General features: G+C 60.7%; 52 protein-coding genes (2 of these 52 cut by a window edge). 24 read left to right on the forward strand and 28 right to left on the reverse strand.

The genetic code is table 11. The features are described from left to right. From CAF79_RS15660 to CAF79_RS15670, 3 genes are all read left to right on the forward strand, one after another. On the forward strand, positions 1–388 hold the 3' portion of the coding sequence (locus CAF79_RS15660; RefSeq protein ID WP_085698518.1) for an RNA polymerase sigma factor. Its footprint begins 179 nt before the window's first position; only the last 388 of its 567 coding nucleotides appear in the window; its start codon lies beyond the left edge, outside the window; the stop codon is at positions 386–388. Beyond that, positions 385–1,374, forward strand: coding sequence for a FecR family protein (locus CAF79_RS15665; protein ID WP_085698519.1), 990 nt, complete (start codon positions 385–387; stop codon positions 1,372–1,374). The genes CAF79_RS15660 and CAF79_RS15665 overlap by 4 nt, the downstream gene beginning before the upstream one ends. A 207-nt stretch (positions 1,375–1,581) precedes the next feature. After that, a complete protein-coding gene (locus CAF79_RS15670) occupies positions 1,582–4,011 on the forward strand; it encodes a TonB-dependent receptor (protein WP_085698520.1) in 2,430 nt (809 codons plus the stop codon). Here CAF79_RS15670 and CAF79_RS15675 read toward each other — a convergent pair whose 3' ends face one another. Next, positions 4,012–4,887 carry an AraC family transcriptional regulator gene (locus CAF79_RS15675; protein WP_085698521.1) on the reverse strand — a complete coding sequence of 292 codons (876 nt, stop codon included), beginning with the start codon at positions 4,885–4,887 and terminating at the stop codon, positions 4,012–4,014. Positions 4,888–5,026: 139 nt separating this feature from the next. Between CAF79_RS15675 and CAF79_RS15680 the strand changes: the two genes are divergently transcribed. Then, positions 5,027–5,929, forward strand: a complete 903-nt coding sequence (locus CAF79_RS15680) for a DMT family transporter (RefSeq protein ID WP_085698522.1) — start codon at positions 5,027–5,029, stop codon at positions 5,927–5,929. 11 nt (positions 5,930–5,940) lie between these two features. Here the strand turns inward: CAF79_RS15680 and CAF79_RS15685 are convergent, their stop codons facing one another. The 4 genes from CAF79_RS15685 to CAF79_RS15700 form a co-directional block, all read right to left on the reverse strand. Beyond that, positions 5,941–6,444: a DUF2165 domain-containing protein gene (locus CAF79_RS15685; RefSeq protein ID WP_085698523.1), complete on the reverse strand. Its 504-nt coding sequence runs from the start codon at positions 6,442–6,444 to the stop codon at positions 5,941–5,943. A 190-nt stretch (positions 6,445–6,634) separates the two neighbouring features. Further along, a complete protein-coding gene (locus CAF79_RS15690) occupies positions 6,635–7,609 on the reverse strand; it encodes a D-glycerate dehydrogenase (protein WP_085698524.1) in 975 nt (324 codons plus the stop codon). Positions 7,610–8,227: 618 nt separating this feature from the next. Beyond that, positions 8,228–8,602, reverse strand: a complete 375-nt coding sequence (locus CAF79_RS15695; protein WP_085698525.1) for a DUF6124 family protein — start codon at positions 8,600–8,602, stop codon at positions 8,228–8,230. A gap of 317 nt (positions 8,603–8,919) precedes the next feature. Further along, on the reverse strand, positions 8,920–9,888 hold the full coding sequence (locus CAF79_RS15700) for a LysR family transcriptional regulator (protein WP_085698526.1): 969 nt from the start codon (positions 9,886–9,888) through the stop codon (positions 8,920–8,922). 182 nt (positions 9,889–10,070) lie between these two features. On the opposite strand from CAF79_RS15700, the gene CAF79_RS15705 reads away from it, so the two are divergent. The 4 genes from CAF79_RS15705 (at position 10,071) to CAF79_RS15720 (ending at position 14,976) form a co-directional block, all read left to right on the forward strand. Then, on the forward strand, positions 10,071–11,570 hold the full coding sequence (locus CAF79_RS15705) for an efflux transporter outer membrane subunit (RefSeq protein ID WP_085698527.1): 1,500 nt from the start codon (positions 10,071–10,073) through the stop codon (positions 11,568–11,570). A gap of 139 nt (positions 11,571–11,709) precedes the next feature. Next, entirely contained in the window at positions 11,710–13,902 is a 2,193-nt protein-coding gene (locus tag CAF79_RS15710; protein WP_085698528.1) for an FUSC family protein, read from the forward strand. Continuing rightward, entirely contained in the window at positions 13,892–14,092 is a 201-nt protein-coding gene (locus tag CAF79_RS15715) for a DUF1656 domain-containing protein (protein ID WP_085698529.1), read from the forward strand. The genes CAF79_RS15710 and CAF79_RS15715 overlap by 11 nt, the downstream gene beginning before the upstream one ends. Before the next feature lie 17 nt (positions 14,093–14,109). Further along, a complete protein-coding gene (locus CAF79_RS15720) occupies positions 14,110–14,976 on the forward strand; it encodes an HlyD family secretion protein (RefSeq protein WP_085698530.1) in 867 nt (288 codons plus the stop codon). Between the two features lie 81 nt (positions 14,977–15,057). Here the strand turns inward: CAF79_RS15720 and CAF79_RS15725 are convergent, their stop codons facing one another. The 15 genes from CAF79_RS15725 to yaaA all read right to left on the reverse strand — a co-directional run bounded on the left by CAF79_RS15725 (position 15,058) and on the right by yaaA (position 34,629). Beyond that, a complete protein-coding gene (locus tag CAF79_RS15725) occupies positions 15,058–15,882 on the reverse strand; it encodes an SDR family oxidoreductase (protein ID WP_085698531.1) in 825 nt (274 codons plus the stop codon). A gap of 35 nt (positions 15,883–15,917) precedes the next feature. Beyond that, positions 15,918–16,382 (reverse strand): multidrug transporter, encoded by a 465-nt coding sequence (locus CAF79_RS15730; RefSeq protein WP_085698532.1) that lies wholly within the window; start codon positions 16,380–16,382, stop codon positions 15,918–15,920. Between the two features lie 136 nt (positions 16,383–16,518). Next, positions 16,519–17,970, reverse strand: a complete 1,452-nt coding sequence (locus tag CAF79_RS15735; protein ID WP_085698533.1) for a mannose-1-phosphate guanylyltransferase/mannose-6-phosphate isomerase — start codon at positions 17,968–17,970, stop codon at positions 16,519–16,521. Positions 17,971–18,121: 151 nt separating this feature from the next. Beyond that, the gene (locus CAF79_RS15740; RefSeq protein WP_085698534.1) at positions 18,122–18,778 is read right to left on the reverse strand and encodes an alginate O-acetyltransferase AlgF; all 657 of its coding nucleotides are present in this window, start codon (positions 18,776–18,778) and stop codon (positions 18,122–18,124) included. A 14-nt stretch (positions 18,779–18,792) separates the two neighbouring features. After that, positions 18,793–19,965, reverse strand: a complete 1,173-nt coding sequence (locus CAF79_RS15745; RefSeq protein WP_085698535.1) for an alginate O-acetyltransferase — start codon at positions 19,963–19,965, stop codon at positions 18,793–18,795. A 10-nt stretch (positions 19,966–19,975) separates the two neighbouring features. Further along, positions 19,976–21,541 carry an MBOAT family protein gene (locus CAF79_RS15750; RefSeq protein ID WP_085698536.1) on the reverse strand — a complete coding sequence of 522 codons (1,566 nt, stop codon included), beginning with the start codon at positions 21,539–21,541 and terminating at the stop codon, positions 19,976–19,978. 212 nt (positions 21,542–21,753) lie between these two features. Then, the gene (locus CAF79_RS15755; RefSeq protein ID WP_085698537.1) at positions 21,754–22,878 is read right to left on the reverse strand and encodes a mannuronate-specific alginate lyase; all 1,125 of its coding nucleotides are present in this window, start codon (positions 22,876–22,878) and stop codon (positions 21,754–21,756) included. 8 nt (positions 22,879–22,886) lie between these two features. Next, positions 22,887–24,338 carry an alginate O-acetyltransferase gene (locus CAF79_RS15760; protein WP_085698538.1) on the reverse strand — a complete coding sequence of 484 codons (1,452 nt, stop codon included), beginning with the start codon at positions 24,336–24,338 and terminating at the stop codon, positions 22,887–22,889. A gap of 10 nt (positions 24,339–24,348) precedes the next feature. Continuing rightward, entirely contained in the window at positions 24,349–25,920 is a 1,572-nt protein-coding gene (algG, locus tag CAF79_RS15765; protein ID WP_085698568.1) for a mannuronan 5-epimerase AlgG, read from the reverse strand. A gap of 26 nt (positions 25,921–25,946) precedes the next feature. Then, positions 25,947–27,434 carry an alginate export family protein gene (locus tag CAF79_RS15770; RefSeq protein ID WP_085698539.1) on the reverse strand — a complete coding sequence of 496 codons (1,488 nt, stop codon included), beginning with the start codon at positions 27,432–27,434 and terminating at the stop codon, positions 25,947–25,949. Then, complete coding sequence (algK, locus tag CAF79_RS15775) at positions 27,431–28,942, reverse strand: alginate biosynthesis TPR repeat lipoprotein AlgK (RefSeq protein ID WP_371917928.1); 1,512 nt, start codon at positions 28,940–28,942, stop codon at positions 27,431–27,433. Before algK ends, CAF79_RS15770 begins: the two co-directional genes overlap by 4 nt. Positions 28,943–28,951: 9 nt before the next feature. Beyond that, a complete protein-coding gene (locus tag CAF79_RS15780) occupies positions 28,952–30,121 on the reverse strand; it encodes an alginate biosynthesis protein Alg44 (RefSeq protein WP_085690599.1) in 1,170 nt (389 codons plus the stop codon). A 35-nt stretch (positions 30,122–30,156) separates the two neighbouring features. After that, positions 30,157–31,638, reverse strand: coding sequence for a mannuronan synthase (gene alg8, locus CAF79_RS15785; RefSeq protein WP_170929736.1), 1,482 nt, complete (start codon positions 31,636–31,638; stop codon positions 30,157–30,159). Between the two features lie 83 nt (positions 31,639–31,721). After that, complete coding sequence (locus tag CAF79_RS15790) at positions 31,722–33,038, reverse strand: nucleotide sugar dehydrogenase (protein ID WP_085698542.1); 1,317 nt, start codon at positions 33,036–33,038, stop codon at positions 31,722–31,724. Positions 33,039–33,849: 811 nt separating this feature from the next. Next, positions 33,850–34,629, reverse strand: a complete 780-nt coding sequence (yaaA, locus tag CAF79_RS15795) for a peroxide stress protein YaaA (RefSeq protein WP_085698543.1) — start codon at positions 34,627–34,629, stop codon at positions 33,850–33,852. A 281-nt stretch (positions 34,630–34,910) separates the two neighbouring features. On the opposite strand from yaaA, the gene CAF79_RS15800 reads away from it, so the two are divergent. From CAF79_RS15800 to CAF79_RS15825, 6 genes are all read left to right on the forward strand, one after another. Next, positions 34,911–36,035, forward strand: a complete 1,125-nt coding sequence (locus CAF79_RS15800; RefSeq protein WP_085698544.1) for a polysaccharide deacetylase family protein — start codon at positions 34,911–34,913, stop codon at positions 36,033–36,035. 349 nt (positions 36,036–36,384) lie between these two features. Continuing rightward, positions 36,385–37,779 (forward strand): PhoH family protein, encoded by a 1,395-nt coding sequence (locus CAF79_RS15805; protein ID WP_085698545.1) that lies wholly within the window; start codon positions 36,385–36,387, stop codon positions 37,777–37,779. 101 nt (positions 37,780–37,880) lie between these two features. Next, positions 37,881–38,354 carry a cyclic pyranopterin monophosphate synthase MoaC gene (moaC, locus tag CAF79_RS15810; RefSeq protein WP_007957321.1) on the forward strand — a complete coding sequence of 158 codons (474 nt, stop codon included), beginning with the start codon at positions 37,881–37,883 and terminating at the stop codon, positions 38,352–38,354. After that, a complete protein-coding gene (locus tag CAF79_RS15815; RefSeq protein WP_085698546.1) occupies positions 38,351–38,593 on the forward strand; it encodes a MoaD/ThiS family protein in 243 nt (80 codons plus the stop codon). The genes moaC and CAF79_RS15815 overlap by 4 nt, the downstream gene beginning before the upstream one ends. A 3-nt stretch (positions 38,594–38,596) precedes the next feature. Next, complete coding sequence (gene moaE / locus CAF79_RS15820; protein WP_085608144.1) at positions 38,597–39,049, forward strand: molybdopterin synthase catalytic subunit MoaE; 453 nt, start codon at positions 38,597–38,599, stop codon at positions 39,047–39,049. A gap of 280 nt (positions 39,050–39,329) precedes the next feature. Beyond that, positions 39,330–40,106, forward strand: coding sequence for an ABC transporter substrate-binding protein (locus tag CAF79_RS15825; protein WP_011332566.1), 777 nt, complete (start codon positions 39,330–39,332; stop codon positions 40,104–40,106). A 106-nt stretch (positions 40,107–40,212) separates the two neighbouring features. Here the strand turns inward: CAF79_RS15825 and CAF79_RS15830 are convergent, their stop codons facing one another. From CAF79_RS15830 to CAF79_RS15850, 5 genes are all read right to left on the reverse strand, one after another. Further along, complete coding sequence (locus tag CAF79_RS15830) at positions 40,213–40,854, reverse strand: transcriptional regulator (protein ID WP_007957327.1); 642 nt, start codon at positions 40,852–40,854, stop codon at positions 40,213–40,215. Between the two features lie 93 nt (positions 40,855–40,947). Then, complete coding sequence (locus CAF79_RS15835) at positions 40,948–42,075, reverse strand: FAD-binding oxidoreductase (protein WP_085698547.1); 1,128 nt, start codon at positions 42,073–42,075, stop codon at positions 40,948–40,950. Positions 42,076–42,089: 14 nt separating this feature from the next. Then, a complete protein-coding gene (locus tag CAF79_RS15840) occupies positions 42,090–43,034 on the reverse strand; it encodes an ornithine cyclodeaminase family protein (RefSeq protein WP_085698548.1) in 945 nt (314 codons plus the stop codon). Positions 43,035–43,158: 124 nt separating this feature from the next. Continuing rightward, positions 43,159–44,637: an ATP-dependent RNA helicase RhlB gene (gene rhlB, locus CAF79_RS15845; RefSeq protein WP_085698549.1), complete on the reverse strand. Its 1,479-nt coding sequence runs from the start codon at positions 44,635–44,637 to the stop codon at positions 43,159–43,161. 96 nt (positions 44,638–44,733) lie between these two features. Further along, entirely contained in the window at positions 44,734–45,390 is a 657-nt protein-coding gene (locus CAF79_RS15850) for an alpha/beta hydrolase (RefSeq protein WP_085698550.1), read from the reverse strand. A 467-nt stretch (positions 45,391–45,857) separates the two neighbouring features. Here CAF79_RS15850 and CAF79_RS15855 point away from each other — a divergent pair, with 467 nt between their 5' ends. The 9 genes from CAF79_RS15855 (at position 45,858) to CAF79_RS15895 (ending at position 54,304) form a co-directional block, all read left to right on the forward strand. Next, the gene (locus CAF79_RS15855) at positions 45,858–46,889 is read left to right on the forward strand and encodes an amino acid ABC transporter substrate-binding protein (RefSeq protein WP_085698551.1); all 1,032 of its coding nucleotides are present in this window, start codon (positions 45,858–45,860) and stop codon (positions 46,887–46,889) included. A gap of 65 nt (positions 46,890–46,954) precedes the next feature. Beyond that, positions 46,955–48,136, forward strand: coding sequence for an amino acid ABC transporter permease (locus CAF79_RS15860; protein ID WP_085698552.1), 1,182 nt, complete (start codon positions 46,955–46,957; stop codon positions 48,134–48,136). A 10-nt stretch (positions 48,137–48,146) separates the two neighbouring features. Further along, positions 48,147–49,244 (forward strand): amino acid ABC transporter permease, encoded by a 1,098-nt coding sequence (locus CAF79_RS15865; protein WP_085698553.1) that lies wholly within the window; start codon positions 48,147–48,149, stop codon positions 49,242–49,244. Positions 49,245–49,255: 11 nt separating this feature from the next. Continuing rightward, positions 49,256–50,020 (forward strand): amino acid ABC transporter ATP-binding protein, encoded by a 765-nt coding sequence (locus CAF79_RS15870; RefSeq protein ID WP_085698554.1) that lies wholly within the window; start codon positions 49,256–49,258, stop codon positions 50,018–50,020. 137 nt (positions 50,021–50,157) lie between these two features. After that, positions 50,158–50,817, forward strand: coding sequence for a FadR/GntR family transcriptional regulator (locus tag CAF79_RS15875; protein ID WP_085698555.1), 660 nt, complete (start codon positions 50,158–50,160; stop codon positions 50,815–50,817). After that, positions 50,807–52,111 (forward strand): CynX/NimT family MFS transporter, encoded by a 1,305-nt coding sequence (locus CAF79_RS15880; RefSeq protein ID WP_085698556.1) that lies wholly within the window; start codon positions 50,807–50,809, stop codon positions 52,109–52,111. Before CAF79_RS15875 ends, CAF79_RS15880 begins: the two co-directional genes overlap by 11 nt. Before the next feature lie 100 nt (positions 52,112–52,211). After that, a complete protein-coding gene (locus tag CAF79_RS15885; RefSeq protein WP_085608154.1) occupies positions 52,212–52,685 on the forward strand; it encodes a nuclear transport factor 2 family protein in 474 nt (157 codons plus the stop codon). A gap of 39 nt (positions 52,686–52,724) precedes the next feature. Continuing rightward, complete coding sequence (locus tag CAF79_RS15890; RefSeq protein WP_085698557.1) at positions 52,725–53,027, forward strand: GIY-YIG nuclease family protein; 303 nt, start codon at positions 52,725–52,727, stop codon at positions 53,025–53,027. A 341-nt stretch (positions 53,028–53,368) separates the two neighbouring features. Next, a complete protein-coding gene (locus CAF79_RS15895) occupies positions 53,369–54,304 on the forward strand; it encodes a glutathione S-transferase family protein (RefSeq protein WP_085698558.1) in 936 nt (311 codons plus the stop codon). 31 nt (positions 54,305–54,335) lie between these two features. Here the strand turns inward: CAF79_RS15895 and CAF79_RS15900 are convergent, their stop codons facing one another. Beyond that, positions 54,336–54,686: a glutaredoxin family protein gene (locus CAF79_RS15900; RefSeq protein ID WP_007957354.1), complete on the reverse strand. Its 351-nt coding sequence runs from the start codon at positions 54,684–54,686 to the stop codon at positions 54,336–54,338. Further along, entirely contained in the window at positions 54,686–55,690 is a 1,005-nt protein-coding gene (yejK, locus tag CAF79_RS15905) for a nucleoid-associated protein YejK (protein ID WP_085698559.1), read from the reverse strand. Before yejK ends, CAF79_RS15900 begins: the two co-directional genes overlap by 1 nt. 396 nt (positions 55,691–56,086) lie before the next feature. Between yejK and CAF79_RS15910 the strand changes: the two genes are divergently transcribed. After that, entirely contained in the window at positions 56,087–56,368 is a 282-nt protein-coding gene (locus CAF79_RS15910) for an HU family DNA-binding protein (protein WP_085698560.1), read from the forward strand. Positions 56,369–56,491: 123 nt separating this feature from the next. Here the strand turns inward: CAF79_RS15910 and rlmF are convergent, their stop codons facing one another. After that, positions 56,492–56,531: the 3' portion of a 23S rRNA (adenine(1618)-N(6))-methyltransferase RlmF gene (gene rlmF / locus CAF79_RS15915; RefSeq protein ID WP_085698561.1), read on the reverse strand. The gene runs 983 nt beyond the window's last position; 40 of the gene's 1,023 nt are visible here — the last part of the coding sequence; the start codon falls outside the window, past its right edge; the stop codon is at positions 56,492–56,494.

Here is a 56,531-nt window from a genome sequence, read left to right on the forward strand (position 1 = left end):
GCCGTTGGTGCAGGTCGAAGAGCTCAGCACTTATCTGTTGCGTTGTGCCGGCAATATCGCCATCGATCATTTGCGCAGTGAAGGCGCGCGGGTGCGGGTCAACGAAGGTTGGCAACCGGATGAGCCCGACAGCAGCGCCAGCGAACCGCAGGCGGCGCTCGAAGCGGGCAACGATTTGCGCCACGTCGAAGCGGCGTTGCGTGCGTTGCCCGAACGCACGCGGCAGATCTTTTTGCTCAATCGCATCCACGGGCGCAAGTACGCCGAAATCGCCAAGGCCATGGGCCTGTCCCAAAGCGCTGTGGAAAAACATATGATGCGCGCCCTCGAGGCCTGCAAGGCCAGCCTGCGCGAACCCGCGCCACGCCTGCCAGGGAAAGCACCGTGAACAACACCGACCGCGTCATCCCGACGCCCGCTCAGGAACAGGCCGCTTTCGCCTGGCTGAGCCTGCTGCACGACCACCCGAGCACCGGTGATCAATTGACCTTCAGCCAGTGGCTGCACGCTGACCCGGCCCACGCCGAGGCCTATGCCCAGGCGCAAGTGGTGTGGGAATTGAGCGAAGAGCCGGCGCGCACCTTGGCCGGCGAAGACGCGCTGGCATTGCAGGGTTTGCTTGATGCGATGGACCGGCCGCGCCGTGTACCGCTGCGACGCTGGACTGGCGCGCTGGCGATGGCGGCCTGTCTGCTGTTGATGATCAGCCTCGGGACAGGTTGGCAGCCGCAGCGCTGGATCGATGATCTGGGCGCCGATTACGTGTCGGCACCGGGCGAGATCCGCACCGTGACCCTGGCCGATCAATCGCAGGTGACGCTGGACGCGGATAGCGCCATCGCGGTGAATTTCAATCACGGCGAGCGGCATGTGCAATTGCGCCGCGGCGCCGGATTTTTCAGCGTGACCCACACCGGTGATCCTTTTGTGGTCGAGGCCGAGAAGGGCCAGGCGCGGGTGCTCGGCACGCAGTTCGAAGTGCGCCTGCAACCTCATGGCGCGCAGGTCACCGTGCTGTCAGGACGCGTCGGTGTGACGGCGGCGCGTGATGCCGAGCAGCAGATTCTCACCGCCGGCCAGCAAGTGGCGTACGGCGCAGGCACTGCGGAAAAACTGCATGCCGTAGACAGCGAAGCGCAGTTGGCGTGGCGTCAGGGCTGGCTGACTTACTACAAGTCGACACTGGCCGATGTCGTGCAGGATCTTCGCCGCTATTACCCCGGACGGATCGTGTTGCTCAACGACGAACTGGGCGCGCGAAAGGTCAGCGGCAGCTTTCCGAGCAAGGATCCGCAAGCCGTTTTGAATTCCCTGCAAGGAGTTCTGGGATTCGAGCAGCATCAAGTGCTAGGACATCTGATAATTCTTCGCTAACCCCACTGGCCCTTTCGCGAGCAAGCTCGCTCCCACAGGTAGTGCATTCCAAGGTGGGAGGTGGGAGTGAGCTTGCTCGCGAAGGCGTCGGCAGCGACAACGAAAATATTTTCAACTTTGTGGTGAGGTAAACCCGGACGCCATCCGTGTAGTGACTGAAACTGCGAGTCATTCGCATCCGTTGCGGTTCTACACAGGTCATGAGCAATGAAGTCCAGGGCAAAATCGGGTTTGGTCAAACAGTGGTTAGGCGTTTCGGCCTTGGGTTTTTCGGCGTTGGCCCTGTTGCCGGTGAGCGTGGCGCTGGCCGCTGAAACAGTCAGCAGTCAGCCGCAAAAGCAATTCAGTTTTTCTCTGGCAGCCAAGCCGCTGCCTCAGGCCCTGAGTGATTTCAGCCGCGTCACCGGACAGAGCGTGGTCTACACCGATGAGGCGCCTTACGGTCTGACCGCTCCAGCGATCAACGGCCAGATGAGTGTCGAACAGGCGCTGCAACGTCTGCTCACAGGCTCCGGCCTGACCTTCCGTCGCACCGACAGCCATACCCTGGCGCTCGAACCGCAACCGACCGCAGGCGCATTGAACCTCGGCGCGACCACCATCACCTCGGTGGCCAACCAGCCGATGAGTTATCAGCCACCGGAAACCAGTTCGGTGATGCGTTCTTCCGCTTCGCTGCAGGAAATTCCGCAGACCGTCAACGTGATCCCGGCCCAGGTCATTCGCGATCAGGCACCCCGCAATCTCGATGACGCCCTGGCCAACGTCAGCGGCATTACCCAGGGCAACACTTTGGGCAGTACCCAGGATTCGGTGATGACCCGTGGCTTCGGCGATAACCGCAACGGCTCGATCATGCGCGACGGCATGCCGGTGGTGCAGGGCCGTGGCATGAACGCGACCGTGGATCGCGTCGAAGTGCTCAAGGGACCGGCCTCGCTGCTCTACGGGATTCAGGATCCGGGCGGCGTGGTCAACATGGTCAGCAAGAAGCCCGAACTGACCCAGTACAACGCCCTGACGCTGCGCGGCTCGACCTACGGCGACGGCAAGAATGGCAGCGGCGGCTCCTTCGACAGCACTGGCGCACTGGGGGATTCCGGCCTCGCGTATCGCATGGTGCTCGATCACGAAGACGAAGATTACTGGCGCAACTTCGGCACGCATCGCGAAACCCTGATCGCGCCGTCGCTGGCCTGGTATGGCGAGCGCACCAAACTGTTGTTCGCCTACGAGCATCGAGAATTTCTGACGCCATTTGATCGCGGAACCCTGATCGACCCACGCACCAACCATCCGCTGGACATCTCGCGCAACGAGCGCCTCGACGAAAAATTCAACGACATGGAAGGGCGCTCGGATCTCTATCACTTCGAGGCCGACCACGAACTCAACGACGACTGGAAAGCCCATTTCGGCTATAGCTGGAACCGCGAAACCTACGATGCCAGCCAGGTTCGCGTCACCGCGATCGACACCAAAAAAGGCACGCTGACCCGCAGCATGGATGGCACCCGAGGCGCGATCAGCACCGACCGTTTCACCACCGCCAGCCTCGAAGGCAAGGTCAACGTGCTGGGCATGCAACATGACCTGGTGTTCGGCGTCGACGACGAATACCGCAAGATCTATCGCGCCGACCTGATCCGCCAGAAAAGCCTGAGCACCTTCAGTTACGTCAACCCGGTCTACGGCCGTGAAGTCGAAGGCACCACCGTCAGCCCGGCGGACAGCGCGCAGACCGATCTGCTGCGCAGCGATTCGGTGTTCCTGCAGGACTCGATCCACCTCAACGACCAGTGGATCCTGGTGGCTGGCGGGCGCTTCCAGGAGTACGACCAGTACGCCGGCAAAGGCGTGCCGTTCAAGGCCAACACCGACAGCAACGGCCAGAAGTGGGTGCCGCGCGCAGGTCTGGTGTATCGCTACACCGACGAACTGTCGTTCTACGGCAGCTACACCGAATCGTTCAAACCCAACTCGACCATCGCCCCGCTGAGCGGCAGCAGTACCGTGCTCGACGGCAGCATCGCGCCGGAAGAAGCCAAATCCTGGGAGCTGGGCGCACGTCTGGATATACCGGGACGCATCACCGGCAACGTCGCGCTGTTCGACATCAAGAAACGCAACGTGCTGGTGGCCAACGCCGAAGGCCCGACCACGATCTACAGCGCCGCCGGTGAAGTACGCTCCCGTGGTCTGGAAGTCGATCTGACCGGCCAGCTCAGCGACCGCTGGAGCATGATCGGCAGCTACGCCTACACCGACGCCGAGGTCACGGAAGATCCGGACTACAAAGGCAACCGGCTGCAAAACGTGGCGAAGAATAGCGGCTCGTTGTCGGCGGTCTATGACTTCGGCAGCGTGATCGGTGGCGATCAGCTTCGGGTCGGTGCCGGTGCGCGCTATGTCGGTGAACGAGCGGGTAACGCGGTGAATGATTTCGATCTGCCGAGCTACACCGTGGCCGATGCGTTCGCCACTTACGACACCCGGGTTGAGGGGCAGAAGGTCAAGTTCCAGCTCAACGTGAAGAACCTGTTCGACCGCACTTACTACACCTCGGCGGCGAGCCGGTTCTTCGTGTCGATGGGCGATTCGCGGCAGATTTCGTTGTCGAGCACCCTGGAGTTCTGATCAGCGCAAAAACGCCTGGCGATACTCGCCGGGCGTTCCACCCAGCACCTGGCGAAAGCGGTTGGTGAAGTGGCTGGCGCTGGCAAATCCGCACGCCAGAGCAATCTCCCCCAGCGGCAACGCCGTTGCGCGCAACAACTCCCGCGCCCGGCTCAAGCGCCGCGCCAGCACGTACTGATGTGGCGGCAAGCCAAAACTCACCCGGAACATCCGCGCAAAGTGGTATTCCGACAACGCACACAACCCCGCCAGTTGCCCGAGGCTGATCGGCTCGGCCAATTGGCTGTCGATGAATTGCGCCAGTTGCCGGCGTTGATGCGGCGCCAGCCCACCCTTGAGGCGCAAGCCCTGACGCACGCCGACCTGACTCAGCAAGGTATGGCTGATCAATTCGTGGGCCAGGCTACTGGTCAGTAAACGCTCGCCGGGCTCGTCCCAGTTCAGCGTCAGCAACTGGCGAAACCGTCGGGCCTGTTGCGGATCCTCCAGAAAAGTCTGTTCGCGCAACTGCATTTCCCGTGGCTCGCGGTCCAGCAGCGTCACGCAACCGAGGGCAAATTGTTCGGCGCTGAAATACAGGTGGGCCAGACGAATATCACCGTTGATGACCCAACCCGATTCATGGTCGGCCGGCAGGATGCACAACTTGTCCGGGCCACCCTTGATAGCGGGTTCGCCACGGCGGAAGGTACCGGTGCCGCCGGCGATGTAGCAGGAGAGGGTGTGATGGCTTGGCGCTTCATATTCCTGGGCGTCGTGGTGATTGGTCCACAAAGCTGCAGACAAGCCGTCACCCAGTTCGGCGCTGTGCACAAGGCGTGCATTGGGCGAATTGTTGAGCGCTTGAAAGACTTGCAGGGTATCGATGGCGGCCATGATCGGTTCTCTTCAACGCCTTGCATCCTACTCCCTGGATTTCGCGCTGGCAGCCTGCGCACCGACAAAAGCGCAAGTTTATGCAAGCGAGGGGCGAGGGCACAGGCGGACACTGAAAGCCAATCAAGGAGTGTCTGCCATGAACCTGTCGTTGTATCTGTTGACCGTGCTGATCTGGGGCACCACCTGGATCGCCCTGAAGTGGCAACTGGGCGTGGTGGCGATTCCGGTGTCGATCGTCTATCGCTTCGGTCTCGCCGCGCTGGTGCTGTTTGCGCTGTTGCTGCTCAGCCGTCGCCTGCAACCGATGAACCGGCGCGGGCATTTGATCTGTGTGGCGCAGGGCTTGTGCCTGTTCTGCGTCAACTTCATGTGTTTCCTGACCGCCAGTCAGTGGATTCCCAGCGGTCTGGTGGCGGTGGTGTTTTCCACCGCGACCTTATGGAACGCGCTGAATGCGCGGGTGTTCTTCGGCCAGCGTATCGCGCGCAATGTACTGATGGGCGGGGCGCTGGGGCTGTGTGGTCTGGGCCTGTTGTTCTGGCCCGAACTGGCCGGGCATCACGCCAGTCCGCAAACCCTGCTCGGCCTTGGCCTGGCACTCTGCGGCACCTTGTGTTTTTCGGCGGGCAACATGTTGTCGAGCCTGCAACAGAAGGCCGGTCTCAAGCCGCTGACTACCAATGCGTGGGGCATGGCTTACGGTGCAGCGATGCTGTCGGTGTGGTGCCTGGTCAAAGGCATTCCGTTCGAGATGGAATGGACGTTGCGCTACATCGGCGCTCTGCTGTACCTGGTCATCCCCGGTTCGGTGATCGGTTTCACCGCGTACCTGACGCTGGTCGGTCGCATGGGGCCGGAACGCGCAGCTTATTGCACCGTGCTGTTCCCGGTGGTGGCGCTGAACGTTTCGGCCTTTGCCGAAGGCTATCAATGGACGGCGCCGGCATTGGTGGGTCTGGTGCTGGTGATGTTGGGCAATGTGTTGGTGTTTCGCAAACCCAAACCCGACATTGCCATGGTCGCCAAACCTGCACATTGAATATTGAATGTTCAACTGTCGACTTTCATTACCAGAAAGATAAGTGCCGGTAATAGAAAGTCGACAATGCTTTGTGCCCACTTCATGGCATTCCAGTCTTCTGATTGATCCATGTCGAACCATTCAATGCCAATGACTTGCAGGCAAAAATAATAAATAAACAGCGCCACGAGAAATCCCAGTACGGCATATTTCTTGGCTTCATGAAACTGCTCGTCTGATGCATTTATATTCTTTGCAAGTTGATAGCCTCCCAACAGGCAGGCTGAAGTAAATATGGTCTCCAGTGTCATGATCATCCAGTAGATCCGGTGATGCATCATTTCCGAGTTGATCGACCGGTACATCAAATGGCTGCCTGTCGTATCCATGCTCAGGATATGACCAAGGTAAATGTAGTTTGAGTTGTAATCGGTGGCGTTGCTGAAAACAATCAGGGCGCCCAGAATACCTACCATGAAAACGATTGCAACTTTACTTCTTCGAATAAGTTGGGAGGTTTTAAGATAAGTCATTATTGATTCTCCGTGAGTAGTGTCTGTCCGTTGGCAGATGACTCTCGGGATTCTATAGCGAGTATAAAGAAGTTGGGTGAGGAGTCGTTTTCAAGTTGTGTAGTTAAAGGGGATTAATATCTTCAGGCCATTTGGGAAACAGGTTTAAAACAGACGGGGCCGGGAAACTATATTCCAGCCCCGTGGGGCATCAGTCCTTCCAGACTTGCGGATTAACCAGATCCTGCGGCCGTTCGCCGAGCAGGGCGCTGCGCAGATTGGCCAGCGCACGGTTGGCCATGGCTTCACGGGTTTCATTGGTGGCCGAGCCGATGTGCGGCAGGGTGACAGCGTTTTTCAGCTGGAACAGCGGCGATTCGGCCAGCGGTTCTTTTTCGTAGACGTCGAGGCCGGCGCCGCGAATGCGGTTGTTCTGCAATGCTTCGATCAGTGCCGGCTCGTCGACCACGGGGCCGCGGGAGATGTTCACCAGAATCGCGTCCGGCTTCATCAGCGCCAGTTCGCGATGACTGATCAAGTGGCGGGTTTTGTCGCTCAGTGGCACGACAAGGCAGACGAAATCGGCTTCGGCCAGCAGTTGGTCAAGGCTGCGGAACTGCGCGCCGAGTTCCTGTTCCAGTCCGGTCTTGCGGCTGTTGCCGCTGTAGAGAATCGGCATGTTGAAGCCGAAGCGGCCGCGACGGGCGACGGCGGCGCCGATGTTGCCCATGCCGACGATGCCCAGGGTCTTGCCGTATACGTCGCAGCCGAACAGCGATGCGCCGACGCTGGCCTGCCATTGGCCGGCCTTGGTCCAGGCGTCCAGTTCGGCGACGCGGCGGGCGCTGCTCATGATCAGGGCGAAGGCCAGGTCAGCGGTGCTTTCGGTGAGGACGTCCGGGGTGTTGGTGAGCATGATCCCGCGTTCGTTGAAGTAGGCGAGGTCGTAGTTGTCGTAGCCGACGGAGACGCTGGAGACCACTTCGAGTTTTGCGGCGTTTTCCAGTTGGGCCTTGCCGAGTTTGCGTCCGACGCCGATCAGGCCGTGGGCGTGGGGCAGGGCTTCGTTGAACTGGGCGTTGATGTCGCCGTTTTTCGGGTTGGGGACGATGACGTCGAAGTCCTGTTGCAGGCGTTCGATCATGGGTGGGGTGATTCGGCTGAAGGCCAGGACTGTTTTTTTCATTGGCATTGGGCTCGGGCTTGGCGGCTTACGTGATTGCCAAGCAAGCTAACATTTTCTGTTTGGAGTTGTCTTGGCGGCCTTTGGGCCGACCAGACTTTTGGGGTTTTGGGTTTATATCCGTTTTTTCGGGTGTTGCGGATTATGGTTCCGCCCTTACGGCGGGTCACTTTTGACAAACGCCTCAAAAGTAACCAAAAAGGCTTGGCCCCTGCGTTCGGCACCTCGCTGTGGCTCGGTGTTCCTTCGTTCCGGGATTGATCCGGGGGCATCGCCTACGGTTTGCTTCGCTGCACCTCCTCTCGATGTATTTGGCTTCGCCAAACAGTCGCTTCGCTCCCACCCCCGGATCAATCCCTCCACTCAGCCTTCCGATGGGGCCGGTACGTCAAGAGCGGTACTCGAGCTAACGCTCATTGTGTTGAGTGGTGGGAAGCGGAAAGCAGAAGCAGAAAGCGAAAGCAGAAAGCAGAAAGCAGGAAGCAGAAAGCAGAAAGCGGACTGCTTTTGCTTTGATCGTTCCCACGCTCCGCGTGGGAATGCAGCCCGGGACGCTCTGCGTCCCAATCGATCTGCCAGCGAATGCAATCGGCGCTGGCAGGTCGGTTTTGTCGGAACGGCTTAGCTGTGTGTTGGGCAACGCTGAACTTCGACGTTGTCCAGCACCCGATTCACCGCCAGTTCCGCCAGCATGATTACTTGCTGAATACCCAGGATGCGGTGCCGCTGCGGTGTGTCGAAAAAAGCCGCTACATCACTGGCCATGGCACTGGCGGTGGCCAGGGATTCGCAGGCGTGGGCCAGCAGGCTTTCGTCGTCCATGTCCGGGGCGACCTGGAACATCTTGCTTGGTCGGCGACTGGAGCATTTTTTCGGGAAGGGGTTGAGGTGATGGTCGAGGGCGCGTTCGGCAGCCTCGTGGAGTTTTTTTGAATCGGCGGACTCGTAGGGCGAGGTGTCGTTGGTTTCAGGGGGATTCGGAGTAAGTTTTTTCATGGCATAGATCCTTAAGTCTTGGAGGAGCTGCCATTCTTCGTTTTCCAGGCGAAAGAGGTGGCAGCTGTACGCGGACTGGAAAAACCGGAAAGGATCAAACCCGGCAGACCCGAAGGTCTCCCACGTACAGCTACCATAACGTCGCGAAAAAACGCCGCATTATGTCATGGGCTGTGATCCTGAACTTCGGGTTTTCCAGACCCGGCCGCCGATGCGTCAGCGACCCCAAAAGCCTATCCACCTCGTTTCCGAGGGACAACCGACACGACTTGTCGGAAACATCCGCCAAAAACCAGCCCGTCTGTAGGACGGCCAAGTCAATTCGCCACCCGAGCCCCCGCCAGACTTCCACTCATTTCATAAGCCGCCAGTTCCGCCTGATGCCCCGCCAATATCTCCGGCAACGAGCCACGCAGGTACTCGACCCAGGTCTTGATCTTCGCATCCAGATACTGCCGCGACGGGTAGATCGCATACAGGTTCAGTTCCTGCGAGCGGTAGTTGGGCATGACCCGTACCAACGAGCCATTGCGCAGGCCTTCAATGGCGGCGTACACCGGCAACACGCCGACGCCCATCCCGCTGGTGATCGCGGTTTTCATCGCGTCGGCGGAGTTGACCAGGAACGGCGAGCTGTTGATGGTGACCATTTCCTGGCCGTCCGGGCCGTCGAAGGCCCATTTTTCCAGGGGGATCACCGGGCTCACCAGGCGCAGGCAGGCGTGGTTCAGCAGGTCGCTGGGTTTTTGTGCGCAGCCGTTGGCTTTTACATAGGCCGGGGAGGCGCAGACGATGCTGTAGGTGATGCCCAGGCGTTGCGAGACGAAGCCCGAGTCCGGCAGCTCGCGAGCGAGGACGATGGACACGTCGTAGCCTTCATCGAGCAGGTCCGGCACGCGGTTGGCCATGGTCAGGTCGAAGGTCACGTCCGGGTGGGTCTTGCGGTAGCGGGCGATGGCGTCGATCACGAAGTGCTGGCCGATGCCGGTCATGGTGTGCACTTTCAACTGACCGGCCGGGCGCGCGTGGGCTTCGCTGGCTTCGGCTTCGGCCTCTTCGACGTAGGCCAGGATCTGCTCGCAGCGCAGCAGGTAGCGCTTGCCGGCTTCGGTGAGTGCGATGCGCCGCGTCGTGCGGTTCAGCAGGCGGGTTTGCAGGTGGGCCTCAAGGTTGGAGACCGCGCGCGAGACGTTGGCGGTGGTGGTGTCGAGTTGCACGGCGGCGGCGGTGAAGCTGCCCGCTTCGGCCACGCAACTGAAGGCGCGCATGTTTTGCAATGTGTCCATGGGGTGCTCTCAAGGGAGATGGCAAATTGTGACACGAAGTTTCAGGGGCTGAGACCCCCGACCAAGGGATTATCTCGTTAACCGTAACAAAGATTCGCAGAAAACCCAGCTTATCGCCGTTCAGGGCGCCCCCTAGAATTGCGCCCACCTCGAAACATCTCCCACCTCAGGAATTCGCAGCAGTGCCGCGTCGCATCAACAGAGCGCTTTTGCCGCTCAGTGTTCTGGCTTTTTCGTTAGGTCTTGGCGGCTGCATCGGAACCGGAGGGATTGCCCCGCAGGGCAAGGCTCTGGAGGCCAATGAACTGGCCACCGACGAGGCCATCGCCCACGCCGCCCGTGACGCAAACTGGCCCACCGCCCAATGGTGGCAAGCCTACGGCGACCCGCAACTCAACCGCTGGATCGACCTGGCCGTGCAAGGCAGCCCGACCCTGGCCATGGCCGCTGCGCGAGTGCGTCAGGCCCGGTCCATGGCCGGTGTCGCCGAAGCCGCCGAGTCGTTGCAGATCAATGGCGAATCGACCCTCAAACGTCACAACTGGCCGACCGACCAGTTCTATGGCCCCGGTGAGCTGGCCAATACCACGACTTGGGACAACAACGCCGCGCTGGGTTTCAGTTACGCCCTCGACCTCTGGGGCCGTGAAAGCAACAGCACCGAGCGGGCCGTCGATCTGGCGCACATGAGCGCTGCCGAGGCGCGGCAGGCGCAACTCGAATTGCAGAACAACATCGTGCGCGCCTACATCGAGCTGTCGCTGCATTACGCCCAGCGCGACATCGTCGCGGCGACGCTCAAGCAGCAACAGCAGATTCTCGATTTGGCGCAGAAACGCCTGAACGGCGGGATCGGTACGCACTTCGAAGTCAGTCAGGCTGAAACCCCGCTGCCGGAAACCCATCGGCAACTGGATGCGCTGGATGAAGAAATCGCCCTGAGCCGCAACCAGATTGCGGCACTGGCCGGTAAAGGGCCGGGCGCCGGCGCGCAGTTGCAACGTCCGACCCTGTCCCTCGGCGCGGCGCTGAAACTGCCGTCGGCATTGCCCGCCGAACTGCTCGGCCAGCGCCCGGACGTGGTTGCCAGTCGCTGGCAAGTGGCGGCGCAGGCGCGCGGGATCGATGTGGCGCATGCCGGGTTTTATCCCAACGTCGATCTGGTCGGCAGCCTCGGCTACATGGCCACCGGCGGCGGGGCGCTGGAGTTCCTGACCGGTAAGAAGCTCAACTACAACGTCGGGCCGGCGATCTCGCTGCCGATCTTCGACGGCGGGCGACTGCGCGCCGAATTGGGTGAAGCCTCGGCGGGTTATGACATCGCCGTGGCGCATTACAACCAGACGCTGGTCAATGCGCTGAAGAACATCTCGGATCAGTTGATCCGCCGCGAGTCGATGGACAAGCAGCAGACGTTCGCCGCCGAATCCGTGGCCACCGCGCAGAAGACTTACGACATCGCGATGATCGCCTACCAGCGCGGCCTCACCGATTACCTCAACGTGCTCAACGCCCAGACCCTGCTGTTCAAACAGCAGCAGGTTCAGCAGCAGGTGCAGGCGGCGCGTTTGAGTGCCCATGCCGAACTGGTGACGGCATTGGGCGGTGGTCTTGGCGCGGGTAAGGACGTGCCGACCGCCGAACAGACCGCCGCCCCGAAAACCCCGGTTCTCCTGCGTTGAAAACACAATCTGTGGGAGCGAGCTTGCTCGCGAAGCGGGAGTGTCAGCCAGCACACATGTCGGCTGATACACCGCATTCGCGAGCGAGCTCGCTCCCACAGGGTATGGGTCCGACCTGAAACTCATTGAGCATAATTGAATGACTCCCTTGCCCGCACCCTTGCGCTGGCTCTACTCCCTGGAATGGCGCCGGGGTTTCTTCGAATGGGCACGCAGCGACGGCGTGACCTGGGTCTACATCTTCAAGGTGTTGATCGCCGCATTCCTGACCCTGTGGCTGGCGATGCGCCTGGAACTGCCGCAGCCGCGCACGGCGATGATCACGGTGTTCATCGTCATGCAGCCGCAGAGCGGCCAGGTGTTCGCCAAGAGTTTCTATCGCTTCCTCGGCACCCTGGCCGGGTCGGCGATGATGGTCACGCTGATTTCCCTGTTCGCCCAGAACACTGAATTGTTCCTCGGTTCGCTGGCGATCTGGGTCGGCATCTGCTCGGCCGGCGCCGCCCGTTGCCGCAACTTCCGCGCCTACGGTTTTGTGTTGGCCGGGTATACGGCGGCGATGGTCGGCCTGCCGGCGCTCGCCCATCCCGATGGCGCGTTCATGGCGGCGGTGTGGCGGGTGCTGGAGATTTCGCTGGGGATTCTCTGCTCGACGCTGGTCAGTGCCGCGATCCTGCCGCAAACCGCCAGCGCGGCGATGCGCAACGCCTTGTATCAGCGCTTTGGCGTGTTCGCCCTGTTTGTCACCGACGGCTTGCGCGGGCGCAGCAAGCCGGAGTCGTTCGAGGCCAGCAACGTGCGCTTCATCGCCGAAGCGGTGGGGCTGGAAGGGCTGCGCAGCGTGACCGTGTTCGAAGACCCGCACATGCGTCGGCGCAACGGTCGTCTCAGTCGCCTGAACAGCGAGTTCATGGGCATCACCACCCGGTTCAACGCCTTGCATCAGTTGCTCGAGCGTCTGCGCGTCAATGACGAAGCGCATGTCGTGGCGGCGATCAAACCGGGCCTGCAGGATCTGGCCGAAGTGCTCGACGGGTTCAGCGGCCGCGCCCTGACCAGCCCGGACGCGGCGCGTCTGGCGCTCGCGCTCGCGGCGTACAAGGAAGGCTTGCCGGCGCGGGTGCGCAGCCTGCGGGCGATCTTTCAGGAGAGCGAACCGAGCGACGCCGAGCAACTGGATTTCCACACCGCGTACGAGCTGCTCTATCGCTTCGTCGATGACCTGCACAGTTATGCACAGACCCACGCCTCGCTGGCCGACCACAGCCACGAACGCGAGCGCTGGGACGAGCCGTTCACCCCGCAAACCAGTTGGTGGGCCGCAGCGGCTTCGGGGATTCGTGCTGCGTTCATCCTGGTCGTGCTCGGCAGTTACTGGGTCGCCACCGCGTGGCCGAGCGGCGCGACCATGACCCTGATCGCTGCCGCCACCGTGGGCCTGTCGGCGGCGACACCGAACCCGAAACGCATGGCGTTTCAAATGGCGTGCGGCACGTTTCTGGGGGCGCTGATCGGCTTCGTCGAAATGTTTTTCATCTTCCCGTGGATCGATGGTTTCCCGCTGCTGTGCGTGATGCTTGCGCCGGTGATCGTGCTCGGCTCGTTCCTCACTTCGCGGCCGCAATACGCCGGTGTCGGTCTTGGCTTGCTGATCTTTTTCAGCACCGGTTCGGTGCCGGACAACCTGACGATCTACAACCCCTACACCTTCATCAACGACTACATCGCCATGGTCATGGGCATGCTGGTCTGCGCGGCGGCGGGGGCGATCATTCTGCCGCCGAACAGCCGCTGGTTGTGGCAGCGTCTGGAACAGGATTTGCGCGGGCAAGTGGTGTACGCGATCAGCGGCAAACTCAAGGGTCTGGCGTCGAGTTTCGAAAGCCGTACCCGCGACTTGATGCATCAGGCTTACGGTCTGGCGGCCGGTCAGCCGCTGGTGCAGAAAAACCTCTTGCGCTGGATGTTCGTGGTGCTGGAAGTCGGCCACGCGATCATCGAGCTGCGCAAGGAACAGGCGATCCTGCCGGTGCATCCGGCCTATGCCGAATCGCAGCCATGGCGCCAGGCAATCCGGGTCATGGGGCGCTCGCTGGTGCGCCTGTTCCTGCAACCGAACTCGAGCAATCTGGAACGTGCGCTGGTGGCGGTCGATCACGCGATCAGCCGGGTCGCCGCCACTGACGAACCGTTCGCACCGCACTTCGATACCTCGGCCCTGCGTCGGGTGAAGAGCTACCTGCACTTCATCCGCACCTCGTTGCTCGACCCGCAATCGCCACTCGCTGCCTATGCCATCGCCAAGCCCGAAGGACTTGCCCATGCCTCGTGAAATCGCCTTCCACGGCGTGTACATGCCGACCATGACCCTGATGTTCTTCGTCGCCGCGGCGCTGGCCTGGGCGCTGGATCGGTTCTTGTCCGGGTTCGATCTGTACCGCTTCTTCTGGCACCCGGCGCTGCTGCGCCTGAGCCTGTTTTCCTGTCTGTTCGGCGCGATGGCGCTGACTGTCTACCGTTGAGTCTGAGAATTGTCCCGATGAAAAAGTTTTTCAGCCTGCTCGCGACCCTGCTGGTGCTGGCCCTGGCGTTGTGGATCGGCCGCACGTTGTGGGAGCACTACATGAACACCCCGTGGACCCGCGACGGTCGGGTCCGCGCCGACATCATCAACGTCGCCGCCGACGTCACCGGTGAAGTGGTGGACGTGCCGGTGCGCGACAACCAGTTGGTGAAGAAAGGTGATCTGCTGATGCAGATCGATCCCGAGCACTATCGCCTGGCGGTGAAGCAGGCGCAGTCGCTGGTCGCTTCGCGCAAGGCTACGTGGGAGATGCGCAAGGTCAACGCCCATCGCCGCGCCGACCTGGACAACCTGGTGATCTCCAAGGAAAACCGCGACGACGCCAGCAACATCGCAGACTCCGCACTGGCCGATTACCAACAGGCCCAGGCGCAGCTGGAAGCCGCCGAACTCAATCTGAAACGCACCGAAGTGCGCGCGGCGGTGGACGGCTACGTGACCAACCTCAACGTCCATCGCGGTGACTACGCGCGCATCGGCGAGGCGAAAATGGCCGTGGTCGACATGAACTCGTTCTGGGTCTATGGCTTCTTCGAAGAAACCAAACTGCCTCACGTACGGGTCGGCGACAAAGCCGACATGCAACTGATGAGCGGCGAAGTCCTCAAGGGCCACGTGGAGAGCATTTCTCGCGGCATCTACGACCGCGACAACCCGGAAAGCCGCGAGCTGATCGCCGATGTGAACCCGACCTTCAACTGGGTGCGTCTGGCGCAACGGGTGCCGGTGCGGATTCACATCGATGAAGTGCCGGAAGGTGTGCTGCTGGCGGCAGGGATTACCTGCACCGTGGTGGTGAAGCAGGGCGCTGTGGATAACTGACAGACCGCAACGCCTTCATTGATCGTTCCCACGCTCTGCGTGGGAATGCATCCTGTGACGCTCTGCGTCACGTCCTGTATTTCAAAGCTGCCCCCGCAACCCGAAGCGCTTCATCAACGTCGACTCCAGCAACCCTTTTGGCAACAACGTCGCCAGCAACGGCAACGCCCGGCTGCCATTGCCGATGCGGATCAGCCGTGGCGGTTTGCTCTGCTGCACAGCCTTGAGCAACTCGGCGGCAAATTCGCTGGCCGGCGTTGGTTTGTCTTGCGAGGCCTTGGCCCGCGCCCGAATGCCTTCGCGCAACGGAAACCACGGCGATTGTTCGTTGATCAGTTGTTCGGCCTCGTGCCCGGCATTTTTGGCGAAGCTGGATGCAATCGCTCCCGGCTGCACTTCCATCACGCGAATCCCGAACGGCGCCAGTTCCATGCGCAACGCATCGCTCAGTGCATGCACCGCCGCTTTCGACGCGCAATAGGCGCCGGCAAATGGCGTGACCAGCACCCCGGAAACACTGCCGATATTCACCACCAGGCCTTTGGCCCGGCGCAGTACCGGGAACAGCGCACGGGTCACGCCGACAATCGAAAACACATTGGTTTCGAACTGGCGCTGCATGGCCGTCACACCGCCATCGAGCAATGGGCCCATGGCGCCGTAGCCGGCGTTGTTGATCAGCACATCGAGGCCGCCGTGTTGCTGGTTGATTCGTTCGGCAAGTTGTTCCAGCGCTGCGTTGTCATTGACGTCGAGCTGCACCGCTGTGAACCCGGCGGCACTGAGAGCCGCGACATCTTCGGTCTTGCGCGCACTGGCCCAGACCTCGTAGCCGGTGCTTTTGAAGGCATCGGCGAGGGCGCGGCCGATGCCGCTGGAACAACCGGTAATCAACGCAACGGGCATGGCGCATTCCTTGTGCAAAACAGTGGGAGAGGGGATCAGTCGGAGAAACTACCCTGCAATCGCTCGGCGCGAAACTCCAGGGTTTGCGGGCGATAACCGGGACGCAGCGGCGGCATCGGCAAACAGTCTTCCCAGTTGCCACCGGCCTGCAATTCGCCGGGGCCGCGATAGCGTGGGGCGGCGTATTGATTGTCGGCCAGGTTCACGGTATCGCCCGGCGCGTACGCGGCAATGCGCCAGCGCAGTTCGGTCAGCGGCACGTCGTTGCCATTGTTCAACTTGAGCAACAGCGGACGGTCGGCGGGGCAGTGTTCGGGGGCATAAACGATGCGCAGTTCAAGCCGCGCCAGTTGCTTGATCTCACGGTTGTCCAGCCACACCACCCACATCGCCACCAGCCCGAGGCCGACCGCGGCAGCCATCGATACCGGCAAGGCCTTGGCCGGATAGCGCAACAGCAGGATCAGCCAGGTGATGACCAGCAAGACGCCGATGAACATGTCGCGAAACCTCGTGGGCAGGGAAGGTTCATCCTACCTAAGCCTGGACGGGGTTGGCGAAAAAAAAAGCCCCCGCCCAATCCGCTGCGGATAGGGGACGCAGCGGGCTGGACGGGGGCTTCCTGTTACGGAGCGATCACTGCGCGATGGTTTTCACCGACACGCCGCGTTCGATCGGGGTGGAGCGACCGTAGATATCTTCGAAGCGCTCGATATCGTCTTCACCCAGGTACGAACCGGACTGCACTTCGATGATTTCCAGCGGGATCTTGCCCGGGTTGCGCAGGCGATGCACCGACGCGATCGGGATGTAGGTCGACTGGTTTTCGGTCAGCAGGAACACGTTCTCGTCGCAGGTCACTTCGGCGGTGCCGCTGACCACGATCCAGTGTTCGGCACGGTGGTGGTGCATCTGCAGCGACAGGCACGCGCCCGGCTTGACCGAGATGTGCTTGACCTGGAAGCGACCGCCCATGTCCACCGAGTCGTAGGAACCCCACGGACGATAGACCTCGCAGTGGTTCTGGGTTTCGCTGCGGCCCTGCTCGTTGAGGGTGTTGACCATCTGCTTGACGCCCTGGACCTTGTCCTTGTGGGCGATCATCATGGCGTCCTTGGTTTCGACCACCACGATGTTTTCCAGACCGATCACCGACACCAGTTTGCCGTTGCCGTGGATCATGCAGTTCTTGCTGTCCTGGATCACCACATCGCCCTTGCTGACGTTGCCGTTGGCGTCCTTCTCGTTGACTTCCCATAGCGACGACCAGCAGCCGACATCGCTCCAGCCGGCAGTCAGCGGCACCACGCAGGCGCGCTGGGTTTTTTCCATCACGGAGTAGTCGATGGAGTTGTCCGGGCAGCAGGCGAAAGTGGCTTCATCGAAAGTGATGGTGTCCGGGTCCTGAGCACTGCGTTCTAGGGTCAGCAGGCAGGTGTCGTAGATGTCCGGATCGTGCTTTTTCAGCTCTTCGAGGAAGCGGCTGGCGCGGAACAGGAACATGCCGCTGTTCCAGTAGTAACCACCGGACTCGACGTATTCGGTGGCGCGTTTGACGTCGGGTTTTTCCACGAAGTGCGAGACGCGGCTGACGCCTTCCGGCAGCAGCGAATCGCCGGTGGACTTGATGTAGCCGTAGCCGGTTTCCGGTTTGGTGGCCGGCACGCCGAACAGCACCATTTCACCGTTTTCTGCAGCGACGGTGGCCAGGGCGAGGGCGCGTTGCAGGGCTTTCTGGTCTTCGAGGACGTGGTCGGCCGGCAGCACCAGCATCAGTTCGTCGCGACCTTCATTGACCAGCATCATCGCGGTCAGCGCCACGGCCGGCGCGGTGTTGCGACCAAACGGTTCCATCAGGATGCGTTGGCATTCCAGATTGCGGTTGGCCAACTGCTCGTTGACGATGAAGCGGTGATCCTTGTTGCAGACCACGATCGGGGTGTCCATGCCTTCGAACACCAGGCGCTCGAGGGTTTGCTGGAACAGCGTGTGTTCGCCGGTCAGGGCGAGGAACTGCTTGGGAAACTGCTTGCGCGAAAGCGGCCAAAGACGTGAACCGCTACCACCTGACAAGATCACCGGAATCATATTGTTTACTCCATAAAATCGATTGGGTTAGAGCCACGAACCTGTGTCGTTTCACTCTTGTTTTTGTCGCGTACCCGAACTGACAACCCGATTCATTGTGGGAGCGAGCAAGCTCGCTCCCACAGGGGATATGCGTCAGGTCGGGAAATGGTTAGCGGGTCGACACCGGGCGTTTCACCCAGACTGGCGACAGGTTGCTGCCGTTGCCGGTGACGTACAGCACTGCTGCCTCACCGCGCTCCAGGGCGACCGGTTTCACGTCGCCGACTTTCTTGTCGCCCTCGTACAGCGCCAGGCTGACTTTCACCGGGTTGATTTCACGTTCGCCACGGCCCTTGGCGGCCACGTTCGGCACAACTTCGGTCTTGCCGTCGGCGGTCTTCAGGGTCAGCGACTTGTCGCTGAGGTTCTGCACGCGCACCAGGGATTTCTGCTTGTTCTTGAACGGTGGTTCTTCGATCAGTTGCGGCGCGCCGGAGGCGTTGTTGACCAGGGTGTAGTAGTGATCACCGGCGAGTTTCACCGGCAGGGTCTGGCTGCCGACCTTGGCGCTGTAGTCGCCGCCCGGCATGAAGCTGAAGTCGCTGCTGGCCAGCGGCGCGACGTCGCTCAGATTGGTGCTGCCGACAGTGGCGCTGACTTCAGCATTGCTGGCGTTGTAGACACGGACGAAGGTCGAGCCTTTCGGTGCAGTCGGACCGTACAGCGCAGCGTCGCCACCGGCAAAGGCCTGGACCGACAACACACTCAGGCCGGCGACCAGAGCAATGCGTTTAGCGAGACGACGAGGAGTTGTAGTGAAAGTCATGGTGTACCTCTCTTTCAGTTTTGCGCCCGATCGGGCGTCTCGGATTTAGTGTTTACAGCTACGTTTTGTTGGCGCGCGCCGGCTTGTTTAAGCTCTGCGACCCACTGCGGGTCGGCGTCGCCGATTTCGTTGTTCACAGGCAGATATCGTTCAGGAAACTCCCAGATCAGCACCTGTGGCGGGCTGTTCTTGAAGTCATCGCTTTTCAGGTAGCTGAGCATCGGCAGGATCGGGCCGTGGCCGTCCTCGGCGTAGTTGACGACGTCGCTGTGCAGCGCTTGCTTGAGCGCACCGACGAAATTCCAGTTGGGGTTGGCGCTGTAGCTGGTACCGATCAGTGCCACCGGCACTTCACTGTTGGCGAACAGGGCGTCGTCACCGGCAGGTTGTTGGGCGGCCACAGTGTTGCGCTTTTGCAGCGGCTCTTTGGCCGGCATCAGGTTTTCGAACAGTGGATCCAGCGGCAGGAACAGACGCAGATCGCCCTTGTGCGTGACCTTTTCCGCCGGGGTGGTGACGAAGCGCTGCGGCTCGCCGCTGAGCGGGAACTTGTCAGCGATGGTTTTGGCCAGGGTATTGGCGGCGATTTCCGCGCCTTCCGGGGTCCAGTGGGTGTCGGTGCGCAGGAACACTTGCTGACCATTTTGCTTGGCGGCTTGGAGCGGGCCGAGCAGGTCGGGGGCGAGGATCTTGTCGGCCGCGACGCGGGCGTGGAAGTCCTGATAAAGGTTGGCGTGAATGCTCGCCGGTTTCACTTCACCCAGGTGTTCCGGGTACAGGCGAACCTTGGCCGGCACGATCGCCATCACCAGTTTCACGCCTTTCTCTTTCAGGGTCTGGCGCACGCCTTCGACCAGCGCATAGTTGCCTTGCAGGTTCAGCTCTTCGTTGACGATCGGGTTGAATTCCTCATCGCTGTACAACCACTGATCGCGACCGAGCACCACGCCCGGACGACCTTCGTTGAACAGTTTGAAATCCAGCGCGGCCCAGAGGTTGGTGCCCAGGCGCTTGATCGGGAATTCATCGTCGTAGTGGGTTTCCACGGCTTTGGTCCAGCGGCCGTTGAGCACCGTCGCATCGGCGTTGGTGCTGAAGCCGAAGAAGCTGCGCACCGACCACAGACCGAGCACCAGCAGGGTCAGCAGAAACAGCGCGATGTAGAAGATGCGTAATGAGCGGGTCATGTCAGATCCCTCAGAACTGGAAGTAAAGGAACGGCGAGAAGCTTTGCGCCGAGAGTTTGAGAATCGAGGCGATGAACAGCAGCAGGATCAGCCCGCGCATCACGTAGCGCGACCAGTCCGCCGTCCAGTACGCCGGTTGCACCTGGGCGTCGACGCCGACGGTGTAGCCAGGCTCGTGGATGCTCGCCGGATTTTCGCCCGGAGCCGCTTTGATCAGGCCTGGAGTCGCCGTGGCAGGGCCGTTGGCCTCGACGTTGACCTCAGGTTTGCTCTTGACCGGCGGCTGGTTGGTGTACAGATCACGCAGGCCGAAGAACGCCAGGGTCACATAGGCCACCACCAGAGTCGCCACTTGCAGGCCGGTGAGGCTGGCCTGATTGAGTTCCGACAGCGACCAGTCGCCGAAGCTGAACATCGCGCCGTACATGCGGCCGGCAACGTGCAGGTTCTCGGCGCGGAAGATCACCCAGCCCATGACCACCAGCAGGAAGGTCAGCGCCCAGCGGATCGGGTTGAGGCTGCGCGGCGAAGTGTTGAGACCGAGCATTTTCTCGATCGCCAGCCACATGCCGTGCCACGCACCCCAGACGATGTAGGTGATGTTCGCGCCGTGCCACAGACCACCGAGCAGCATGGTCAGGAACAGGTTGCGATAGGTCATCAGCGTGCCTTTGCGGTTGCCGCCGAGAGTGATGTAGAGGTAGTCACGCAGCCAGGTCGACAGGCTGATGTGCCAGCGGCGCCAGAACTCGGTGATCGACTGGCTGATGTACGGCTGCTTGAAGTTTTCCATGAAGCGGAAACCCATCATCAAGCCCAGGCCGATGGCCATGTCGCTGTAACCGGAGAAGTCGAAGTACAGCTGCGCGGTGTAGGCCAGTGCGCCAAGCCAGGCATCACCCGTGGTCGGGTTTTGCAGGGCGAAGCAGTGGTCGGCGACCACGGCGAGGGTGTCGGCGATGAACACCTTTTTGATGAAGCCCTGCATGAACCGTGTGCATCCCTCGGAGAATTTGTCGAGGGTGTGGGTGCGGTTGTTGAACTGGTCGGCCAGGTCACGGAAACGCAGCACGGGACCGGCGATCAGGTGCGGGAAGATCGCCACGAACGCTGCGAAGTCGATCAGGTTGCGGGTGGCCGGGGTGTCGCCGCGGTAGACGTCGATGATGTAGCTGATCGACTCGAAGATGTAGAACGAGATACCGATCGGCAGCAGCACGTGGGTCAGGATGAACGGCTCGAGACCGACCGACGTCATCATCGCGTTGATGCTTTCGACGCCGAAGTTGGCGTACTTGAAGTAGCCGAGGATGCACAGGTCCACCGCCACGCCGAGCAGCAGCCAGCGCTGGGCCGGTTTGGTGCGCACGCCGGCGGCGCCGACTCTCAGGCCGATCCAGTAGTTCCACAGGGTGACGCCGGCGAACAGCGCCAGGAAGTCCACCCGCCACCACGCGTAGAACACGTAGCTGGCAATCAGCAGCAGCAGGTTGCGATAGCGTTGCCCGCTCAGGTAGTACAAGCCGAGAAAGATCGGCAAGAACAGAAACAGGAACACGTTGGATGAAAATACCATCCCGATCTCTCCATGTTTGAACCAACAGTCAAGGGCCAAAGCCCCCCCAAACCCCCCGCTGAAAACTGGAGAGCTAACTCACACATCTCAAACCTGACACTTAACCTGTGGGAGCGAGCTTGCTCGCGAAAGCGGTGTGCCAGACGACATCATTTTTGAATGTCGGATCCTTCTCGCGAGCAAGCTCGCTCCCACAGGGTTTATCAGTGTCCTCAGGAACCCTTGTTGCCCTTTTCATGGGACGGGTCGTAGACCTTGGTCAGGTCGCCACCGAGGCGGAAGGTCTTGAACGGCTGCATCCCGTGCTTCTTCTCCAGCACATCCGGCGAACAGGTGTAGAGCGTGCAAAACGGCTCGAGCCAGGCGAATTTCATGTCCTGTTTCAGGTCGGTCATGTCCTGCTCTTTGCCGTTCTTCTTCTCGAACTGGTCGGGGTCTTTCACCCCGGCCAGCACCCGATCACCCAGACGTTTCAGCGCGCCGTTGTTTTCCTGACGCAGATCCACACCGTTGACCTGCGCAAAACTGGCGATCATCGCCAGCGGCGGCAGGGCGTAGTTGTGGTAGGCGAGGGCGCGTTGCTGGCGCTTGAGTTCGTTGGGCAGGTAGCCGTCGGCATCGACCTGGTTGACGCCGACCTTGTATTCCTTGACCGCCCAATCGAACAGGTCGCGGCGGTTGGTCGCGACCGATGTCGCCATCACCGACCAGGCGGCCCAGTACGAGTGGTTGTTGGTTTTTTCCAGCGGCAGGTTGTCCCAGTCGCTGACCACCTGATCGGCCAATTTGCTGAACCAGGCCTCGATCAACTGCGCTTCCTGCTGGTGCTGGGCCAGCGGATGGGAGTCGGAGAACTTCAGGCGAATGTACGACGAGGCCATGCTGCCCAGCGCCCATTTGCGCATCGACTTGCCGGTGTGGTTGAAGTCTTTGGACATCAATGCATCCGCCCGGGCCCAATTAACCAGCCAGTTCAGTGTGCAGTCGAGCTGTTCCGGGCGACCGTCGCGCATGAACTGCATGACGCGCTTGGCGGTGCCGCGCTCCAGGGTGGTGATGTCTTTGGTGGTGTCGCGGAAGGCTTTTTCCGACTGCACGTTCAGTGTCGCGCGGGCCTTGTCCGAGCCTTCGTATTTGCTGCGAAATTGCAGCGGTCCGGTGTACGGCGTCGGCATCGCGTCGCAGCCTTCGCTCTTGTCGCCGGTCTTGAATTTATCCACAGGCGCAAAGTAGCCCTGAGGAGGACGCAGCGGCGCGGCGGCCTGCGCGCTGCCGGCGAAGATCGCCAGCCCGAGCAGCGTTGGCGCCAACAGAGTTTTCAGTTTCGGATTTCGCATAGCAGACCTCATTGCCCGACCTGAGCGGTTTGTTGCCCAGCGCCCGGGAATACGTTGCGTTTGCAGATTTTCGCTTCGACTTTCTGTGGCGCGGTGCCCGCTTCCGGGCCCTGGACTTCGACCGCCAGCAGGTTTTGCGAGGCCCAGTCTTCGTCCGTGCGCAGCTCAAAGGCGAAACGACCGTCAGTGTCGGAGGTTTCCGGTTTCTCGATCTTGATGTCCTCGTGGCGACCGTTCATGTACCAGAGGGTGGCTTGCAGGGTTTTCACCGAGGTGTCGGCGAAGCGGATATCGACCTGATGGCTGCTGTTCTGCAGGTTCAGGTTCTTGCTGTTGACCAGCAGTTCTTGTTTGCCGCCCGGCTTGAGCGTGGTGCTCGCGGACATCTGTGCCTCTTTGCCTTCGCAGCCGTTGTCGAGCAGCGCCATCATCTGGCGATAGATGGTTTCCTGGTCGAGGCGGTACAGCGGCGAGAATTCCCAGATGAGGATTTTCGGCGGAGATTTCTGGAATTCGTCGCTGCCCAGGTATTGCAGCATCGAACCTTCCAGGCCACCGCCGGGGAAGGCGACGTTGAGGATGTCGGCGCCGATGGCTTCTTCGAGGAAGCCTGCGAAGTTGTAGTTCTTGCCGCTGTGCGAAGTACCCACGAGGGTGATTTGTGGGTTGCCGGAATCACCGAACAGGTCGCCGTCACCGGCTTCGCCTTTCGGCTCGGTGGTGAACTGATCCATGTACTGGATTGCGTAACTGGTGCCGCACAGTTGTCCGGCCATGTTGTGCAGGGTGCCGGTCTTGCCCATGCGTCCTGAGCGTTTGGTTTCGAACTCACGCTTGGGAATGTCGGCGAAGGCCGGGATCTGCTTGACCTTCTCGGCGACGATTTTTGCCGTGCGCTGGGCACCGTATGGCGTCCAGTGCTGGTCGCCGCGGAAATAGAAATCGTGGGCCGGCAGGGTGTCCGGCAGCGATTCGTTGGTCAGTGGCGACAGGTCCGGCACCACGTAACCCATCTTCGCGAACCGGCCGAGCATGGTCTTGTAGTTGCCCAGCGCTTTCTCGTAATCGAACGCGGCTTTTTCTGCCGGGTTGAGCTTGTTGCGGTTCACCAGACCTCGGGTCGGCTGGTAGACGATCACCAGTTCGACGCCTTTGGCCTTGAACGCATCGTGCAGCTGTTGCAGGCGTTTGTAGCCCGCCGGGGTGGTGTTGAACTCGGTGCGCAAATCTTCCTGGGTCCGGAACAGCCAGTCGCCCTGCGCCTGCACCAGGGTGGTGAAGTTCTGCTGGTAGCGGGTGGTGTAGTTCTTCGCATCGTGGGCGGCCGGGCACAGGCTGCAGCAAGGTTCGGCCGTGAATTCAGGCGGCTGGACTTCATCTGCGCGGGCGCCGTTGCCGGCCGCCAGAATGCCCACGGTCAGGGCCGACAGGCTGAGTAATTTGATCAGGTGTGGGTGCATAAAATTATCCTCAGTCCTGCAATTCGGTCTGGCGTTCGACAGGGTCGATCAGCACGGCTTTCTGCTGGCGCACCAGCAGGTCGAGAATTTCATCCTGGCGCTCGCCGAGGATGCCGTTGAAGCTGATGCCGCTGGATTTGGTCGGCGCCAGCATCGACACGCGATACAGCTCGACACTCAACGGCGAATCGATCGACAGCGGACCGCTGCCGTTGGCCGCCAGTTCACCGCCGACCACGATCAGCGAGACCTGGGCGTCGAACGGGTCGAGCTCGATGTCACGGTCGGTGTCGGTCAGGTCCTTGATGTGCCCGTAGACGCCGGTCAGGCCGTTGGCCATGGCGACGTTTTCGTAGAGGCGGATGTTCACGCTGTTACGAATGCGAATGCCGTGGCGTTTATTGCTGATGACCTTGTTGCCCCACAGCAAGTTGTCGGCGGACTCGTAGAGCGTGATGCCGTCGGTGTGGTTCTTGTAGATCTCGTTGTAGGCGATCAGGTTGTTCACGCTGTTACGGTCGATCACCAGGCCCGAGAGGTGGTTGTCGTAGCTTTTGTTGTTGAAGATGAAGCTGTCGTTGACCTCACGGGAAATGATGATCCCGTGCTTCTTCTTCGTGCCGTACACCGTGTTCTCGGCAATGATCAGACCGTGGGAACGGTCGTGCGGGTCGATGCCGTAGACGATGTTGTCCTCGTAGGTGTTGCCCTTGACCACGAAGTCGCGGGTCTCGTAGCAGTAGAAGCCGTACCACATGTCCGAGAACTCGGAACCGACGATCCAGCCGGTCGGCTCGGGACGCTTGAGCACCTTGGCCATGTTCGGCGTGTACTGGGAAATACTCACACCGTAGGACTTACTGTTGGCGTAGCCGAAACTGGCCATCTTGCTGTTGACGATGTAGGTCTCGGTGCCACCCCAGGCCAGCAGGAACGGGCGGAATTCCTTCGGCGAACGGAAGGTCGCCGGGCCGTTTTCCTTCTCGCGCCAGCCGGTGACCTTGGTGTCACGCACGAACAACTGACCGTCGTTGACCAGGAACGATCCGGCTTCCTGGGACAGGCGCAGCTCCTGGGTCTGGCCGTCGATTTCGAGGATGCCTTTGCGGCCGACCACGATCGGCAGCTTGGCCAGATAGACGCCCGGCGAGGTTTCGCTGAAGTACTGCTTGGGCAGTTTCTGCGCCAGCTCTTTCAGATTCATGTAGCCGTCGTCGACGAAGATCGCCTGCGGGATGCCGTGCTGACGCACCACCCATTCGGCCATCTTGTTGTCGCCGCCGATGAAGTCCTTCAGGGCGTCTTCCTGCATCATCCGGCGCACGCTGATCTTGCCCGGTTTGCTGCGCACGATTTTCGCGGCGGCGGCTTCGGCGGTGTAGCCGGAGAGGTCGGGCAGTTTCGGCTTGGCCAGTTCCAGCGCGTCGGTCGGCGCGCTGCTGACGGTGTAGGTCTTGGCCTGTTGCAGCTCCTTGGCAGTGGTCACCGGCTTGGCCGGTTCCACACTGGCGAAGGCGCCGGCCGAGGCCAGCAGCATCGCGCCGGCCAGCAGGCTGAGTGAGCCTTTGCGGGCACTGTTCATGTCGGGCACTCCCTTGGCGGTCAGCATCAGAAGCGCCAGATCACGTCGATGAACGCGCGGTGCATGTACGAATCAACCTGGCTGCCGTAGGCATCACCCGGCTTGAACACACCGCCACGGAAACGTACCAGCGCCGACGGCTCGTCGATCGACTGGCTCAGCGCTGCCGGCAGCAAGCCTTGCTTGAAGTACTTGGTGACCACCAGATCCATTTCCTGGCCCAGATCCTTGTTGCCGTCCTGCAGTGGCAGCGAGGTGCTGGAGAGGATTGCGCCGGTCACGTCGTCGGTGTTGTTTTCCACAGCGTTGATGCCGTTGCTGCCCACCGGTTTGTTGCCGTCCACGCGCCAGAACTTGTGGTAGATCAGGCTGGCGTCGTACTGGTCGTTGAGCATCCACGAACCGAACAGGGTGGCGGTCTGCATGTTGTTCATTTCGCCACGGAAAGCCTCGCCGAAACGGTGAACCCGCGAGCGGGTACCGGTGTAGTTCGAGCGGTTGCTTTCCAGGCCGTTCTGTTGGTAATCGGCGCTGGCACGGGCATAGGCCGCACCGACCTGCCACTGCGGATCGAGGCGCAGACGCACACCGACGTCGGTGGCCCAGCCGTTGATGTCTTCGCTGCGTTTGGCCTGCGCCGGGCGGGTGCCATCGGCGTTCAGCGGGTTGACCGTGTCGCGGTCGCCGCTCATGCCGGTGATGCTGCCCCAGTAGTTGACGGTGTTGGTGTTGCGCCAGTTGTAGGCGTCGCTGTCGGCGGTCAGGCCGAGCCAGCTGATGTCGCCGTTCTGGGTTTTGTCGAGGGTGTCGCGGGGCACACCCGGTTCGGCGTAATCGAGTTTGCCGTCGTCGTGGGTGTGGTGACCGCGAATCCCGACCCACTGGCCCGGCGTCCACTGGTAAGCGGCATCGGCGTAGGCGTGCAGGCGATCCTTGTCTTTCGGCGCCAGCTCCTTGAGGTCGGTGCGGTATTCGCTGAAGCGCTCGGCGACACCGGCATTGGCGCGCAGCAGGGTGGTGTCGAAGGTCCAGTTCAGCGCTTCGATGTTGGTGTCGCGCCACTGGCCGTCGTCGTTGCGCAAACGCTGGCGACCGAACTTGAGGATCTCGCCGGGGTAGGGCGTCAGGCCGCTGTAGCCGACCCAGAACTCGCGCATTGCCAGGTAGTTTTTCTTGGTCTTGCGGTCGCCGTTGTCGGTGGTCTGGGTGCCTTCGCTGTCGGACTGCTGCAGGGTGTCGGTCTCGATGATGTCGGTCGAGGTCACGGCCTGGCCCATGGCGTAGGCGCTCCACGCGCCGCTTTCGCCGTAGACCCACGGACGCAGATCGAGGCCGACGCCGTTGACGTCGCCGCCGCTGGCGGTGCCGAGGTCGCGGTCGTCTTCGGACTGGCCGGTGATTTTCACTTCGAGGCCGAAGTTCTTCGATTCAGTCATCGCGGCCAGGGTCGGACAAGACCAGATCAACGCGAACGTGAGGCCAATGCCGGCCTTCACAAAGGGATTCAATTTCATAGTTTTTCCTCGCCGTCTTCTTCTTGCAGGGCGTGCAGTTGCAGCGTGTTCTGGTTCAGGGCGCCACGGGCCGCCTGTTCCTGTTGCAGCAGGCGCCGCGCTTCGGCCAGGCGCTCGGGCGGCAGCTGGGCGGCGAGGGTGGTCGCCAGCTCGTCGGCTTGCGGGGTGTTTTGCGCCTTGGCCAATTGGCTGAACACATAGGCGTTGAGCGGGTCGGGCTTGGTGCCCTTGCCTTGGGAAAACAGCTGGGCGATGGCGAAGTCGGCGCTGTTCTGGCCGTTGCGCGCAGCGGTCAGCAGATGGTCGAGGGCCTTCTGCGGATAGACCTTGCCCAGGTAGCCACGGCGGTAGATCTGGCCGAGGTAGTAATCGGCGGCGACTTCGCGGCCGACGGCTTTCTGGAAATGTTCCTCGGCGACTTTCGCGTCGGCCGGGACCAGTTTGCCTTCGTAGTAGAGCTTGCCCAGCAACAGTTCGGCGCGCGACTGGTCGGCGGCGCGGCCGTTGTCCAGGTACTTCATCATCTGATCGACATCGCCCAGTTCCGGGAAGTCGTAGAGCAGTTGTGCCAGCGTTACCCAGGACGCCGGGTAGCCCGGCGCGATCGGCTCGAGCAGCGACTGCGCGGTTTTTTCGTCGGTCTTGCCCAGGGTCGAATCAGCCAGCACACGGGCTACGGAATCCACCCGCTGAGCGCTGACGGTGCCGCGGCTGTAACCGGCCTGCAGTTGTTTGATCAGCTCGGCCTGTTGCTCCGGCGCGCCACGTTTTTGATAGACCGTGGCCAGTTCGACGTAGCAGATGTCGGTGGTGTTGAGTGCGGCCTTGCAGATCTTTTCCACGTCATCCAAGTGCTGGTCGTAAGTGCCCTGGGTGCGGTACAGCAGCACTTGAGCGAGACCGGCTTCCGGGTAACCGGATTTGCGCCATTGGTCGATCTGCTGCTGAGCGTTGATGTTCGGGAAGCTGTGCGGGTATTGCAGGTACAGCATCGCGAGCGGAATCAGCGTGTTGCCTTCGCCACTGGCGGCGGCTTTCTTCAGCAGGGTTTCGGCTTCGTGATGTTCGGCCTCGGTGGAACCGGGCTTGGCCACCAGCAAGCGGCCGAGTCGGGCCTGGGCACGCGGCGAAACACTGGCGGCGGCGCGGTAGGTGGCTTCGGCCTGTTTCATTTGTTCCGGATCGCGACTGTCGACCTGAATATCGGCGAGGCCCACCTGGGCTTCGCTGTAACCCAGATCGGCCAGCGCACGGTAGTTCTGCGCGGCGGTCGCGGTGTCACCGCGCTTGAGCGCTTCGTTGGCCAGACGCTGGTCAGGCAGGCCGGCGCAACCGGCCAGACTGACTGCCAAGGCCAATGCGCACACTGAACCCATGTGGGAGCGAGCTTGCTCGCGAAAGCGGTGTGTCAGTCGGCACTGAGGCTGAATGTCAGAATGCATTCGCGAGCAAGCTCGCTCCCACAGGGTTTGTGGTGTGCTCGAGATGGGTGCAGTAGTCACAGGCATGTCCTCGACTTAAAGACCGGCTGCCATGGCTTTGTCGATCAGCCAGTTCAGGTTCGGACCACGGTCGCTGTTCACTTCCACCGGGCGGCCGGCGAAGCGGCTGTCCAGCGGTTCGTCCGGCTGGATCTGCACGCGGATGTCGGAGGACAGGTCAGCACTTTTCAGGCTGGTGCTGCTGACGATCTTGCCGGTGCGGGTCTTGTCTTCGCCGGCGATCTGGAAGCTCACCGGGGTGCCCGGACGTACGTCGCCGAACTGGCGATAGGAGAAGCGAGCATCGACGGTGGCCTGGGTGTTGCGCGGTACCAGCTGGAAGATCACGTCGCCCTTGCTCGCGTATTGACCGTCGGCCACCAGTTGCTGGGCCACGGTGCAATCGCACGGCGAGGTCAGAGTGCCGGTCATCTGCTTGCCGAACAGTTCTTCAACCTTGGCCGGCTGCAGTTGATCTTCGTCCAGATGGCCCTTGAGCACGTCGAGCATGCTGGTGCTGAAAGTCGCCAGCGGTGCACCTTTGGCGGCAACGCCGTCGGATTTGACCAGGCTCTGCACAGTGCCGTCGCGCGGCATGGTGATGTTCATGCCCGGCACGCTGACCAGACCGGCCTGTGCATGGCTGACGAAGTACATGCTGTACACCGATTTGAAAATGAAACCCGCCGCCACCAGGCCGACCGCGAAGATACCGGCGCTGAACGTCACCGCTTTCAGGCGCCCGAACGGGGTCATGCCGGAGTCGCCGTCCTTGACCTTGCGGGCCTTGGTGAAGTTGTCGCGCTGCAGGGTTGCCAGCACTTCGCCGATGCTGACGATGTCGCCGGCCAGGTGCGAAGTGATCAGGTGGCGCAGGGTCGAAATGTCCTGCGGCTCGAGGTTCTGGAACTGGCAGCCGACACGGCCCGTCTGCCGGTCGTAGGAGCGCACTTGCAGTTCAACGTCCATGGCCAGGCCGAGGTTGTCGATGACGAACTGCAGACGCGCCTTGTACACCTCGCCGACGGTCAGCGGCAGTTGTCCGGCATTGAACGCCAGACCACCGGCGGACAGGTCGAGGACCCGTGCTTCAACCGGGGTCCGGTCAGGGCCGAAGAACCGCAGCTTGGCCGGGATTTTTACCCGGGCGTGCTGGCGCTGGGCTTCGGATTCATGCACTACGTTGACGTTGACGGCGGTATTCATGGGGGCGATTTCCTTGTTAATTCAATAGGGGCAGGTCAGACCATCATCAGCAGCACGGCGACGAAAATGCTGCCGGCGGAGAAGGTCATGGTCCGAGACGACCAGGTGTTGAACCAACGTTGAAAGCTGGCGAGATCACGGGTCAGGGAAGTGGGTTGGCGAGTCCAGGATTGTTGGTCGAGGCGGAAGAACACGTAGATCTTCACGAGCGCGCCGACGATCTGGTTGTAATAGAGAATTGCCGGGTAAGCCGGACCGATCCGGTGGCCCGAGCAGGACAGCAACAGCGTCAGAATCAGTCGGGTGATGCCGATCCACAGCAGGTAAACCAGAATGAACGCGGTGCCGTATTTGAAGCTGGCGATGATTGCCACGGTCAGGCCGAGCAGCGATGTCCACATCGATACGCGCTGGTCGAACAGCACCACCGAGGTGAAGGCACCGAGGCGTTTTACACCCAGGCCCAGCGCTCGGGAGTTCTGCCGCAGGTTGTTGCCGTACCAGCGGAACATCAGTTTGCGGCTGGCCTTGATGAAGCTCTTTTCCGGCGGGTGTTCAACGGTGTTGATCGCCGCGTCCGGCACGTAGAAGGTGTCGTAGCCCAGACGCATCAGGCTGAACCAGCTCGACTTGTCGTCGCCGGTCAGGAACTTGAAACGGCCCAGGCGCCAGTGTTGCAGCGAGTCGCTTTCAACGTCGGCGATGAATTCCGGGTTGGTGACCACGGTGGCGCGGAACACCGACATGCGCCCGGTCATGGTCAGCACGCGTTTGGACAGGGCCATCGAGCACATGTTGATGTGGCGCTGGGCGAAGCGCAGCTTGTGCCACTCGCTCATGATGTAGCCGCCGCGCACTTCGCAGAATTCGTTGGTGGTCAGGCCGCCGACGTTGCTGAACATCTGGAACCACGGCACGGTTTTGCGCACAACGCCTTCGCCGAGCACGGTGTCGCCATCGATCACGGCCACCACGGCGCGGTCGTCCGGCAGGTGACGGGAGATCGCGCGGAAACCAAACGCCAGGCCATCACGTTTGCCGGTGCCGGGAATGCGCACGAAGTCGAGTTTCACGCGGTCCGGCGGATTCATCCGCGCCCACAGCGCCTTGACCAGCAGCTCATCGGACATTTCGACGATCGAGCAGACCACGGTGGTCGGCAGTTCGCAGTCGATGGCTTCGCGGATCACCGAGCTGTAAACCTGCGCGGTGGTCAACGCGTCGATGCGGAAACTGGTGACCATCAGAAACACATGCGACGGGTCCGCCGCTTTACCCAGCTTGCGAACCTTGCGGCGCAGGTGCGGGTAGACGATGTAGAGAAAGATCATGCCGCGCACAAAGTGCGTGGCACCCATCGAGTAGCGCCAGATACCCACGGCGCCAATCAGGAAAATGAAGTCCTTCGACTCGGAGTCGAACGTGGACGTGGGCAGCATCAGGGCCAGGCCCATCAGCAGGCTCAGAAACAAAAGCCAGCCGGCGGATTGCAGAAAAAAATGTTTGAGCTTGGACATGACCGTCATCCGAAGGTGATGGGGGCTTCAAGCCGCCCGCCGATTCACGGCGGGCGGTTTGAAACTCGGGGCTTGCCGCTGCGTTACCAGCAGATGCCTTCGGTGCGGCTACCGGCGCTGGTGGCCTTGGACATGAAGCCCACCAGGTCGATCACCTGTTTGCCGTGCGGCGCTTCTTCGGCCAGCGCACGGAACTTCTCGTCGCGGTTGCCGAGGATGATCACGTCGGAGTTGTCGATCACCGAATCGAAGTCCGCGTTGAGCAGGGACGACACGTGCGGGATCTTCGACTCGATGTAGTCCTTGTTCGCGCCGTGGACACGGGCGTACTGGACGTTGCTGTCGTAGATGCTCAGGTCGTAACCCTTGCCGATCAGCATCTCGGCCAGTTCCACCAGCGGGCTTTCGCGCAGGTCGTCGGTGCCGGCCTTGAAGCTCAGGCCGAGCAGGGCGACTTTGCGTTTGTCGTGGCTTTCAACGATGTCGAAGGCGTTTTGCACTTGCGATTCGTTGCTGCGCATCAGCGAGTTGAGCAGCGGCGCTTCGACGTCCAGGGAGCCGGCGCGGTAGGTCAGGGCGCGCACGTCTTTCGGCAGGCACGAACCGCCGAACGCGAAGCCCGGGCGCATGTAGTACTGGGACAGGTTGAGGGTCTTGTCCTGGCAGACGACCTCCATCACTTCGCGGCCATCGACGCCCACCGCTTTGGCGATGTTGCCGATCTCGTTGGCGAAGGTCACTTTGGTGGCATGCCAGACGTTGCAGGTGTACTTGATCATCTCGGCGACGGCGATGTCCTTGCGGATGATCGGCGCGTCGAGTTCTTCGTACAGCGATTGCAGAACGTCGCCCGAGGCCTTGTCGAACTCGCCGATGACGGTCATCGGTGGCAAGTCGTAGTCGGCGATCGCGGTAGATTCACGCAGGAACTCAGGGTTTACGGCGACACCGAAATCAACGCCGGCTTTCTTGCCGGAGCAGTCTTCGAGGATCGGGATGACAACGTTTGCCACGGTGCCCGGCAGCACGGTGCTGCGCACGACGATGGTGTGACGGGTGGTCTTTTCGCGCAGAACAAAACCGATCTCGCGGCACACCGCTTCGATGTAGTTCAGTTCCAGGTCGCCGTTCTTCTTGCTCGGTGTGCCGACGCAGATCATCGACAGATCGGTGTCGCGAATTGCCTCGGCGAAGTTGGTTGTGCCGCGCAGACGACCGGTCTGGATACCTTGTGCCAGCAACTCGCCCAGGCCCGGTTCGACAATGGGAGATTTGCCAGCGTTGATCATGTCGATCTTGTCTTTGGCAACATCCACGCCAACGACGTCATGGCCCCGTGCAGACAGGCAACCGGCACATACTGCACCGACGTAACCCAAACCAAATATGCTGATGCGCATCGCAATTACCTCTGTATATATCAGGCCTTAGAGGGCCGGAGTTAATGGTTTTCAGCGTTCTTAGTGCACTCGAAAGTGTGACTTACAGGCGTCACAATGCCGTGTGCAGGCATACTTAAGTTCCGAGTGTCTAAATAAGTGCACTCAAGATGTGCGCTAACCAGGCCTTGTTGTTATGACGTGCCCTGTTATGCAGCCGATCCTCTGGTCAGAGGGCTCTTGTGCAATCGTGTTACACGCTCGATGCCAGGATAAATACCTGTAGATCAAGCGCTTGGGTGCTCAGGCGAGCACGTTTATAGGGGCGCGACCATGGCCTTGCAGGGGATATTAATGGTGCGTATCTCCTGTCCTTCGATAGTTGTCCAGAGTTGTTATCCATGGGTGCAAGTTGTTGTGACAACTTGGTTACATGGTTGGGTTCTCTGCGTAAGTTATCTCGTACAAACTCGGCGAGAATCGTTACCGGTGGTATGAGCTATGCATTTGGACATAGTTCCTGTCCGCTCATCGCGGAAGCAGAAATTTTTTGAAATATTGAGAAAGATGGCACTGCTTTCAAATTGATAGCACTTTCGATTTCGCCCTTTGTTAATCGGGGGATAATCGCGTTAGATGGTTTTGTGCCACTACTGTAAAAAAATTTAGGTGCCACTACTGAAAAAAATGACAACTGTCGAGTGAAACTAAAGATAGGAAAGAGGGTGATGTTTTTATGGCGCCAATAAGTCGGCGTAAGCAGGCGGGGGATTTTTGACGTCGTGCGACCTGCACGACTCTCTTAATCAAGAGTCGTGCAGAAGTGCATGCTTTATTCCGGTGCGTGGTCGCGCAGAAACACCAGATTGTCGGGTTTCGATTGCTCGGCGCTGTAGCGATAACCCTGTACATCGAACTGCTTGAGGAGGGCCGGATCGTTGATTTTTTCCTGGATCACGAAGCGGCTCATCAGGCCCCGGGCCTTCTTGGCGTAGAAGCTGATGATCTTGTACTGGCCGTTCTTCAGGTCCTTGAACTCGGTATTGATGATGCGTGCGTTCAGGGCCGTGCGTTTGACGGCCGAGAAGTATTCGTTGGACGCCAGGTTCAGCAGCACGTCATCGCCCTGATCGGCCAGCGCTTCGTTCAGCCATTCGCTGATGCGCGTGCCCCAGAAGGCGTACAAGTCCTTGCCTCGGGCGTTGGCCAGTTTGGTGCCCATTTCCAGGCGATACGGCTGCATCAGGTCGAGCGGGCGCAGCAGGCCGTAGAGGCCGGAGAGCATGCGCAGGTGCCGTTGTGCATAATCGAAGTCGGCTTCGCTGAAACTCTGGGCGTCGAGTCCGGTGTAGACGTCGCCCTTGAAGGCCAGCAATGCCTGTTTGGCGTTTTCCGGTGTGAACGCCGGTGTCCAGCTGCCGAAGCGCGCGGCGTTGAGGCCGCCGATCTTGTCGGACACGTGCATCAGCTCGCTGATCTGCGCCGGGCTCAGTTCGCGCAGTTGCTGGATCAGTTCCTGGGAATGGTCGAGGTATTGCGGCTGGGTGAAGCGCTGGGTCGCCGGCGGTGTTTCGTAATCGAGGGTCTTGGCGGGGGAAATCACCATCAGCATGAAGTCGTCTCCTTTAATCGTGGGGGCGATTCTAGGGGGTTGGGGCGGATGACTCCAGCTATCAGGTCCATAGGTGATCGGTGGTGTGCCACCCAACCCTGATCGTTCCCACGCTCTGCGTGGGAATGCAGCCAGTGACGCTCTGCGTCACCCCGGCAGCGGACGCGGAGCGTCCGGGGAGGCGTTACCACGCAGAGCGTGGGAACGATCATCTGTGTGCCTGCGGGAATTACTGTCGGATCGGCTATAGTGCCGCGCGGGTTTTGTTATGGAGACACCCTTTGCGCATTGTTCTTTTTTTCGCCGCGTGGCTGTTGAGCGTCGGTGCCGTTGCGGCGCCGGGCGATATCGCGACGCTGGATCGCAGCACCTGGCCGGAGAAACTCGACAACCCGACCCTGTTCGACGTCGCCTCACGGGCGGAAATCCTGATGTTCGCCCGAGGCCTGCTCGGCACCGAAGCACTGGACGAAGCGGCGCTGGCCCAGCGTCTGGGACTGCGCACGGTCAATCTGGATGCGATCAACAGCCTGCGCGAGCGCCTGTGGCAGCGCCTGCTGGCCAACTACAACTTCGCCCAGCAAAGCTGCGATCAGGACGCCTCGTTTTGCTTCCTCGTCGAAGACTTGCCGACCCTGCGCGAGCAGGCGGCCAAATTCGTGGTCAGTGACGAGAGCTATTACACCAAATGGGCCGAACCGAGCCGGATCTTCCATCTGCAGTACCTTGATGAGCTGATGCGCAAGGCTGCGCTGTCGCCGCAGACCAGCAGCGAACTCGATCATTTCGCAGACTACGAGCGCAACGGCGACGACATGCACGATCGCCTGTTTCTGCTGAGTTTCGACAGCGCCGCCAACCTGCAACCGGACAATACCGACTGGCTCACCGAGTACCTGCGCAAGTCGAACCTGAGCGGCACCTTTTTCATGTTGGGCAAGGATGTTCAAGCGCGGCTGGCCGATCGTTCGGTGAGCAGTCTGCAAGCGACGTTTTCGCAGCAGTGCGTCGGCGTTCAGGGCTGGGAATTCCGCTCTCACAGCCACTGGCAGGACTGGCAGGATTCGGTGCGACGCAGTGCCGACCTGGTGCGCAACAAGCTGCCGGAAAATTACGTGCCGCTGTTCCGTCCGCCGGAAGGCCAGCGTCGCAGCGATGCTGGGGGTTTCTTCAACAGTCAGGGCTTGCAAGTGGCGCTGTGGGACATCGATGCCCAGGACGGCGCCGGCAAGCTCAAGGGTGCTCCGAGCGCGCAGCGCGTGCTGACCCTGATGCTGTTGTGGCGACACGGAGTGATCAATTTCAACATGAAGCAGGATGCGGTGAAGACCGCGTTGCCGTGGCTGATCACACAGACTGCGCAAAGCGGCATCGGCTGGGAAGACTGTCAGGACGCGTTTCGCTGAAAAACGGCAAGAGCCCGGAAATATGGGGCTTGGGGTGAATTTTTTGCAGGATTCGATGCAGGCGGACTTCCGACTCTAACGGGGGCAGGGCGGTCCGCCAAGGGCTTTTCGTCACTTTGCAAAATAAACTTCAAAAAAGCGTCAAAGTGCTTTTTTCTGTCACGGGTTTTGGAGTATTACGAAGTCAGACCGCCGAAACCTGCAACACAGGTGGCGTCTTCCAAGACCCATTTTGTGTGCGGTTCACCTGCTATCCCGACAAAAGCTGTGCAGGTGGATTCGGCAGTCACTTCGAGGCGCAGCACCGCCGAGGTATTGCGTCGAATGGCTCCCACAAAGGTGACCGAGTATGGATGATCACGGACGTAGCCCCTCCTCCAACCAGCCAATCCTTTATGTACTCGATACCAACGTACTGATTCACGATCCGAACGCCCTGCTGAATTTCGAAGAACACCACGTCGCGATCCCGATGACCGTGCTTGAAGAGCTGGACAAGCTCAAGAGCGGGCATCACAGCGTGGCCGCCGAATGCCGTCAGGCGATCCGCCTGATCGACAAGACCCTGGGCGATGCTTCCCCGGAAGATGTCGAACTGGGGGTGCCGATCCAGCGCGGCAAGGGCGGTCCGAAGGGCTTGCTGTCAATTCTGATGAGCAAGCAGGCCGAATCGAACCTGATTCTGCCCGAGCATCTGAACGACAACAAAATCATCAACCAGCTGATCGACCTGCACACCCGCGACCCGAAAAAACCGGTGGTGCTGGTCACCAAAGACATCAACATGCGCCTCAAGGCGCGCGCCTGCGGGATTGATGCCGAGGACTACAGCACCGACCAACTGGTCGACGACGTGTCCCTGCTGCCCAACGGCTATCACAACATGACCGGCTCCTTCTGGGACCGTGTGAGCAAGGTCGAAACCCGTCAGGACCATGGCCGCACCTGGCATCAGGTGCAATTGACCGATAACCTGCCGGCCGTGCACATCAACGAATTCATCATTGATGAGCAAGGGTTTGTCGGCTGGATCAAGGAGATTGAAGAGGACCGTCTGCTGATCCTCGACCTTCATCAGGAACCGCTGCTGCACCAGGAAGCCTGGGGCCTCAAGCCACGGGACATCTATCAGAGTCTGGCGCTGTATGCGCTGCTGGATCCGGACATTCACCTGGTCAATCTGTCCGGCGCCGCCGGCTCGGGTAAAACCATTCTGGCGCTGGCCGCTGCGATCGAGCAGACCATGGTCAGCAAGCGCTATCGTCGCATCATCGCCACCCGCAGCGTGCAAGGCCTGGACCAGGAAATCGGCTTCCTGCCCGGCACCGAAGCGGAAAAAATGGAGCCTTGGCTGGGCGCCATCACCGACAACCTCGAAGCCTTGCACATGGATGACGAAAACACCCATGGCAGCGTCGACTACATCCTCAGCAAAGTGCCGTTGCAGTTCAAATCGCTCAATTACATTCGCGGTCGCAGCTTCCAGCAGAGCCTGATCCTGATCGACGAATGCCAGAACCTCACGCCGCACCAGATGAAAACCATCATCACCCGGGCCGGCGCCGGTTCCAAAGTGGTGTGCCTGGGCAACCTGGCACAGATCGACACCCCTTACCTGTCCGCGACCAGCTCCGGGCTGACCTACCTGACCGAACGCTTCAAGGATTTCCCCAACGGTGTGCACATCACCCTGCAAGGGGTGCCTCGCTCGATCCTGGCCGAATACGCCGAATCGCATCTGTAACCGTCAAACGCAACCGGGCGACTGCAAAGTCGCCCGGTTTTTTATGTGCGCAATTCTGACCCCCAGGTTTACAATCGACGCTCCTGATCAGGAGTAATCCCGTGCTGACTCATCTCGATTCCCAAGGTCGCGCCAACATGGTCGACGTCACCGAAAAAGCCGTGACGTTCCGTGAAGCGACGGCCCAAGCGCTGGTGCGCATGCTGCCCGACACCCTGCAGATGATCGTCAGCGGCGGCCATCCCAAGGGCGACGTGTTCGCCGTGGCGCGCATTGCCGGCATTCAGGCGGCGAAGAAAACCAGTGACCTGATTCCCCTGTGCCATCCGTTGATGCTGACCGGCGTCAAGGTCGAGCTCAGTGCCGAAGGCGATGACGCGGTGCGCATCGTCGCCCGCTGCAAACTGTCCGGGCAGACCGGCGTCGAGATGGAAGCGCTGACCGCCGCCAGCGTCGCCGCCCTGACCATCTACGACATGTGCAAGGCCGTGGATCGTGGCATGACCATCGAAAGCGTGCGTCTGCTGGAAAAGGTCGGCGGCAAGAGCGGGCATTTCCAGGCGGAGCAGCCATGAACCTGACCGTGAAATTTTTTGCCCGTTACCGCGAGGCGCTGGGCGTGGACTCGGTGAAGGTCGAGGGTGACTTCGCCACCGTCGATGACGTTCGTGCGTTGCTGGTGCAGCGTGACGGCGCCGAGGTGCTGAGCGAGCAGAATCTGATGTGCGCGCGCAACGAAGACCTCTGCCAGCTCGACGAGCCGGTGGCGGATGGCGACGAAGTGGCATTTTTCCCCACCGTGACCGGAGGCTGAGCCATGCGCATTCGAGTGCAGTCCGAACCGTTCGATCCGGGCGCCGAAGTCAACGCGATGCACGCGGCCAATGTCGGCGTTGGCGCGGTGGTGAGTTTCGTCGGCTACGTGCGTGACTTCAACGATGGCCTCGATGTCGCCGGAATGTTCCTCGAACACTATCCGGGCATGACCGAAAAGGCCCTCGGCAAGATCGCCGTAGAGGCCGAGCAACGCTGGCCGCTGTTGAAGCTGGAAGTGCTGCACCGCATCGGCGCGCTGGAACCGGGCGAACCGATCGTGTTTGTCGCCGCCGCCAGTGCCCACCGCCAGGCGGCGTTCGACGCCTGCGCCTTTGTCATGGATTACCTGAAAACCCGCGCGCCGTTCTGGAAGAAAGAGAACACCAGCGACGGCCCGCGCTGGGTTGAAGGCCGTGACAGCGATCATGCGGCGGCGGATCGCTGGAAGCAGTAATTCCTCTGTCGACTTAGAGTCAGTCTTCGCGAGCAAGCTCGCTCCCACAGGTTTTAGATAATCCTCGTGGGAGCGAGCTTGCTCGCGAAGAGGCCATCCGAATCACCAATTCCCTCAAGTTCACCTCCCCGACCATCGGCCAGAAATGATCGGTCTCGCCCAATTGACGATTTGTACGTAAAAGTCCAGTATGGATTTACAAGTACAAAAAAGGTCTTTCCCCGTTTCAGCTTTTTTCTTCTGTCTTGCCAAACCAACAACAACCCGCGAGAGAACGAACATGAAGAAATTCCCCCTCATCACCGGTCTGGCACTGAGCCTGTTGGCGTGCAGCAGCGCGTTCGCCGCCGAGAAAACCCTGCGCATCGGTATCGAGGCGGCGTATCCGCCCTTCGCCTCGAAAACCGACAAGGGTGAAATCGTCGGTTTCGACTACGACATCGGCAACGCCCTGTGCGCGCAGATGCAGGTCAAGTGCGTGTGGGTCGAGGGCGAGTTCGACGGTCTGATTCCTTCCCTGAAAGTGAAGAAAATCGATATGGCGCTGTCGTCCATGACCATCAACGAAGATCGCAAGAAGTCGGTGGACTTCACCCACAAGTACTATTTCACCTCGTCGCGGCTGGTGATGAAGGAAGGCGCGAGCGTCGATGACCAGTACGCCAGCCTCAAGGGCAAGACCGTTGGCGTGCAGCGTGCGACCACTACCGACCGCTACGCCACCGAGGTGTTCGAGCCCAAGGGCATCAACGTCAAGCGTTACGGCAACAACGAAGAAATCTACATGGACCTGGCGGCCGGGCGTCTCGACGCGATTTTCGCCGACACCATTCCGCTGACCGACTTCCTGTCGATGCCTCGGGGCAAGGGTTACGCCTTTGTCGGGCCTGAGTTGAAGGACCCGAAATACGTGGGCGAGGGCGCGGGGATTGCGGTGCGCAAGGGCAACACTGAGCTGGTCAGCCAGTTGAACACCGCCATCGACGGCATTCGCGCCAGTGGTGAGTATCAGAAGATTTCCGAGAAGTACTTCAAGTCGGACATCTACGGCGACTGACAGTCCGCCATCGCTGACGTCAGCTCCCACAGAGATTTTCGGTGTACACAAAACCTGTGGGGGCTGGCTGGCCAGCGATGAGGCCGTCAGATTCACCGCAAAATCTTCAGCCCTTCAATTCCTTCAAGTGCTTGTACACCGTCGCCCGTCCCATGTTCAGGACATTGGCCACATAGTTCGAGGCGCTCTTGCCCTTGAACGCCCCCTCGGCGTGCAGCGCCAGCACCAGTTCGCGTTTGTGATCACGGGTCAGCAGGTTCAGGCTCAGTTGCCGTTCGCGCAGCCAGGCGTGCAGGAAAGTGTTGATCCGCTCCTGCCAGTCATCGCGAAACAGCGAGTCCGGTTGCGGGATCAGCTTGCTCGGCGAGAGGAACAGATCCAGCGCAGCCTTGGCATTCTCGAACAGTGAAATATTCAGGTTGATGCACAGCACCGCCAGCGGATGACCTTCGCTGTCGCGCAGCACGGTGCTCAGGCTGCGAATCTTCTGGCCGTCCCAGTTGAGCTTTTCGTACGGGCCGATGTTCCGTTCGCTGACGTCGTCGCTGAGCATGTCTTCCAGCGACGATTCATCGCCGATCACCCGTTTCGACAGGTTGTTGGCGATGTAGTCGACCTTCTGCGTGCGCAGGTCATGCAGCACCACTTCGGCATGGGGAAAGAACAGCGTGGCGATGGCGTCGGCGATGGCGTGGTAGTTATCCAGCGCGGCGTCATGCAGCTCGGGCGTGTGTTCGGGGGCGGTCATAACTGTGGAGCTCCAGGCAACGTCAGCGCCCCCGTGATCCGGGGGCGTTGCGAGTGTGCCGCAATCCGTCGGGCGCGTCATCCGGGCGGACGGTCAGGCCAGGCGGGAAGGGGCGAGCATGGCGGCGGTCAGGCCGAATTGCTCGAGGTGTCGGGGCAGCGATTCGCCACGGACCAGCGCTGCGCTGGCCATGCCCATGGCCGGTGAGGTCTGGATACCGTAACCGCCCTGGGCCGCGACCCAGAACAGCCCCGGCACTTGTGGGTCGAACCCGGAGAGCAAATCACCGTCGGCGACGAAACTGCGCAGACCGGCCCAGGTGCGGGTCGGGCGGCGGATGGTCAGGGTCGTCGCCTCCTCGATCTGGTAAATGCCCATGGCAATGTCCAGTTCTTCCGGTTGCACGTCGTGCGGCTCGACCGGGTCGGCGTTGGCCGGTGAGCCGAGGAACATCCCGGCATCGGGCTTCATGTAAAAGGATTCGTCGAGGCTGACCAGCATCGGCCAGTGATGAATGTCCACGCCTTCGGGGCCGGCGAAGATGAACGCGGCGCGACGTTTTGGTTGCAGGCCCAGCGGCCGGGCGCCGGCCAGGGCACCGATCTTGTCGGCCCAGGCGCCAGCCGCGTTGATCACGATGGGCGCGCTGAAGGTTTGGTCATTGGTCTGCACGTGCCAGACTCCGTCGGCATCGCGGCTCAGCCCGAGCACTTCGCAATCGGTCTGCACCTGGCCGTTGTTGCGACGGATGCCGCGCAGATAACCCTGATGCAGGGCGTCGGTGTCGATGTCGCTGGCGGTCGGGTCGTAGATCGCGCCATGGACTTTCTCCCTGCGCAGGATCGGCAGCCTCGCGCAGGCTTCATCCGCGCTGAGCAACTGCATCTCCGGCACTGTGGCTTTGGCGCTCAGGTATTGATTGTTCAGCTCGGCGGCGTCCCCGGTGAAATCCACGGTCATTTCCCCGCGCGGGGTCAGCAGCGGGTGCTCGCAGAAACCGCTGGGCGGATGGTCGAAGAATTCACGGCTGGCCTGGGTCAGCGCCCGGACCTGCGGTGTGCCGTAAGCGGCGGTGAACAGCGCCGCCGAGCGCCCGGTGGAGTGATAGGCCGGATGCGACTCGCGCTCCAGCACCACGACCTTGCCGTGCTGCGACAGCCAGAAACCGGTGGAAGCGCCGGCGATCCCGCCGCCGATGATGATGAAATCTGCATGACTCATGAAAATCTCCGGTGTCAGCGCTGCAATTGATAGATGGCATTGGCCAGGGCGATGTCTTCCAGACCCAGACCGATGGAGCGGAAAAACACGTGATGCTGGTAATCGGGGCGCTGCACTTTTTCGCTGAGCAGATCCGCCAGGTCGCCGAGGATCGCGCTATTGTCCCAGCCATGTTGTTCGCGGGCGATCAGCATCTCGCCGGCCGAGCCCGGGGTAGTCGGGCGATAGTCGCAGAACACCTGCATGTCGTTGAGGCTTTGCGGCGGCACTTCGTGGGCGCGCGGTGCGTTGGTGCTGATCGAGGTGATCAGTGCTGGTTTGTTCAAGGTCGCCGGGTCGATCACAGGTCCTGCGGACGAGGTGCAGAGCATGATCACATCGGCTTCGGCGATGGCGGCTTCGCGGCTTTCGGCGATGCTCACCCGTGGATCGAGGGCTTGCAGTTGTCGGATGGTTGCCGGGTCTTCGCTCAAGGTAGGTGAGTACACACTGATGCTCTGCCAGTCGCGCAATGTTTTGACGTAATGCAGGTGCGCCTGGGCGACCTTGCCGCTGCCGATGATTGCCAGGCGTTTTGCGTTCGACGGGGCCAGGGCGTCGACGGCGACAGCTGTGGTTGCCGCCGTGCGGGCGGTGGTCAGTTCGCCGGCATCGCAGAGCAGCAACGGTTGACCGGTCTGCATCGACATCAACAGCGTCCACGCCGTCACCAGCGGGCCTTGTTCGCGAACGATGTACGGCGAGGTCTTGACTCCGTACACGCCATCTTCTGCCAGCACGCCCAGATAGTTGATGAAGTCCCCGGCGCCCTGGGGAAATTCCACCAGTTGCTGCGCCGGTTGCACCGCATGCCCGGCCGCCAGATCGCGGAACAGCTTGCGCAGGATCTGCGGCACATCGATCCGGGCCAACAGCTCGCGGGCCTGGGTTTGGTCGATCACGTAGGGCGTACTGGTCATGGCAGACTCCGGAGACTGTTTTTAAACTAATTTGTCTATTATGGACTTTTAGTTCTATTGAACAATATCCGGGCGAAAAAAAAGCGCAGTCCGTTGCCGGCTGCGCTTCTCTTTATGGTGCCGCTTACTGTGGACGCTTGCGCTCAACCGCCCGCAACAGATGGGTCGGCGGCGTTTCACAGCTGATCTTGCGACCGAGTTTTTCTTCGATGGACGGCAACTGATAGGAGTCGTCTTCACCGGCGAAGCTGATCGACACGCCATCGGCGCCAGCACGACCGGTACGACCGATGCGGTGCACATAGTCGTCCGGGACTTCCGGCAGGGTGAAGTTGATCACGTGGCTGATACCGTCGATGTGAATACCGCGACCGGCCACGTCGGTGGCGACCAGGACGCGGATCCTCCCTTCGCGGAAGCCTTCAAGCGTCTTGATCCGCTTGTGCTGCGGCACGTCGCCGGACAATTGCGCGGCGTTGATGCCGTCGCGCACCAGGCGTTCCTCGATGCGCCGCACTTCGTCCTTGCGGTTGGCGAACACGATCACTCGCTCCCAGCCGTTGTCGTTGACCAGGTTGAAGAGCAGTTTGTATTTGTCGGCACCGGCCACCGCATAGATGTGCTGTTCGACATTTTCGTTGGCCACGTTGGTGACCTCGATTTCGACGATCGCAGGATCGGTGGTCCACTGCTTGGCGAGGTTCATCACGTCATCGGTGAAGGTCGCGGAGAACAGCAGGGTCTGGCGTTCGCTTTTCGGCGGAGTCTGGCGAATGATCTGACGCACTTGCGGGATGAAGCCCATGTCGAGCATGCGGTCGGCTTCGTCCAGCACCATCACTTCAACCATGTCCAGGTGCACGTCGCCGCGCTGGTTGAAGTCAAGCAGGCGGCCAGGCGTTGCGACGAGGATGTCGCAATGGCGCGCTTCGAGGTGCTTGAGCTGCTTGTCGAAGTCCATGCCGCCGACGAACGTCATGACGTTGAGGCCGGTGTACTTGGTCAGGTCGGCGGCGTCCTTGGCGATCTGCACCACCAGTTCACGGGTCGGCGCGATGATCAGCGCCCGTGGCTCGCCCATGTAGCGCTCTTTCGGCGGCGGGGTCTGCAACAGCTGGGTGATGATCGAGATCAGGAACGCGGCGGTCTTGCCGGTGCCAGTCTGGGCACGGCCGATGGCGTCTTTGCCGGCGAGGGTATAACCCAGCACCTGAGCCTGGATCGGCGTGCAATACGGGAAGCCCAGGTCGTGGATGGCATGCATCAGTTCCGGGGCGAGCTTGAAATCGTGGAAGCGGGTCTTGCCTTCCTGCGGCTCGACGACGAAGTCTTCGAGTTTCCAGGGAATCACCGGCGCCTTGGGCTTGGGTTCGCGACGTGGTCTGGCCGGTTTCGGGGCTTCGCTGCGCGCAGGCTCAGTGGCGGGCGTGGCAGCCGGAGCGGGTTTCGGTTCGTGCTTTGGGGGCGTGGCGGGCGTCTGGCGGCCGGCCTGGCTGGCATCGTTGCGATGACCGGGGGCGTGCGACGGCGCAGTGGGGACTGGCGCGAGCTGCTCAGCCTCGCTTTTACCGAACATTTTCTTGAGTGCTTTGAGCACGGTCATCTCATCAATTGGTTAAGGAATGTACGCCGGCCAGTGTAATGCAAGAAACGGGCGCGGCGTAGTGGGATGATCAAAGGGCGACCCCTGTCGCAATTGTCAGCGCAGGCGTTCGCTGAGCCACACGCCGATGTCGCGAATTTCTTCGGGTAACACTTCGTGCTCCATTGGGTATTCCTGCCATGTCACGGTGACACCATGGGCCTTGAGATACTCATAAGCCGTGCGACCCATCGAGTTCTGCACCACGTTGTCGAACTGGCCGTGCAGCGCCAGTGCCGGAATCCGTTGCTGGCTGGCGGATAACTCCAGTTCATCGCTGAACGTCGGCGCGTATGTCGATAATGCCAGTACCCCGCCCAGCGGCCCCTGCCATTTCAGAAACGCGGTGTGATAGACCACGGCGCCGCCTTGGGAAAAACCGGCGAGGAAAATCCGCGATGCGTCTATTCCGCTGCTTCGCTGTTCTTCGATCAATTCGATGATGCGATCTGCGGACGCTTCCAGCTCATCGTGGTCGATCGACCGCGCCGGGCTCATGGCTTTGATGTCGTACCAGCTTGGCATGGCATATCCGCCATTTATCGTCACCGGGCGCGTTGGCGCCTGAGGCAGCACGAAACGCGTGCTCAGCAGGCTTTCCTGAAGCGCTTCGGCCACCGGCAGAAAGTCGTAGCGGTCGGCGCCGAGGCCGTGCAGCCAGATCACGCAGGCGTCTGCGGGCTTAACAGGCTGAAGAATCAAGGGCTCGGTCATGGCTGCTCCAATTGTGTGCGGGCGCTCTCATTGAGTGCGTGATTTGCGTGCGCGCCCGGTTGATCCGTTAAGAAGATGTCGCAAGGGTGCAAGTTTTGCTATTGACCTGTCACTCAATCGCTTCAGCAGCCGGTGTGGTACGGGCTTTGCTATGAGGTAGTCGTGCAATCAATCTCGCACCTGGCGGTAACACTATCAGTGAACGCCGGGTGACGGGATAGCAAAGAATCCGGTGATGGATGTTCGCCAATGGCCGCAACGGGCTTAGCGAACGTGAAAGGGCTACCGCCCGTTCGGCCGAATGGTGAGAAGTGAGTTGTCCATGATGTGGATTTTCTCCTACTAGACTCATAGCGAAGGTCCTGCGTCGGTTGACCCCAAAAAAAGCCAACACGGGTCAACAACGCCTCAAAAGGGTGCGACTGGACTCAAGCTCCGACACAACAAGAGCAAAACTGGAGGTTTGAATGAAGATGTTGAAATCCACTCTGGCGATCGTGACTGCTGCTGCAGTACTGGGTGTCAGCGGGTTCGCTCAGGCGGGTGCAACCCTGGATGCAGTGAAGAAGAAAGGATTCGTGCAGTGCGGCGTCAGCGATGGCTTGCCAGGCTTCTCGGTTCCGGATTCCACCGGCAAGATCGTGGGCATCGATGCTGACGTCTGCCGCGCCGTGGCCGCTGCCGTGTTCGGCGACGCGACCAAGGTCAAGTTCAGTCAGTTGAACGCCAAGGAGCGTTTCACCGCTCTGCAGTCGGGCGAGATCGACATCCTGTCGCGCAACACCACCATGACCAGCTCCCGTGACGCGGGCATGGGCTTGAAATTCCCGGGCTTCATCACCTACTACGACGGCATCGGCTTCCTGGTTAACAACAAGCTGGGCGTCAAGAGTGCCAAAGAGCTGGACGGTGCAACCATCTGCATCCAGGCCGGTACCACTACCGAACTGAACGTTTCCGACTACTTCCGCGGCAACGGTCTGAAATACACCCCGATCACTTTCGACACCTCCGATGAAAGCGCCAAGTCGCTGGAGTCCGGTCGTTGCGACGTGCTGACCTCCGACAAGTCCCAGCTGTTCGCCCAGCGCAGCAAGCTGGCTTCGCCGAAGGATTATGTCGTTCTGCCGGAAACCATTTCCAAGGAACCACTGGGCCCGGTCGTGCGTAACGGCGATGACGAGTGGCTGGCCATCGTGCGTTGGGTTGGCTACGCGCTGCTGAACGCCGAAGAAGCAGGCATCACTTCGAAGAACGTCGAAGCTGAAGCCAAAGCGACCAAGAACCCGGATGTTGCTCGTATGCTCGGCGCAGACGGCGAATACGGCAAAGACCTGAAACTGCCGAAGGACTGGGTCGTACAGATCGTCAAGCAAGTCGGCAACTACGGTGAAATCTTCGAGAAAAACCTCGGCAAGAGCACTCCGCTGGAAATCGACCGCGGCCTGAACGCGCTGTGGAACAACGGCGGCATTCAATACGCACCACCAGTGCGCTGATGGTTCTGTCACCCGGCAGGCCAACTGCCGGGTGACGTTCTGTTCCATTATTTCCGGGGCACTTCATGCAAAATTCAATCGGCGCACCAAAGCAGAGGCTCAGCCTCAGCGATCCACGAGTGCGTGCGTGGGTATTTCAGATCATCACCATCGTGGCGGTGGTCTCCCTGGGCTGGTATCTGTTCGATAACACCCAGACCAACCTGCAACACCGGGGTATCACTTCGGGGTTCGACTTTCTCGAGCGCAGTGCCGGGTTCGGCATCGCTCAACACCTGATCTCCTACACCGAAGCGGACAGTTATGCCCGGGTGTTTGTCATCGGCCTGCTCAACACGCTGCTGGTGACCTTCATCGGTGTGATCCTGGCCACAATCCTCGGCTTCATCATCGGCGTCGCGCGCCTGTCGAAGAACTGGATCATTTCCAAACTGGCAACCGTGTACGTGGAGGTTTTCCGTAACATCCCGCCACTGCTGCAGATCCTGTTCTGGTACTTCGCGGTGTTCCTGACCATGCCGGGGCCGCGCAACAGCCACAACTTCGGCGATACCTTCTTCGTCAGCAGCCGTGGCCTGAACATGCCGGCCGCGCAAATGGCCGACGGCTTCTGGGCGTTCGTGGTCAGCATCGTGGTGGCCATCGTTGCCATCGTGCTGATGAGCCGCTGGGCCACCAAGCGCTTTGAAGCGACCGGCGAGCCGTTCCACAAGTTCTGGGCTGGCCTGGCGTTGTTCCTGGTGATCCCGGCGCTGTGTGCACTGATCTTCGGTGCACCTGTGCACTGGGAAATGCCGAAGCTGCAAGGCTTCAACTTCGTCGGTGGCTGGGTGCTGATTCCGGAACTGCTGGCCTTGACCCTGGCGCTGACGGTGTACACCGCTGCGTTCATCGCCGAGATCGTGCGTTCGGGCATCAAGTCGGTCAGCCACGGCCAGACCGAGGCGGCGCATTCGCTTGGCCTGCGCAACGGCCCGACCCTGCGCAAGGTAATCATTCCGCAAGCGCTGCGGGTCATCATCCCGCCGCTGACCAGCCAATACCTGAACCTGGCGAAAAACTCCTCGCTGGCGGCCGGTATCGGTTATCCGGAAATGGTTTCGCTGTTCGCCGGCACCGTGCTGAACCAGACCGGTCAGGCGATCGAAGTCATTGCCATCACCATGAGCGTGTACCTGGCGATCAGTATCAGCATTTCCCTGCTGATGAACTGGTACAACAAGCGCATCGCGCTGATCGAGCGGTAAGGAATAGCGCATGAGTACTCATACTTTCAAACCCGACATGCCACCGCCGGCCAAGGTCTTCGGCCCGATGGCGTGGATCCGCGCGAACATGTTCTCCAGCTGGCTCAACACCCTGCTGACGCTGTTTGCGTTCTATCTGATCTACCTGGTGGTACCGCCGATCCTCAGTTGGGCGATCCTCGATGCCAACTGGGTCGGCACCACCCGCGCCGACTGCACCAAGGACGGCGCCTGCTGGGTCTTCATCCAACAGCGTTTCGGCCAGTTCATGTATGGCTACTACCCGCCGGAACTGCGCTGGCGCGTGGACCTGACCGTGTGGCTGGCGGTCATCGGCGTGGCGCCCTTGTTCATCAAGCGCGTGGCGCACAAGGCGGTGTACGGCCTGAGCTTCCTGGTGATCTACCCGATCGTTGCCTGGTGCCTGCTGCATGGCGGCGTCTTCGGCCTCGACACCGTGGCGACCAGCCAGTGGGGCGGTCTGATGCTGACCCTGGTGATCGCCACTGTCGGCATCGCCGGTGCGTTGCCGCTGGGGATTGTCCTGGCGCTTGGCCGACGCTCGAACATGCCGGCGATCCGTGTGGTCTGCGTGACCTTCATCGAGTTCTGGCGCGGCGTGCCGTTGATCACGGTGCTGTTCATGTCGTCGGTGATGCTGCCGCTGTTCCTGCCCGAAGGCATGAACTTCGACAAGCTGCTGCGGGCGCTGATCGGCGTGATCCTGTTCCAGTCGGCGTACGTCGCCGAGGTGGTGCGCGGCGGTCTGCAAGCGATCCCCAAAGGCCAGTACGAAGCCGCGGCCGCGATGGGCCTCGGTTACTGGCGCGCCATGGGCCTGGTGATTCTGCCGCAAGCCCTGAAGCTGGTGATTCCCGGCATCGTCAACACCTTCATCGCGCTGTTCAAGGACACCAGCCTTGTGATCATCATCGGCCTCTTTGACCTGCTCAACAGCGTCAAGCAAGCCGCTGCCGATCCGAAATGGCTGGGCATGGCCACCGAAGGCTACGTGTTCGCCGCCCTGGTGTTCTGGATTTTCTGTTTTGGCATGTCGCGCTATTCCATGCACCTGGAACGCAAGCTCGACACTGGCCACAAGCGTTAGGAGTTTTTTCGATGAGCGAAGCAATCAAAAAGCCAGCGGGCCCTGAAGGCATCATTCAGATGCAGGGCGTGAACAAGTGGTACGGCCAGTTCCATGTGCTGAAAGACATCAACCTGAACGTGCGTCAGGGCGAGCGTATCGTGCTGTGCGGCCCGTCGGGTTCCGGCAAGTCCACCACCATCCGCTGCCTCAACCGTCTGGAAGAGCACCAGCAGGGTCGCATCGTGGTCGATGGCGTGGAACTGACCAACGACCTCAAGCAGATCGAAGCGATCCGCCGTGAAGTCGGCATGGTGTTCCAGCACTTCAACCTGTTCCCGCACCTGACCATCCTGCAGAACTGCACCCTGGCACCGATGTGGGTGCGCAAGATGCCCAAGCGCAAGGCCGAGGAAATCGCCATGCATTACCTGGAACGCGTACGCATTCCGGAGCAGGCGCACAAGTATCCGGGGCAACTGTCCGGCGGCCAGCAGCAGCGTGTGGCGATCGCCCGCGCGCTGTGCATGAAACCGAAAATCATGCTGTTCGACGAACCGACCTCGGCACTCGACCCGGAGATGGTGAAAGAAGTACTCGATACCATGATCGGCCTGGCCGAAGACGGCATGACCATGCTCTGCGTAACCCACGAAATGGGCTTCGCCCGCACCGTGGCCAACCGTGTGATCTTCATGGACAAGGGCGAAATCGTCGAGCAGGCGGCACCGAACGACTTCTTCGACAATCCGCAGAATGATCGTACGAAGCTGTTCCTGAGTCAGATCCTGCATTGATCCGATTCAGGCGTTGAAATAAACCCGGACTCAGTTCCGGGTTTATTTTTGTCCGGATTTTGCCGGTTGCCCTGATTGGAAAATCTGACTACCCTGTCAGCAAATTCATCCCATGATTGGATGACAGGGCGAATTCCATGTCTGAAAACTCTTTATTGATCAAACGATCCCTGGTCGATCAGGCGCTGGATCAACTGCGTCAGCGCATCACCGATGGCAGCTGGCAGGTCGGTCAGCGGCTTCCCACCGAGCCCGAGTTGTGCGCCGAACTCGGCATCAGCCGCAATACCGTGCGCGAAGCGATGCGGGTGTTGGCGTTTTCCGGGTTGATCGAGATCCGTCAGGGTGACGGCAGTTACCTGCGGGCGGTGGTCGATCCGATGGACACGCTCAAGGCGCTGTCCAGATGCTCGCTGGATCAGGCTCGGGAAACCCGGCACATCCTTGAAGTCGAGGCCATCGGCCTGGCGGCCTTGCGCCGTACCGATGAAGACCTCGTCGCGTTGCGCGAAGCGCTGGGTGTCGCCGGCAGCCACTATCACGGCGACCTCGACAGTTACATCCGCTGCGATCTGGTGTTCCACCGGCGTCTGGTGGATGCCGCACACAATCCGACCCTCAGCGAGCTGTATCGCTATTTTTCCAGCATCGTCGGCGCGCAATTGCGCCAGACCCTGAATATCGTCCCCCGTCGACAGGAAGTCTTCGATTTGCACGTCGCCTTGCTTGAGGCCGTCGAGCAGCGCGATCCGGAGCGGGCCAAAGCCTTGTCGAGGCAGTTGATCAATGAACCTTGAAACCGAGAAAACCATGTCCCGCCCAGAAGTCTCCCCGGCACCCGTTCGCAAGGCCGAGCTCGAAGAATTGTTGATCGACGCCGAAGCCGATGACGAACAAGTGCAGCAAGGTCATCCGTTGGTGCGGCGCCCCTGGCTGTTGCTGCTGGGGTTGATTCTGGTGGCGTTGAACCTGCGACCGGCGCTGTCGAGCATGGCGCCGCTGCTCAGTGATGTGTCGAAAAGCCTTGGTTTGTCGGCCGCTCAAGCGGGGTTGCTGACGACGTTGCCGGTACTCTGCCTCGGTCTGTTTGCTCCACTGGCACCCGTGCTGGCGCGACGTTTCGGTGCCGAGCGGGTGGTCTTGGGGATTCTTCTGACACTGGCCGGCGGCATCATCCTGCGCAGCAACTTCGGCGAAATCGGTCTGTTCGTCGGCAGCGTGCTGGGCGGTGCGAGCATCGGCATCATCGGCGTTTTGCTGCCGGGCATCGTCAAGCGCGACTTCGCCAAACATGCCGGCACCATGACCGGCGTCTACACCATGGCCCTGTGCCTGGGCGCGGCAATGGCGGCAGGTTCCAGCGTGCCGCTGAGCGAACACTTCGACCACAGCTGGGCCATGGGTCTGGGTTTCTGGGTGATTCCGGCGCTGGTGGCGGCAGTATTCTGGCTGCCGCAAATCGGCCAGAAGCACGGCGCGCGCAACGTTGCCTATCGGGTCCGCGGTCTGCTGCGTGATCCGCTGGCGTGGCAAGTGACCTTGTACATGGGCCTGCAATCTTCACTGGCCTACATCGTGTTCGGCTGGTTGCCGTCGATCCTCATCGGTCGCGGGCTGACCCCGACCCAGGCCGGCCTGGTGCTGTCCGGATCGGTGATCATCCAGCTCGCCAGCTCCCTGGCGGCACCGTGGCTGGCCACGCGCGGCAAGGATCAGCGTCTGGCGATCGTGGTGGTCATGGCGCTGACGCTCGGCGGCCTGTTCGGTTGCCTCTACGCACCGATCGAAGGACTGTGGGGCTGGGCGATCCTGCTGGGGCTGGGGCAGGGCGGTACGTTCAGCCTGGCGCTGACCCTGATCGTGCTGCGTTCGCGGGACTCCCATGTTGCGGCCAACCTGTCGAGCATGTCCCAGGGCTTCGGCTACACCCTCGCGTCCATGGGGCCGTTCGCGGTCGGTGTGGTGCACGACTGGACCGGTGGCTGGAACGCCGTGGGCTGGATCTTCGGCATCATCGGTGCGGGTGCAATCCTCGCCGGCCTCGGTGCCGGACGTGCGCTGTATGTGCAGGTAGTCAGCGAAAAGGTCTGACGCGCGCGCACTGTCGGTATTCGGAATGCGAATGCCGATAGTGTTTCGGGCGTTTGCGGATTATCGTGCTGGCAATCTGTACCTTTCCTGGAGATTGCCCATGAGTGAAGAAGCCCACAGCGCCCTGATCACCCGTTTCTACCAGGCTTTCCAGCGCCTTGACGCCGAGGCCATGGCCGCCTGCTACACCGACGACGTGGTATTCAGCGATCCGGCGTTCGGCGAACTGCGCGGCCGCGATGCCGGCGACATGTGGCGCATGCTCACCACCCGCGCCAAAGACTTCTCACTGACCTTCGACAACGTCCGCGCCGATGAGCGCAGCGGCGGCGCCCACTGGGTGGCGACCTACCTGTTCAGCCAGACCGGCAATATCGTGATCAACGACATCCAGGCACGCTTCGTCTTCCGTGACGGCAAGATCTGCGAACACCACGACCACTTCGATTTGTGGCGCTGGTCGCGTCAGGCGTTGGGCTTCAAGGGCCTGCTGCTGGGCTGGACGCCGCTGGTGCGCAACGCCGTCCGTGCCCAGGCCCTGAAAGGGCTGAAGGCATTTCAGGCGAGTCGCTGATAAGATCGCGGCCTGTTTTCCTTACGCCTGAATTGTCCCGTGACCAGCCTCAGCGAAAATCCTCTCGATGCCGACGTACCGGTGAGCAAGTCCTGGTTCGTCTACCTCGTACGTGCCGCCAACGGTTCGCTGTACTGCGGGATCAGCGATGATCCCGTGCGCCGCTTTGCCAAGCACCAGAGTGGCAAGGGCGCGCGCTTCTTTCTTTCAAGCCCGGCGATGGCGCTGGTCTATACCGAGCTGTGCCGCGACAAGAGTGATGCGTTGCGCCAGGAGCGGTTGATCAAAAAACTCAGGAAGAGTGCGAAGGAGTGTCTGGTGGCGTCTTATCGGCCTGATTGATCGGGTGTAAGCGGTAGAAGTCTCTGCATGTCGAAGGCGCTGCTTGAGGCAAACGGCGGGCGAAAAAAAAACCGCCTTTGCGGGGCGGTTTTTCTGTAAACGCCGGTTTGCGGCCGGGTTTACTGCATCACAATGGACACACTAGCGTGGACGAAGATTATTCGGCTTTATGCCATCGAGCAAGTGGGAAAACCGTCTCGGTTTCGGCTGAGGCGGTTTTTTTCGAGAACTCTCCAGTGCCTTATCAACCTGACTGATCGGTTCCCATCAGCCGGATCCGTAGGCTGCGAACAAATTGCGCGCTAAGCTGCTGGCTCACTTTCTGTGCGGCGGAGCCGAGCATGTCCGAGTTGATCCTTCATCATTACCCGACCTCTCCCTTTGCTGAAAAGGCCCGGCTGCTGCTGGGGTTCAAGGGCTTGTCCTGGCGTTCGGTGCATATCTCGCCAGTGATGCCCAAGCCTGACCTGACCGCCCTGACCGGTGGCTACCGCAAGACCCCGGTGCTGCAGATCGGCGCCGACATCTATTGCGACACCGCGCTGATCGCCCGTCGCCTCGAGCAGGTAAAGGCCCAGCCTTCGTTCTTCCCGGATGGTCAGGAAATGATTGCCGCCAGTTTCGCTGCCTGGGCCGATTCGGTGGTGTTCCAGCATGCGGTGAGCCTGGTGTTTCAGCCCGAATCGGTGGCGGTGCGTTTCGGCAAGTTACCGCCGGAAGCGATCAAGGCCTTCCTCGCCGATCGTGCCGGACTGTTCAGCGGTGGCAGCGCGACCAAACTGTCAGCCGAGCAGGCCAAACATCAATGGCCAACCATCATGGCGCGTCTGGAGCAGCAGCTGCAGCGTGAAGACGGGGACTTCCTGTTCGGCGAGCCGTCGATTGCCGACTTCGCCATGGCCCATCCGCTGTGGTTCCTCAAGGCGACCCACGTCACCGCGCCGCTGGTGGACGACTATCCGGCAGTGTCCGCATGGCTCGGGCGGGTGCTGGGCTTCGGTCACGGTGCGGCCAGTGCGATGAGTTCCGAAGAGGCGCTGGAGGTCGCACGCAGTTCGAAGCCGGCGGCATTGCCCGATGAGCAGTTTGTCGATCCGAACGGATTCGAAACGGGCCAGCAAGTCGTGATCGCGGCCACTGACTACGGCGTTGATCCGGTGGCCGGTGAGCTGGTGTTTGCCGGTCGCGAGGAGTTGATCCTGCGCCGTGAAGACGAACGTGGCGGAGTGGTGCATGTGCACTTCCCGCGTTTCGGTTTCCGAATCGAGAAACGCTGAAACAACCGAGGGAGCCGATTGGCTCCCTCGTTCATTTCAGTGCAGCGAGAATCTCGTCCGGATCAAACCCGCGAATCAACGTGCCATTGACGTCGATCAGCGGAATCCCGCGCCCGCCCAAAGCCTCGTAAGCCTTGCGTGCCTCGGCATCCTTCTCGATATCGAATTCCTTGAACGGAATGCCTTTCTGATCGAGAAAGCGCTTGGTCTGCTTGCAGTAACCGCACCAGTCCGTGGCGTACAACACGACATGGGCGTTGGCGCGGACCTGCTCGGACGCCATCTGCGATGGGTTGAATACCCGCTCGATCTTGCCCCAGTTCTGATAGACCACGACCACCAGTAGAACCAGCAGAACTTTTTTCAGCACATTGCCGAGCATCAGTTGCGACGCTTCAACTGATCGGTGAGCGAGGTCGGCAGACCTTTGATGATCAGGGTGCCGGCCTCTTCGTCGTATTCGATCTTCGAGCCCAGCAGGTGTGCTTCGAAGCTGATCGACAGGCCTTCGGCGCGGCCGGTGAAGCGGCGGAACTGGTTGAGCGTGCGTTTATCCGCCGGAATCTCCGGCGACAGGCCGTAATCCTTGTTGCGGATGTGATCGTAGAAGGCCTTTGGGCGCTCTTCGTCGATCAGCTCCGAGAGTTCTTCCAGGCCCATGGGCTCGCCGAGCTTGGCCTGGCTGCTGGCGTAGTCGACCAGGGTCTTGGTCTTTTCGCGCGCGGAATCTTCCGGCAGGTCTTCGCTCTCGACGAAGTCGCTGAAGGCCTTGAGCAGGGTGCGGGTCTCGCCCGGGCCGTCGACGCCTTCCTGGCAGCCGATGAAGTCGCGGAAGTACTCCGAGACCTTTTTGCCGTTCTTGCCCTTGATGAACGAGATGTACTGCTTGGACTGCTTGTTGTTCTGCCACTCGGAAACGTTGATCCGCGCCGCCAGGTGCAGTTGGCCGAGGTCGAGGTGGCGCGACGGTGTCACATCCAGTTGTTCGGTCACTGCCACGCCTTCACTGTGGTGCAGCAGGGCGATGGCCAGGTAATCGGTCATGCCTTGCTGGTAGTGGGCGAACAGCACGTGGCCACCGACCGACAGGTTCGATTCTTCCATCAGCTTTTGCAGGTGCTCGACCGCGACTTTGCTGAACGCGGTGAAGTCTTTGCCGCCTTCCATGTACTCCTTCAGCCAGCCGCTGAACGGGAACGCACCGGACTCCGGATGGAACAACCCCCAGGCTTTGCCCTGTTTGGCGTTATAGCTCTCATTGAGATCGGCGAGCATGTTCTCGATGGCAGCGGACTCAGCCAGTTCGGAGTCACGGGCGTGCAGGACTGCGGGTGTGCCGTCGGGTTTTTTGTCGATCAAATGGACGATGCAATGACGGATCGGCATAGGCTTCTCGGCTGGTGGAAGGGGGGAGGGCGGGCTCCCCCGAAAAAGCGCTCAGTGTACCGCAACCACTGGATTTGGCGCGGGGTGAAGGGCAAATCCGGGTCACCCGACGGCCCTTATGCATTTATTTACCGATTTAGCGCAATAAACCTGACCATTTGGCTAGCTAGAGGCGGATATTTCCTTGTCTCTGTGCTAGTTTTGCCCGGTCTTGTGCGAAGTCACCGCGACAAGCATGCATTCAGCTTTTGTCAGGTCGAACCAAACCTTGATTTCGGCATCTATAACCCCGACTCGTCGTGGTTATCGCCGAGGGTGCCAGATCCAGAAGATCGGGCTCGATGGCTGACACTGCACTCTGCAATCCATATGAATTTGATAGGGAAGGAACACTACATGGCTCTTACTAAAGACCAACTGATCGCCGACATCGCTGAAGCTATCGACGCGCCGAAAGCCACCGCGCGTGCCGCTCTGGACCAACTGGGTCAAATCGTTGCCGATCAGCTGGAAAACGGTGCCGAAATCACTTTGCCAGGTATCGGCAAGCTGAAAGTGACCGAGCGTCCTGCCCGCACTGGCCGTAACCCGTCGACTGGCGCTGCCATCGAAATCCCTGCCAAGAAAGTGGTCAAGATGGTTGTGGCCAAAGGCCTGACCGACGCTGTGAACAAGTAAGACGCAGCGATAAAAAAACCGTGCACCGGAGCGATCCGGGCACGGTTTTTTTGCGCCTGCTGTTTGTGTTTCAGCAGTAGCGGCGGCTGCTTTGCGCTCAAGCGCCGCCCTGGTTGAAGCGTATTACTTGCGAACCCAGCGCTCGCGCCGCCAGATCTGCTGT

The sequence above is a fragment of the Pseudomonas sp. B26(2017) genome, from assembly GCF_002113045.1.
In the GTDB taxonomy this organism is placed as follows: domain Bacteria; phylum Pseudomonadota; class Gammaproteobacteria; order Pseudomonadales; family Pseudomonadaceae; genus Aquipseudomonas.

What these genes read in the sequence shown, in the direction of transcription:
- CAF79_RS15670 (WP_085698520.1), top strand. Translation starts at nt 1,582, where the DNA reads ATGAAGTCCAGGGCAAAATCGGGTTTGGTCAAACAGTGGTTAGGCGTT.
- CAF79_RS15675 (WP_085698521.1), bottom strand. Translation starts at nt 4,887, where the DNA reads ATGGCCGCCATCGATACCCTGCAAGTCTTTCAAGCGCTCAACAATTCG.
- CAF79_RS15680 (WP_085698522.1), top strand. Translation starts at nt 5,027, where the DNA reads ATGAACCTGTCGTTGTATCTGTTGACCGTGCTGATCTGGGGCACCACC.
- CAF79_RS15685 (WP_085698523.1), bottom strand. Translation starts at nt 6,444, where the DNA reads ATGACTTATCTTAAAACCTCCCAACTTATTCGAAGAAGTAAAGTTGCA.
- CAF79_RS15690 (WP_085698524.1), bottom strand. Translation starts at nt 7,609, where the DNA reads ATGAAAAAAACAGTCCTGGCCTTCAGCCGAATCACCCCACCCATGATC.
- CAF79_RS15695 (WP_085698525.1), bottom strand. Translation starts at nt 8,602, where the DNA reads ATGAAAAAACTTACTCCGAATCCCCCTGAAACCAACGACACCTCGCCC.
- CAF79_RS15700 (WP_085698526.1), bottom strand. Translation starts at nt 9,888, where the DNA reads ATGGACACATTGCAAAACATGCGCGCCTTCAGTTGCGTGGCCGAAGCG.
- CAF79_RS15710 (WP_085698528.1), top strand. Translation starts at nt 11,710, where the DNA reads ATGACTCCCTTGCCCGCACCCTTGCGCTGGCTCTACTCCCTGGAATGG.
- CAF79_RS15715 (WP_085698529.1), top strand. Translation starts at nt 13,892, where the DNA reads ATGCCTCGTGAAATCGCCTTCCACGGCGTGTACATGCCGACCATGACC.
- CAF79_RS15720 (WP_085698530.1), top strand. Translation starts at nt 14,110, where the DNA reads ATGAAAAAGTTTTTCAGCCTGCTCGCGACCCTGCTGGTGCTGGCCCTG.
- CAF79_RS15725 (WP_085698531.1), bottom strand. Translation starts at nt 15,882, where the DNA reads ATGCCCGTTGCGTTGATTACCGGTTGTTCCAGCGGCATCGGCCGCGCC.
- CAF79_RS15730 (WP_085698532.1), bottom strand. Translation starts at nt 16,382, where the DNA reads ATGTTCATCGGCGTCTTGCTGGTCATCACCTGGCTGATCCTGCTGTTG.
- CAF79_RS15735 (WP_085698533.1), bottom strand. Translation starts at nt 17,970, where the DNA reads ATGATTCCGGTGATCTTGTCAGGTGGTAGCGGTTCACGTCTTTGGCCG.
- CAF79_RS15740 (WP_085698534.1), bottom strand. Translation starts at nt 18,778, where the DNA reads ATGACTTTCACTACAACTCCTCGTCGTCTCGCTAAACGCATTGCTCTG.
- CAF79_RS15745 (WP_085698535.1), bottom strand. Translation starts at nt 19,965, where the DNA reads ATGACCCGCTCATTACGCATCTTCTACATCGCGCTGTTTCTGCTGACC.
- CAF79_RS15750 (WP_085698536.1), bottom strand. Translation starts at nt 21,541, where the DNA reads ATGGTATTTTCATCCAACGTGTTCCTGTTTCTGTTCTTGCCGATCTTT.
- CAF79_RS15755 (WP_085698537.1), bottom strand. Translation starts at nt 22,878, where the DNA reads ATGCGAAATCCGAAACTGAAAACTCTGTTGGCGCCAACGCTGCTCGGG.
- CAF79_RS15760 (WP_085698538.1), bottom strand. Translation starts at nt 24,338, where the DNA reads ATGCACCCACACCTGATCAAATTACTCAGCCTGTCGGCCCTGACCGTG.
- algG (WP_085698568.1), bottom strand. Translation starts at nt 25,920, where the DNA reads ATGAACAGTGCCCGCAAAGGCTCACTCAGCCTGCTGGCCGGCGCGATG.
- CAF79_RS15770 (WP_085698539.1), bottom strand. Translation starts at nt 27,434, where the DNA reads ATGAAATTGAATCCCTTTGTGAAGGCCGGCATTGGCCTCACGTTCGCG.
- algK (WP_371917928.1), bottom strand. Translation starts at nt 28,942, where the DNA reads ATGCCTGTGACTACTGCACCCATCTCGAGCACACCACAAACCCTGTGG.
- CAF79_RS15780 (WP_085690599.1), bottom strand. Translation starts at nt 30,121, where the DNA reads ATGAATACCGCCGTCAACGTCAACGTAGTGCATGAATCCGAAGCCCAG.
- alg8 (WP_170929736.1), bottom strand. Translation starts at nt 31,638, where the DNA reads ATGTCCAAGCTCAAACATTTTTTTCTGCAATCCGCCGGCTGGCTTTTG.
- CAF79_RS15790 (WP_085698542.1), bottom strand. Translation starts at nt 33,038, where the DNA reads ATGCGCATCAGCATATTTGGTTTGGGTTACGTCGGTGCAGTATGTGCC.
- yaaA (WP_085698543.1), bottom strand. Translation starts at nt 34,629, where the DNA reads ATGCTGATGGTGATTTCCCCCGCCAAGACCCTCGATTACGAAACACCG.
- CAF79_RS15805 (WP_085698545.1), top strand. Translation starts at nt 36,385, where the DNA reads ATGGATGATCACGGACGTAGCCCCTCCTCCAACCAGCCAATCCTTTAT.
- CAF79_RS15815 (WP_085698546.1), top strand. Translation starts at nt 38,351, where the DNA reads ATGAACCTGACCGTGAAATTTTTTGCCCGTTACCGCGAGGCGCTGGGC.
- moaE (WP_085608144.1), top strand. Translation starts at nt 38,597, where the DNA reads ATGCGCATTCGAGTGCAGTCCGAACCGTTCGATCCGGGCGCCGAAGTC.
- CAF79_RS15825 (WP_011332566.1), top strand. Translation starts at nt 39,330, where the DNA reads ATGAAGAAATTCCCCCTCATCACCGGTCTGGCACTGAGCCTGTTGGCG.
- CAF79_RS15830 (WP_007957327.1), bottom strand. Translation starts at nt 40,854, where the DNA reads ATGACCGCCCCCGAACACACGCCCGAGCTGCATGACGCCGCGCTGGAT.
- CAF79_RS15835 (WP_085698547.1), bottom strand. Translation starts at nt 42,075, where the DNA reads ATGAGTCATGCAGATTTCATCATCATCGGCGGCGGGATCGCCGGCGCT.
- CAF79_RS15840 (WP_085698548.1), bottom strand. Translation starts at nt 43,034, where the DNA reads ATGACCAGTACGCCCTACGTGATCGACCAAACCCAGGCCCGCGAGCTG.
- rhlB (WP_085698549.1), bottom strand. Translation starts at nt 44,637, where the DNA reads ATGACCGTGCTCAAAGCACTCAAGAAAATGTTCGGTAAAAGCGAGGCT.
- CAF79_RS15850 (WP_085698550.1), bottom strand. Translation starts at nt 45,390, where the DNA reads ATGACCGAGCCCTTGATTCTTCAGCCTGTTAAGCCCGCAGACGCCTGC.
- CAF79_RS15855 (WP_085698551.1), top strand. Translation starts at nt 45,858, where the DNA reads ATGAAGATGTTGAAATCCACTCTGGCGATCGTGACTGCTGCTGCAGTA.
- CAF79_RS15860 (WP_085698552.1), top strand. Translation starts at nt 46,955, where the DNA reads ATGCAAAATTCAATCGGCGCACCAAAGCAGAGGCTCAGCCTCAGCGAT.
- CAF79_RS15865 (WP_085698553.1), top strand. Translation starts at nt 48,147, where the DNA reads ATGAGTACTCATACTTTCAAACCCGACATGCCACCGCCGGCCAAGGTC.
- CAF79_RS15870 (WP_085698554.1), top strand. Translation starts at nt 49,256, where the DNA reads ATGAGCGAAGCAATCAAAAAGCCAGCGGGCCCTGAAGGCATCATTCAG.
- CAF79_RS15875 (WP_085698555.1), top strand. Translation starts at nt 50,158, where the DNA reads ATGTCTGAAAACTCTTTATTGATCAAACGATCCCTGGTCGATCAGGCG.
- CAF79_RS15880 (WP_085698556.1), top strand. Translation starts at nt 50,807, where the DNA reads ATGAACCTTGAAACCGAGAAAACCATGTCCCGCCCAGAAGTCTCCCCG.
- CAF79_RS15885 (WP_085608154.1), top strand. Translation starts at nt 52,212, where the DNA reads ATGAGTGAAGAAGCCCACAGCGCCCTGATCACCCGTTTCTACCAGGCT.
- CAF79_RS15895 (WP_085698558.1), top strand. Translation starts at nt 53,369, where the DNA reads ATGTCCGAGTTGATCCTTCATCATTACCCGACCTCTCCCTTTGCTGAA.
- CAF79_RS15900 (WP_007957354.1), bottom strand. Translation starts at nt 54,686, where the DNA reads ATGCTCGGCAATGTGCTGAAAAAAGTTCTGCTGGTTCTACTGGTGGTC.
- yejK (WP_085698559.1), bottom strand. Translation starts at nt 55,690, where the DNA reads ATGCCGATCCGTCATTGCATCGTCCATTTGATCGACAAAAAACCCGAC.
- CAF79_RS15910 (WP_085698560.1), top strand. Translation starts at nt 56,087, where the DNA reads ATGGCTCTTACTAAAGACCAACTGATCGCCGACATCGCTGAAGCTATC.